61 protein-coding genes and 2 pseudogenes (1 of these 63 running past the window's edge) are annotated in these 55478 nt (G+C 49.6%); 30 read left to right on the top strand and 33 right to left on the bottom strand.

All coding sequences use genetic code 11. The features are described from left to right. Positions 1-34 carry the end of a LysR family transcriptional regulator gene (locus BTJ39_RS18575; RefSeq protein ID WP_078004179.1) on the top strand. Its footprint begins 869 nt before the window's first position, so 34 of the gene's 903 nt are visible here — the last part of the coding sequence; its start codon lies off the left edge, out of view; its stop codon occupies positions 32-34. 46 nt (positions 35-80) lie between these two features. Continuing rightward, the gene (gene yhjD, locus BTJ39_RS18570) at positions 81-1097 is read left to right on the top strand and encodes an inner membrane protein YhjD (protein WP_078004178.1); all 1017 of its coding nucleotides are present in this window, start codon (positions 81-83) and stop codon (positions 1095-1097) included. Position 1098: 1 nt separating this feature from the next. Here yhjD and BTJ39_RS18565 read toward each other — a convergent pair whose 3' ends face one another. The 4 genes from BTJ39_RS18565 to fieF form a co-directional block, all read right to left on the bottom strand. Then, complete coding sequence (locus BTJ39_RS18565; RefSeq protein ID WP_078004255.1) at positions 1099-1884, bottom strand: CDP-diacylglycerol diphosphatase; 786 nt, start codon at positions 1882-1884, stop codon at positions 1099-1101. 89 nt (positions 1885-1973) lie between these two features. Next, positions 1974-2972 carry a sulfate ABC transporter substrate-binding protein gene (locus BTJ39_RS18560; RefSeq protein WP_078004177.1) on the bottom strand — a complete coding sequence of 333 codons (999 nt, stop codon included), beginning with the start codon at positions 2970-2972 and terminating at the stop codon, positions 1974-1976. Positions 2973-3111: 139 nt separating this feature from the next. Continuing rightward, positions 3112-4074 (bottom strand): 6-phosphofructokinase, encoded by a 963-nt coding sequence (pfkA, locus tag BTJ39_RS18555; protein ID WP_078004176.1) that lies wholly within the window; start codon positions 4072-4074, stop codon positions 3112-3114. A 214-nt stretch (positions 4075-4288) separates the two neighbouring features. After that, the gene (gene fieF / locus BTJ39_RS18550) at positions 4289-5191 is read right to left on the bottom strand and encodes a CDF family cation-efflux transporter FieF (protein WP_078004175.1); all 903 of its coding nucleotides are present in this window, start codon (positions 5189-5191) and stop codon (positions 4289-4291) included. Positions 5192-5550: 359 nt separating this feature from the next. Between fieF and BTJ39_RS25300 the strand changes: the two genes are divergently transcribed. Next, positions 5551-5685 (top strand): hypothetical protein, encoded by a 135-nt coding sequence (locus BTJ39_RS25300; protein WP_277869782.1) that lies wholly within the window; start codon positions 5551-5553, stop codon positions 5683-5685. 144 nt (positions 5686-5829) lie between these two features. On the opposite strand, the gene BTJ39_RS18545 is transcribed toward BTJ39_RS25300, so the two are convergent. From BTJ39_RS18545 to cpxP, 6 genes and pseudogenes are all read right to left on the bottom strand, one after another. After that, positions 5830-6126: a TM2 domain-containing protein gene (locus BTJ39_RS18545; protein ID WP_078004174.1), complete on the bottom strand. Its 297-nt coding sequence runs from the start codon at positions 6124-6126 to the stop codon at positions 5830-5832. A 175-nt stretch (positions 6127-6301) separates the two neighbouring features. Next, positions 6302-6934, bottom strand: coding sequence for a type VI secretion system-associated protein TagO (locus tag BTJ39_RS18540; protein ID WP_078004173.1), 633 nt, complete (start codon positions 6932-6934; stop codon positions 6302-6304). 11 nt (positions 6935-6945) lie between these two features. Continuing rightward, a pseudogene (locus BTJ39_RS25185) lies at positions 6946-7278 on the bottom strand (TFIIB-type zinc ribbon-containing protein). A gap of 163 nt (positions 7279-7441) precedes the next feature. Next, a complete protein-coding gene (locus BTJ39_RS18530; protein ID WP_078004172.1) occupies positions 7442-7825 on the bottom strand; it encodes a type II toxin-antitoxin system death-on-curing family toxin in 384 nt (127 codons plus the stop codon). Beyond that, positions 7822-8043, bottom strand: a complete 222-nt coding sequence (locus tag BTJ39_RS18525) for a type II toxin-antitoxin system Phd/YefM family antitoxin (protein WP_078004171.1) — start codon at positions 8041-8043, stop codon at positions 7822-7824. Before BTJ39_RS18525 ends, BTJ39_RS18530 begins: the two co-directional genes overlap by 4 nt. A gap of 350 nt (positions 8044-8393) precedes the next feature. After that, entirely contained in the window at positions 8394-8900 is a 507-nt protein-coding gene (gene cpxP / locus BTJ39_RS18520; RefSeq protein ID WP_078004170.1) for a cell-envelope stress modulator CpxP, read from the bottom strand. A gap of 151 nt (positions 8901-9051) precedes the next feature. On the opposite strand from cpxP, the gene cpxR reads away from it, so the two are divergent. From cpxR to trmL, 3 genes are read left to right on the top strand one after another with little or no spacing between them, the layout of a single operon-like run. Then, a complete protein-coding gene (gene cpxR, locus BTJ39_RS18515) occupies positions 9052-9750 on the top strand; it encodes an envelope stress response regulator transcription factor CpxR (protein ID WP_078004169.1) in 699 nt (232 codons plus the stop codon). Next, positions 9747-11123, top strand: coding sequence for an envelope stress sensor histidine kinase CpxA (cpxA, locus tag BTJ39_RS18510; protein WP_078004168.1), 1377 nt, complete (start codon positions 9747-9749; stop codon positions 11121-11123). Before cpxR ends, cpxA begins: the two co-directional genes overlap by 4 nt. 40 nt (positions 11124-11163) lie before the next feature. Then, positions 11164-11637, top strand: a complete 474-nt coding sequence (gene trmL, locus BTJ39_RS18505) for a tRNA (uridine(34)/cytosine(34)/5-carboxymethylaminomethyluridine(34)-2'-O)-methyltransferase TrmL (RefSeq protein ID WP_078004167.1) — start codon at positions 11164-11166, stop codon at positions 11635-11637. 106 nt (positions 11638-11743) lie between these two features. Here the strand turns inward: trmL and cysE are convergent, their stop codons facing one another. The 5 genes from cysE to BTJ39_RS18480 all read right to left on the bottom strand — a co-directional run bounded on the left by cysE (position 11744) and on the right by BTJ39_RS18480 (position 14862). After that, positions 11744-12565: a serine O-acetyltransferase gene (gene cysE / locus BTJ39_RS18500; protein ID WP_078004166.1), complete on the bottom strand. Its 822-nt coding sequence runs from the start codon at positions 12563-12565 to the stop codon at positions 11744-11746. Positions 12566-12626: 61 nt separating this feature from the next. Next, positions 12627-13646, bottom strand: a complete 1020-nt coding sequence (gpsA, locus tag BTJ39_RS18495; RefSeq protein ID WP_078004165.1) for an NAD(P)H-dependent glycerol-3-phosphate dehydrogenase — start codon at positions 13644-13646, stop codon at positions 12627-12629. Then, on the bottom strand, positions 13646-14107 hold the full coding sequence (secB, locus tag BTJ39_RS18490; RefSeq protein ID WP_078004254.1) for a protein-export chaperone SecB: 462 nt from the start codon (positions 14105-14107) through the stop codon (positions 13646-13648). Before secB ends, gpsA begins: the two co-directional genes overlap by 1 nt. Before the next feature lie 57 nt (positions 14108-14164). Continuing rightward, complete coding sequence (grxC, locus tag BTJ39_RS18485; protein WP_078004164.1) at positions 14165-14416, bottom strand: glutaredoxin 3; 252 nt, start codon at positions 14414-14416, stop codon at positions 14165-14167. A gap of 14 nt (positions 14417-14430) precedes the next feature. After that, positions 14431-14862, bottom strand: coding sequence for a rhodanese-like domain-containing protein (locus tag BTJ39_RS18480; protein WP_078004163.1), 432 nt, complete (start codon positions 14860-14862; stop codon positions 14431-14433). Between the two features lie 303 nt (positions 14863-15165). Between BTJ39_RS18480 and envC the strand changes: the two genes are divergently transcribed. Then, on the top strand, positions 15166-16461 hold the full coding sequence (gene envC, locus BTJ39_RS18475) for a murein hydrolase activator EnvC (protein WP_078004162.1): 1296 nt from the start codon (positions 15166-15168) through the stop codon (positions 16459-16461). 3 nt (positions 16462-16464) lie between these two features. Beyond that, positions 16465-17406: a divergent polysaccharide deacetylase family protein gene (locus tag BTJ39_RS18470; protein ID WP_078004161.1), complete on the top strand. Its 942-nt coding sequence runs from the start codon at positions 16465-16467 to the stop codon at positions 17404-17406. 40 nt (positions 17407-17446) lie between these two features. On the opposite strand, the gene tdh is transcribed toward BTJ39_RS18470, so the two are convergent. Together tdh and BTJ39_RS18460 are read right to left on the bottom strand one after the other, a co-directional pair. Then, entirely contained in the window at positions 17447-18472 is a 1026-nt protein-coding gene (gene tdh / locus BTJ39_RS18465) for an L-threonine 3-dehydrogenase (protein ID WP_078004160.1), read from the bottom strand. 12 nt (positions 18473-18484) lie between these two features. Beyond that, complete coding sequence (locus tag BTJ39_RS18460) at positions 18485-19678, bottom strand: glycine C-acetyltransferase (RefSeq protein ID WP_078004159.1); 1194 nt, start codon at positions 19676-19678, stop codon at positions 18485-18487. Between the two features lie 231 nt (positions 19679-19909). Between BTJ39_RS18460 and rfaD the strand changes: the two genes are divergently transcribed. From rfaD to BTJ39_RS18430, 6 genes are read left to right on the top strand one after another with little or no spacing between them, the layout of a single operon-like run. Continuing rightward, entirely contained in the window at positions 19910-20842 is a 933-nt protein-coding gene (rfaD, locus tag BTJ39_RS18455; RefSeq protein WP_078004158.1) for an ADP-glyceromanno-heptose 6-epimerase, read from the top strand. Between the two features lie 12 nt (positions 20843-20854). After that, on the top strand, positions 20855-21904 hold the full coding sequence (rfaF, locus tag BTJ39_RS18450) for an ADP-heptose--LPS heptosyltransferase RfaF (RefSeq protein WP_078004157.1): 1050 nt from the start codon (positions 20855-20857) through the stop codon (positions 21902-21904). After that, entirely contained in the window at positions 21901-22869 is a 969-nt protein-coding gene (gene rfaC / locus BTJ39_RS18445) for a lipopolysaccharide heptosyltransferase RfaC (RefSeq protein WP_078004156.1), read from the top strand. Before rfaF ends, rfaC begins: the two co-directional genes overlap by 4 nt. After that, positions 22866-24032, top strand: coding sequence for a glycosyltransferase family 4 protein (locus BTJ39_RS18440; RefSeq protein WP_078004155.1), 1167 nt, complete (start codon positions 22866-22868; stop codon positions 24030-24032). The genes rfaC and BTJ39_RS18440 overlap by 4 nt, the downstream gene beginning before the upstream one ends. A gap of 1 nt (position 24033) precedes the next feature. Further along, positions 24034-25296, top strand: coding sequence for an O-antigen ligase family protein (locus BTJ39_RS18435; RefSeq protein WP_078004154.1), 1263 nt, complete (start codon positions 24034-24036; stop codon positions 25294-25296). Beyond that, positions 25293-26303 (top strand): glycosyltransferase family 2 protein, encoded by a 1011-nt coding sequence (locus BTJ39_RS18430; protein ID WP_078004153.1) that lies wholly within the window; start codon positions 25293-25295, stop codon positions 26301-26303. The genes BTJ39_RS18435 and BTJ39_RS18430 overlap by 4 nt, the downstream gene beginning before the upstream one ends. On the opposite strand, the gene BTJ39_RS18425 is transcribed toward BTJ39_RS18430, so the two are convergent. Beyond that, positions 26287-27258 carry a polysaccharide deacetylase family protein gene (locus BTJ39_RS18425; protein ID WP_078004152.1) on the bottom strand — a complete coding sequence of 324 codons (972 nt, stop codon included), beginning with the start codon at positions 27256-27258 and terminating at the stop codon, positions 26287-26289. The genes BTJ39_RS18430 and BTJ39_RS18425 overlap by 17 nt on opposite strands. A 265-nt stretch (positions 27259-27523) precedes the next feature. Between BTJ39_RS18425 and BTJ39_RS18420 the strand changes: the two genes are divergently transcribed. The 7 genes and pseudogenes from BTJ39_RS18420 (at position 27524) to coaD (ending at position 35111) form a co-directional block, all read left to right on the top strand. Then, entirely contained in the window at positions 27524-28648 is a 1125-nt protein-coding gene (locus BTJ39_RS18420) for a glycosyltransferase (protein WP_078004151.1), read from the top strand. Positions 28649-29245: 597 nt separating this feature from the next. Beyond that, positions 29246-30244: pseudogene (locus tag BTJ39_RS18415) on the top strand (glycosyltransferase). Between the two features lie 42 nt (positions 30245-30286). Continuing rightward, a complete protein-coding gene (gene rfaQ / locus BTJ39_RS18410; protein WP_078004150.1) occupies positions 30287-31357 on the top strand; it encodes a putative lipopolysaccharide heptosyltransferase III in 1071 nt (356 codons plus the stop codon). Next, entirely contained in the window at positions 31350-32483 is a 1134-nt protein-coding gene (locus BTJ39_RS18405; RefSeq protein WP_078004149.1) for a glycosyltransferase family 4 protein, read from the top strand. Before rfaQ ends, BTJ39_RS18405 begins: the two co-directional genes overlap by 8 nt. Positions 32484-32583: 100 nt before the next feature. After that, on the top strand, positions 32584-33858 hold the full coding sequence (gene waaA, locus BTJ39_RS18400) for a lipid IV(A) 3-deoxy-D-manno-octulosonic acid transferase (protein WP_078004148.1): 1275 nt from the start codon (positions 32584-32586) through the stop codon (positions 33856-33858). Continuing rightward, positions 33859-34638, top strand: coding sequence for a glycosyltransferase family 2 protein (locus BTJ39_RS18395; protein ID WP_078004147.1), 780 nt, complete (start codon positions 33859-33861; stop codon positions 34636-34638). It begins immediately after the preceding gene. Beyond that, positions 34635-35111 carry a pantetheine-phosphate adenylyltransferase gene (gene coaD, locus BTJ39_RS18390; protein ID WP_078004146.1) on the top strand — a complete coding sequence of 159 codons (477 nt, stop codon included), beginning with the start codon at positions 34635-34637 and terminating at the stop codon, positions 35109-35111. Before BTJ39_RS18395 ends, coaD begins: the two co-directional genes overlap by 4 nt. A 2-nt stretch (positions 35112-35113) precedes the next feature. Here coaD and mutM read toward each other — a convergent pair whose 3' ends face one another. From mutM to radC, 4 genes are all read right to left on the bottom strand, one after another. Continuing rightward, complete coding sequence (gene mutM, locus BTJ39_RS18385; RefSeq protein ID WP_078004145.1) at positions 35114-35923, bottom strand: bifunctional DNA-formamidopyrimidine glycosylase/DNA-(apurinic or apyrimidinic site) lyase; 810 nt, start codon at positions 35921-35923, stop codon at positions 35114-35116. An 88-nt stretch (positions 35924-36011) separates the two neighbouring features. Continuing rightward, entirely contained in the window at positions 36012-36179 is a 168-nt protein-coding gene (gene rpmG / locus BTJ39_RS18380) for a 50S ribosomal protein L33 (RefSeq protein WP_001051798.1), read from the bottom strand. A gap of 10 nt (positions 36180-36189) precedes the next feature. Then, a complete protein-coding gene (gene rpmB, locus BTJ39_RS18375; protein WP_078004144.1) occupies positions 36190-36426 on the bottom strand; it encodes a 50S ribosomal protein L28 in 237 nt (78 codons plus the stop codon). A 262-nt stretch (positions 36427-36688) separates the two neighbouring features. Then, entirely contained in the window at positions 36689-37357 is a 669-nt protein-coding gene (gene radC, locus BTJ39_RS18370; protein ID WP_241825942.1) for a RadC family protein, read from the bottom strand. 202 nt (positions 37358-37559) lie between these two features. Here radC and coaBC point away from each other — a divergent pair, with 202 nt between their 5' ends. From coaBC to slmA, 3 genes are all read left to right on the top strand, one after another. Next, entirely contained in the window at positions 37560-38774 is a 1215-nt protein-coding gene (coaBC, locus tag BTJ39_RS18365) for a bifunctional phosphopantothenoylcysteine decarboxylase/phosphopantothenate--cysteine ligase CoaBC (protein WP_078004143.1), read from the top strand. Continuing rightward, the gene (gene dut, locus BTJ39_RS18360; protein ID WP_078004142.1) at positions 38752-39210 is read left to right on the top strand and encodes a dUTP diphosphatase; all 459 of its coding nucleotides are present in this window, start codon (positions 38752-38754) and stop codon (positions 39208-39210) included. Before coaBC ends, dut begins: the two co-directional genes overlap by 23 nt. A 138-nt stretch (positions 39211-39348) precedes the next feature. Then, positions 39349-39945 (top strand): nucleoid occlusion factor SlmA, encoded by a 597-nt coding sequence (gene slmA, locus BTJ39_RS18355; RefSeq protein WP_078004141.1) that lies wholly within the window; start codon positions 39349-39351, stop codon positions 39943-39945. A gap of 169 nt (positions 39946-40114) precedes the next feature. On the opposite strand, the gene BTJ39_RS18350 is transcribed toward slmA, so the two are convergent. From BTJ39_RS18350 to rph, 3 genes are all read right to left on the bottom strand, one after another. Continuing rightward, positions 40115-42196, bottom strand: a complete 2082-nt coding sequence (locus BTJ39_RS18350; protein WP_176110373.1) for an autotransporter outer membrane beta-barrel domain-containing protein — start codon at positions 42194-42196, stop codon at positions 40115-40117. Positions 42197-43037: 841 nt separating this feature from the next. Continuing rightward, positions 43038-43679, bottom strand: a complete 642-nt coding sequence (gene pyrE, locus BTJ39_RS18345; RefSeq protein WP_078004139.1) for an orotate phosphoribosyltransferase — start codon at positions 43677-43679, stop codon at positions 43038-43040. Between the two features lie 50 nt (positions 43680-43729). After that, positions 43730-44446 carry a ribonuclease PH gene (gene rph, locus BTJ39_RS18340; RefSeq protein WP_078004138.1) on the bottom strand — a complete coding sequence of 239 codons (717 nt, stop codon included), beginning with the start codon at positions 44444-44446 and terminating at the stop codon, positions 43730-43732. Between the two features lie 188 nt (positions 44447-44634). Here rph and BTJ39_RS18335 point away from each other — a divergent pair, with 188 nt between their 5' ends. The 3 genes from BTJ39_RS18335 to BTJ39_RS18325 all read left to right on the top strand — a co-directional run bounded on the left by BTJ39_RS18335 (position 44635) and on the right by BTJ39_RS18325 (position 47454). Beyond that, positions 44635-45498, top strand: coding sequence for a YicC/YloC family endoribonuclease (locus tag BTJ39_RS18335; RefSeq protein ID WP_078004137.1), 864 nt, complete (start codon positions 44635-44637; stop codon positions 45496-45498). A 200-nt stretch (positions 45499-45698) separates the two neighbouring features. Beyond that, positions 45699-46913, top strand: a complete 1215-nt coding sequence (locus BTJ39_RS18330; RefSeq protein ID WP_078004136.1) for a tyrosine-type recombinase/integrase — start codon at positions 45699-45701, stop codon at positions 46911-46913. Positions 46914-47094: 181 nt separating this feature from the next. Further along, the gene (locus tag BTJ39_RS18325; protein ID WP_078004135.1) at positions 47095-47454 is read left to right on the top strand and encodes a hypothetical protein; all 360 of its coding nucleotides are present in this window, start codon (positions 47095-47097) and stop codon (positions 47452-47454) included. Positions 47455-47514: 60 nt separating this feature from the next. Here BTJ39_RS18325 and BTJ39_RS24645 read toward each other — a convergent pair whose 3' ends face one another. The 4 genes from BTJ39_RS24645 to BTJ39_RS18310 all read right to left on the bottom strand — a co-directional run bounded on the left by BTJ39_RS24645 (position 47515) and on the right by BTJ39_RS18310 (position 51044). Beyond that, the gene (locus BTJ39_RS24645) at positions 47515-47772 is read right to left on the bottom strand and encodes a hypothetical protein (protein ID WP_139356379.1); all 258 of its coding nucleotides are present in this window, start codon (positions 47770-47772) and stop codon (positions 47515-47517) included. 210 nt (positions 47773-47982) lie between these two features. After that, entirely contained in the window at positions 47983-48669 is a 687-nt protein-coding gene (locus BTJ39_RS18320; protein WP_176110371.1) for an MAE_28990/MAE_18760 family HEPN-like nuclease, read from the bottom strand. Continuing rightward, on the bottom strand, positions 48666-49781 hold the full coding sequence (locus BTJ39_RS18315; RefSeq protein ID WP_078004134.1) for a DUF262 domain-containing protein: 1116 nt from the start codon (positions 49779-49781) through the stop codon (positions 48666-48668). Before BTJ39_RS18315 ends, BTJ39_RS18320 begins: the two co-directional genes overlap by 4 nt. A 9-nt stretch (positions 49782-49790) precedes the next feature. Further along, positions 49791-51044, bottom strand: coding sequence for a hypothetical protein (locus tag BTJ39_RS18310; RefSeq protein ID WP_078004133.1), 1254 nt, complete (start codon positions 51042-51044; stop codon positions 49791-49793). Between the two features lie 254 nt (positions 51045-51298). On the opposite strand from BTJ39_RS18310, the gene BTJ39_RS18305 reads away from it, so the two are divergent. The 3 genes from BTJ39_RS18305 (at position 51299) to BTJ39_RS18295 (ending at position 53678) form a co-directional block, all read left to right on the top strand. After that, positions 51299-51691, top strand: coding sequence for a hypothetical protein (locus BTJ39_RS18305; protein WP_078004132.1), 393 nt, complete (start codon positions 51299-51301; stop codon positions 51689-51691). A 9-nt stretch (positions 51692-51700) separates the two neighbouring features. Continuing rightward, positions 51701-52798 (top strand): relaxase/mobilization nuclease domain-containing protein, encoded by a 1098-nt coding sequence (locus BTJ39_RS18300; RefSeq protein WP_078004131.1) that lies wholly within the window; start codon positions 51701-51703, stop codon positions 52796-52798. Positions 52799-53093: 295 nt separating this feature from the next. Beyond that, a complete protein-coding gene (locus tag BTJ39_RS18295) occupies positions 53094-53678 on the top strand; it encodes a DUF4755 domain-containing protein (RefSeq protein WP_078004130.1) in 585 nt (194 codons plus the stop codon). Positions 53679-53989: 311 nt separating this feature from the next. On the opposite strand, the gene BTJ39_RS18290 is transcribed toward BTJ39_RS18295, so the two are convergent. From BTJ39_RS18290 to BTJ39_RS18280, 4 genes are all read right to left on the bottom strand, one after another. Then, positions 53990-54397 (bottom strand): hypothetical protein, encoded by a 408-nt coding sequence (locus BTJ39_RS18290; protein ID WP_078004129.1) that lies wholly within the window; start codon positions 54395-54397, stop codon positions 53990-53992. Positions 54398-54472: 75 nt separating this feature from the next. Then, the gene (locus BTJ39_RS18285; protein ID WP_078004128.1) at positions 54473-54889 is read right to left on the bottom strand and encodes a hypothetical protein; all 417 of its coding nucleotides are present in this window, start codon (positions 54887-54889) and stop codon (positions 54473-54475) included. Further along, positions 54890-55282, bottom strand: a complete 393-nt coding sequence (locus BTJ39_RS24640; protein ID WP_139356378.1) for a hypothetical protein — start codon at positions 55280-55282, stop codon at positions 54890-54892. 98 nt (positions 55283-55380) lie between these two features. Beyond that, positions 55381-55478: IS3 family transposase (locus tag BTJ39_RS18280; RefSeq protein ID WP_139356339.1), on the bottom strand; the 98-nt coding region annotated here is incomplete at its 5' end.

Raw genomic sequence — 55478 nt, 5'->3', positions numbered from 1 at the left:
GAGTCAGTCATTAGAGAGGCACCTTGAGCGCTGAAGGCTATACTAGCTAAGAATATTACAGGCAAAGGAAAAAAGGTTTCATGACGGACAACCACAATCCTCCCCGTCCGCAGGAGAAAAACAGCGGCGACGCGCAGCCGCTGATCAATGTTAAGACCGGTAATAAAACCGTGGATAAATCCATTACCCGGTTTTCCTGCTTTGTCAGCTGGTTTCAGGCAATTCCAGCCGTGGCGCACTTTATACGCGCCGGTGAACGGTTTAACGATCGTCTGGGAAGCCAGTTCGGCGCCGCCATCACCTATTTTTCGTTTTTATCGCTGATTCCTATCCTGATGGTTTCATTCGCGGCGATCGGATTTGTTCTCGCCTCACATCCGGGCCTGCTGAACGAGCTGATTGATAAAATTGCTAACAACATCAGCGATCCGAATCTGGCCAATACCTTGAAAAACACGGTAAACACCGCGGTACAGCAGCGTACTACCGTCGGATTAACCGGACTGCTGGTCGCTCTCTACTCCGGCATTAGCTGGATGGGCAACCTGCGCGAAGCCATCCGCGCCCAGTCGCGCGATGTCTGGGAGCGCAAAGCGCAGGATCAGGAAAAATTCTGGCGTAAATATATCCGGGATTTCATCTCGCTAACCGGGCTGGTACTGGCGTTGATTATTACCTTGTCCCTCACCTCGGTGGCCGGTGCAGCGCAGAATGCTATCGTCACGGCGCTGGGGCTACAGTATATCGAATGGCTGAAACCGGCTATGACCCTGATTGCCACCAGCATCTCTATACTGGCCAACTACTTACTTTTCCTATGGATATTCTGGATATTACCCCGGCATAAACCGCGTAAAAAGGCGCTGTTTCGCGGCACGCTGCTGGCCGCGATTGGCTTTGAAGTGATTAAATTTGTTATGACGTTGACGCTGCCTAAACTGGCCACATCCCCTTCAGGCGCGGCGTTTGGTTCTGTCCTGGGGCTGATGGCCTTCTTTTACTTCTTTGCTCGCCTGACGCTGTTCTGCGCTGCCTGGATAGCCACCGCAGAGTACAAAGACGATAAGCCAGTCGAAGATCACCACCATCACCGTTAGTTTATTTTGCGGCGGCGGGCGCGCTGTTATGACCATATACCAGCGCGCAGCTATGGTCCTGAATCTCTTCAGCTGAAGCGCGATTGAGCGTCAACAGGTTGCGCTTAATGACCATAATTGCCCGGCGGCCATCATTCAGCGACGCAACGGCTATGCCATAGTGCCCCATCTCTTCCCAGGCGCCGGGAACGCCATTGGCCAGGTATATGAACGGGCTTTTACGGTTAAACTCATCGCGAGTTACGGTCCTTATCAGCCACTCATGCTGATCGAGCTTCTCTTTGCGCCAGCGGCTATCCAGCTGCGGCGCCAGGGCATCAAGCCGCTGGCGAATATCAGGTCGCAGGCAGGATATATGTATATGCAGCTGGTCTTGCGAACGCCCCCAGGGTGAATTCACGGCAAGGGAGAAAACAGCGCTGTTCAGCGGCTTGCCGTACAGCTCCTCGGCATAGTGGCGGGCATACCAGGCTTCAGCGAAAAAATTGGTTTTAGCAGGATGCAACAGCTGCGTACTTTCGATACCGCTGATGCGCTCGGTCGGCATCAGTAAAAACTGCAGGGGGCCATTGCGGTCCTTCATAACCACAAAGCCATTGCGTAAATCAACGTTCCGGCAGGGAGCAGGATTATGATGCTCCACCTGGTCTGGTATGCACTGTTGACTGATAATACGCCACAGCGCATCGGAGTTTTTATGAAACGTCAGTGCCTGAAAGCTGCCGGCGCCGATCGCTAACAGTATTACTATGCAAAATACAATGACTAAGGGCTTTCGTCCTTGCATCATAGTCACCTCTGGTAATCATTATCCACAATGTAATGGAACCAGAGGTGAAGATCATGCAAATCTTGTATCACGACTGAGATATTCTCTCACTCAGGCTTCATCACCTGATCATAGCTGCCGCCATCAGCGAAATGTGCTTTCTGCGCCTTTTCCCAGCCGCCGAACTTCTCCTCAATGGTAAACAGCTTCACCGGCGCAAACACATCAGCATATTTTTTGGCGATGGCCGGATCGCGAGGGCGGTAAAAGTTTTCCGCCGCAATGGCCTGACCTTCGGGCGAATAGAGGTATTTAAGGTAATCTTCCGCCACCTTACGCGTATCGCGCTGATCCACCACCTTATCCACTACGGAAACGGTAGGCTCAGCCAGAATAGATTCGCTTGGTGTCACAATTTCAAACTTGTCTTTACCGCCCGGCAGCTTATTTACCGCCATATAGGCTTCGTTTTCCCAGGCGATCAACACATCGCCCAGCCCGCGTTCCACAAAGGTATTGGTTGCGCCGCGGGCGCCGGAATCCTGCACGGTGACATTTTTAAACAGCGCGCGCACAAACTGCAGGGCCTTCTGCTGATCGCCGTGACTTTGGTCCAGAGCGTAACCCCAGGCAGCCAGATAATTCCAGCGGGCGCCGCCGGAAGTTTTCGGGTTTGGCGTAATGATTGATATGCCGGACCGGGTCAGATCGTTCCAGTCGTGGATCTGTTTTGGATTGCCCTTGCGTACCAGAAATACAATGGTGGAAGTGTATGGCGCGGAGTTTTCAGGCAGGCGCTTAATCCAGTTCTTATCAATGCGACCGCGTTCGGCAATCGCGTCGATGTCCGATTGTAATGCCAGGGTCACCACATCGGCGCGAATCCCGTTGATAACCGAGGTGGCCTGCTTACCTGAACCGCCGTGGGACTGGCGAATAGTGACATTATCACCGGTCTCTTTTTTATAGTGCGCGGAGAACGCCTTATTGTATTGATCGTACAATTCGCGCGTCGGGTCATATGAAACGTTCAGCAACTCAATATCTTTCGCCAGCACGCTGCCAGAGGCCAGCAGCAGGATGGCACCTACACTCCACTTTTTCATTCTAACGCTCTCCAGGGTAATGACTCAGGAGAGCGTGACATAGGCCTATCCAAATTTTAAAGAATTAAAAATAAAAGGTAATAACTTTATGGAATATATGAAGCGATAAAAAAGGCGCTGAAAGCAGCGCCTGAACAAATCAGTAAAGCCTTTTTGCCATTTCCAACCAGTCGCTTTTGAACGGACGCTTCATATTTTCAATTGCGTCGATGATGTCGTGATGCACCATCTTCTCATTCTGAATACCGACGCAGCGGCCGCCGTAGCCTTGCAGCAGCAGCTCGATGGAATAGGTTCCCATCCGCGAGGCCAGAATGCGGTCATAGGCCACCGGCGCGCCGCCGCGCTGAATATGCCCGAGGACCGTTGAGCGAGTCTCGCGCTTGGTTTCAGTTTCAATATAGTGGGCCAGTTCGTCGATATCGCAGATATGCTCGGTAATCGCGACGATCGCATGCTTTTTGCCTTTAGCAATGCCGGCTTTGATCTCCGCCAGCAGCTCTTCACGGGTATAAGGCGTTTCCGGCAGCACAATAAACTCACAGCCGCCGGCAATCGCTGCCGCGAGGGTCAGATCGCCGCAGTAGCGTCCCATGACTTCGACAATGGAAATACGCTGGTGAGAAGACGACGTGTCACGCAGGCGGTCGATCGCCTCGACCACGGTTTCCAGCGCGGTGAAATAACCAATGGTGTAATCGGTACCGGCGACGTCATTATCAATGGTGCCTGGCAGGCCAATGCAGGGGAAACCCATTTCAGTCAGGCGCTTTGCTCCCATATAAGAGCCATCGCCACCGATAACGACCAGCGCATCAATGCCACGCTTTTTCATGTTATCAATGGCTACCGCGCGCACTTCTTCATTACGGAATTCAGGAAAACGCGCAGACCCCAGAAAGGTGCCGCCGCGGTTGATCATGTCAGAAACGCTGTAGCGGTCCAGATTGATCATCCGATCTTCGTATAAGCCAAGATAGCCATCATAAATGCCAAAAACTTCCAGTCCTTCACCCAGCGCCGCTCGCACCACGCCACGAATAGCGGCATTCATCCCGGGAGCGTCGCCGCCGCTTGTCAGTACACCGATTTTTTTGATCATGACAACCTCTGAACTATTAAAGCTAATTGAATTCCTGGCCGGCAAAACCGCTGGAGACAATCGTAACGTTACAACCGGCATAAGACTATTGATGGCTATAGTATATCAAAGACCTTGTGCTGAATTGATTCAGGTCAGACAACATCAGGCTATTATTTTTTACATATTAACATGAGCGCCCGCGAATTCCCGCTTCGATTGTCTCTTCAGTACGTTATAACTCATATTGCCCCTGGCGATCGAGCGGCACCACCGAGCAGGGATCGATATGGATAATGATATCCGAACCGGGAAACTTCCTTAACAACGCCTGCTCCATCTGATCGGCAACCAGGTGCGCATCAACCAACGCCAGACTATCGTTCATTTCCAAATGCAGCTGAATAAAACGCGTCGGTCCTGACATTCTGGTGCGTAACTCGTGCGCGCCATCAATACCGGGCCAGGCCGACACAATGGCGATAATCTCCTGGCGCTCTTCGTCGGGCAGGGCGCGATCGAGTAACGCCTGCACGGCCTCATGCCCCATACGCAAAGCGCAGTAGAGAATATAGACGCCAATTCCTAACGCGAACAGCGCATCGGCTCGCAGGAAACCATACCAGCTCAGCACTAATGCTATCAGAATCGCACCGTTCATCATCACATCTGCCTGATAATGCAACATATCAGCACGTACCACCTGACTGCGCGTTTTTCGGACCACCCAACGCTGGAAAGTAACCAATATCACCGTACTAAACAGTGCAACCAGCGTTACGATAACGCCAAAACCAGCGCCTTGCATTGGTTGAGGTTCAACCAGGTGCTTAAAGCCGGTCAGAAATAAGAAAAGCGCAGAGCCGGAAATAAACATGCTTTGCGCCAGCGCGGCCAGCGATTCGGCTTTACCGTGACCGAAGCTATGCTCCTCATCGGCCGGCTGAAGGGAATAACGCACCACCAGCAGATTAGTCAGCGACGCTGCAATATCCACTAACGAATCGACCAGAGACGCCAGCAGGCTGACCGACCCGGTATACCACCAAGCGAAAATTTTTATCAGTAGTAACGCCAGCGCCATCACCGTGGCCGCTAAAGCTGCGCGGCTGACCAGACGTCCGTATTGTTGATCCATGGATAACATCTCTGATTTATAAGATCTCTTAAACTACAATTCTAACAGGAAAACCGGTGGCTACTCTTTGTCAGATATAACGCCGATTGCAACGCGGCGGCGCGAATCTGCCCCGGTTTCTGTCCCGTTAAGCCGTGAGCTGCCCCGCTAATCTATTAAGCGGCTGGAGGAACCCGGTCCGCGTCACCCAACGCAGTAAAAACCAGGAGCAAGCCGCCTTTTCATCGCCCTGTTGATACGAAACAGGCTTTCTATCACGCAGCGCTCAAACTGCTGGCAAACAAAACCAGACTGATACGCATAAGGCTGCGACACAGATTGTTCAACACGCCAGATCAATGACATGCGTTATCTACCTGATGGGCGGGTTTACCTGCGCTGAGGCTGAGGCTGAGGCTGAGGCTGAGGCTGAGGCTGAGGCTGAGGCTGAGGCTGAGGCTGAGGCTGAGGCTGAGGCTGAGGCTGAGGCTGAGGCTGAGGCTGAGGCTGAGTAGGGCAGGTCATACATGATGCTTAAAATGACCGCCAGCATTATTTATCGTCATTTATCGCCGTCAGGCTTTACATGACAAATTAATCATACTGGCGGTAACTGTTTCATCGCTGCAGACGTAGAGCCGCGAGCGACATCGTTTTTATTAACCGTATTTACGGGCAAACTTTTCGTCGGACATGCACAGATAAATGATGAATTCGATAAAGGCAATGATTGCCGGGATAGCCGTCCAGAAAAAGAGCAGATACAAAATACCCAGCCCCACCTGCCCCAGATAAAACTTATGAACGCCAAATCCACCGAGGAAGAATGCCAGTAACGCAGCGGCTATTTTGCTTTTACGGCCTTCAGGATACTGCACTGCGCCGCAGTTCGGGCAGGTTCTGGCCGTGCTATGGAGCGTTTTTCCGCATCCCCGACAAAAAACCATTTCAGACATACTTATCCCACCAATCTGTACCCATATTCGAGGTCATTATAATATCGCTAAACTATCACTATTGGGAAGGTGCCAGGAAAACGATATTCCCCCTTCAACGCTGATGATTTGATGAGGCAGTACGGTAATTCTTTGATAAAAAAAACCCGCCATCAAGGCGGGGCTGCACACTGCATTACTTCCATCCGCAGGCTTTTTGCAGTGGTTTCAATGCCTCTGACAGACCAGCCAGATCAAACGTCGCATTTACAGGGCTTTCGTTGTATGGCGTGATCTGAGTGAACATTACGTTAGCTTGGCTTAGAGACTTAACAAACTCGATCACATTCCCACGATAAAAGATCGCTTTAGTATCGCTGGAGATATCCCAGCGCTTTGTTTTTGCTTTCTGTTTATCTAAACGAAATAGCATTTGCGTTTCGTTCAGCCCCAGATAGGTATCCCAGTTGATAAATAACTCCGTTTTCTTCTCCCGGCATGTAATGTAGAGATCTGGGGTAATCGACTCGCCAAAGTTAGAGCGGAAAGAATCATTAGCAGAAAGGCTAACAAAAACATTTTCTGAATCATCTATCGGTGAAGTTTTCGTCAATACTTGCCATTTTCCGACACCAACTACGGGTTTCGCCTCTTCGGCGGCTTTCGGTGGGAAAATATTATCGTAACAAGCTAAACGCGCATCATTCTTTGCTTCGAATTTGCATTTCATTAATGCGTCATTGTTAATATCGACTTTAACTGATTCCGCCGCATACGCTGTTGATACAGCAGAAGAGCACAGCGCCAGAGCAATGGTTATCTTTTTCATGCCATTACCTTTTATGATTTCGGGCGAGTTAAGAAAACAAACATTCCAATAATGATATCGCCAATAACCCAGATGGTTCCAAGCATCATCATCCCCAGCCCGGTACCAATTGCGGCCCCAATCCGTTCTGCATCTGAGGCTGCGTCATTGATAACGTCACTACTGTCACCAATTCCGGTAAAAAGGCAATAGATCATAAAGATGTTAAACAGGATAAATACCTATTTAACGATTCGGCCAAAAAATGAGCGCTTCAGCTTTCTGACCTGATGGCCGCAAGACGGACATTTAAACGCTGAATCACTAATTTCTTTACTGCATTCCGGGCAGTTTACTAATGCCATTTTCCTAAACTCCATTTACAGGATTACATAACTGCCATAAAGCCTATCAGTTGATTTTGTTTGGATAAATAAAAATTAACCCGCCATACAAACGGGCCAGAGCGTTAACAAATTCCATGTTTTTGCACAGGGTTCTCAGACTGCTTACATAGGCGGCTTTAAGTTACAGCAGATCGCAAGAAAGTTGGCGAAGAACAGCGGCGATTTGTGCCGTAGTAACAGCACCCGTAGCGGCTGAAACGGTCAATTCTTCCAGCTCATTGCCTTCATCACGAATCCGAATCCCGTTACGGTTTAAAAATGCCACCGCGACAAAAAAAGCAGTACGTTTATTGCCATCATTGAAAATATGCCCACGAGCAATTGCAATAAGATACATAGCTGCAAGCTCATGAATATCCTCAACACCTTCATAATAAAGCTGATTCTGAACCCGATAAATAATCGCCTCTGCTCTTCCCGGTTCTGGCATTCCCTGAACGCCCGTCAAAACTGTAAGCAGGCGCTCATGGAATGCTATCACCTCCTGAGCGCTAATCCATTTCATCTGTCGGCCAGCGCCTTAATGGTACGATCGTGTCGTCCCATAATTTCGGCAAACTCAGCATCCAGCTTAGCTTCCTGCCACGCGTTGAAATCATCGCGGCTGATAAGCACAGCGGCAGAGCCATCGCGGCGGGTTATTTCTACAGGCTCACCAGCCGTAGCCGCCTCCATTACCTCAGCAATATTTTGACGGGCCTGAGATGTGGTATAGGTTCGCATATAGCCTCCTTTAATGTACATTTAAAATGTACAACACAGACGTACAATAGACAATAATAAACCTATAACCTCGCATCAACTACACTAAGCGCCACCATGATGCCAGCCTGTCAGCAGATGGGCGCGCTGCATATTTTGCGCTTAATACGGCGCCGATCGTTGTAATCTTTTCCAGTACACATGCAGCGTTAGATCCATTTTGCAGCAGCTTAAGGCGGATGAAGGGAGGATTGATTTGATGAGGCAGTACGGTAATTCTTTGATAAAAAAAACCCCGCCATCAAGGCGGGGGAAGACAGGGATGTGTCTATGGCAAGGAAAACAGGGATACTATGTTACTGGTTACTACTTTACTGATTACTACTTACTGCATGCAGCGAAGTAACCTGCTGCCTCTCGCTCAGCTCGCGCAGTTCGTTCATGCGCTGCTGATGATTCCGTTCTAAAATCGCTCGTTGCGTCGGCGTCAATTGCCGATACATCTGATGCCGTACCCGGGCAAATTCAAGCTGTCTTTCAACTTCGGCTTGGGCTATTTTCTCTAACTCCGCACGGTAGGCCGCTTCATTAAACGGGTCTGCCGTGATTAATTCATGCAGTGTTTCCAAATCATTAACGCTGACGGAAGCCTGCTCATGCCTGGTCTGCTGCATCAGGTCGCGCATCCTTTGACGCTGCGGCTCCGTCAGTTGAATGCCATCAAACATGTGATTTCGTGGAAATTGCGTCATACTGCCTGTCGTCATTCCACGATATTGTTGAAGCATCCCATCACTCGTCGTAACGTTTGCAGCCAGAGTGACAGAGCAACCAACCATCAGCGGTAAAACCGTAACGACGGCGGTAACTGTGCGCATCGTTTACTCCTGGTTAGTCGCTGTATTTCGTTAGTACGAGATTCAGTCTACGAGGCCAGCTGCAAACATGCGTCAGGGGGTGTAAAACTAAGTAAAGTGATAGGATGACCGCATTTGTTCAAGGTATTTTGCCTGCGGAGGGCAAGAAAAGATGAATAAAATCCTGTTGGTTGACGATGACCGCGAACTGACTTCGCTTTTGAAAGAACTGCTGGAAATGGAAGGCTTTAACGTCGTGGTTGCCGGTGACGGTGAACAGGCGCTGAGTCTGCTGGACAGCTCAATTGATTTATTATTACTCGACGTCATGATGCCGAAAAAGAACGGTATTGATACGTTAAAAGAACTACGCCAGCAGCATCAAACCCCGGTGATTATGCTGACAGCACGCGGTAGCGAACTGGATCGCGTTCTGGGGCTGGAATTGGGTGCCGATGATTATTTACCTAAACCCTTTAATGACCGCGAGCTGGTAGCCCGCATCCGCGCCATTTTACGGCGTTCACACTGGAGTGAGCAGCAACAGCAGCACGATGCCAGCTCTCCAACGCTCGAAGTGGATTTACTGCGCCTTAATCCCGGCCGCCAGGAGGCTAGCTTCGACGATCAAACGCTTGAGCTGACCGGAACCGAATTTACCCTGCTCTATCTGCTGGCTCAGCACCTTGGGCAGGTGGTTTCACGCGAGCATTTGAGCCAGGAAGTATTGGGTAAACGTCTGACGCCTTTCGATCGTGCTATCGATATGCACATATCCAATTTGCGCCGCAAATTGCCCGATCGTAGAGACGGCCATCCCTGGTTTAAAACCCTACGTGGACGTGGATATCTGATGGTTTCAGTCGCATGATTTCAAGTCTCACCACGCGTATCTTCGCCATTTTCTGGCTAACGCTGGCACTGGTGCTGATGCTGGTATTGATGCTGCCCAAGCTTGACTCTCGCCAGATGACACCGCTGCTCGATAGCGAGCAGCGGCAGGGTTTGATGATTGAACAGCACGTTGAAACTGAGCTGCGGCAGGACCCGCCGAATGACCTGATGTGGTGGAAACGCCTGTTCCGGGCCATCGATAAATGGGCACCGCCCGGCCAGCGCTTGCTTCTGGTCACCAGCGAAGGCCGGGTTCTTGGCGCTCAACACAGCGAAATGCAGGTTATCCGTAACTTTATCGGCCAGTCCGACAATGCCGATCACCCGCAAAAGAAAAAATACGGCCGCGTCGAAATGCTGGGACCGTTTTCGGTGCGCGATGGCGAAGACAATTACCAACTCTACCTGATTCGTCCGGCCAGCAGTTCACAGCTCGACTTTATTAACCTGCTGTTCGACCGCCCGCTGTTGCTACTGATGGTTACCATGTTAATCAGCGCGCCGCTGCTACTGTGGCTCGCCTGGAGCCTGGCAAAGCCAGCACGCAAGCTAAAATTTGCCGCCGATGAAGTCGCCAGCGGTAACCTGCGCCAGCACCCTGAGCTGGAATCAGGCCCGCAGGAGTTTCTCGCAGCAGGTTCCAGCTTCAACCAAATGATCAGCGCGCTGGAACGCATGATGTCCGCTCAGCAGCGCCTGCTTTCTGATATATCTCATGAGCTGCGCACGCCTCTGACCCGACTGCAGCTGGCAACCGCATTGATGCGTCGCCGCTTTGGCGAGGGAAAAGAGCTGGAGCGTATTGAAACCGAAGCGCAGCGTCTGGATGGCATGATCAACGATCTGCTGGTGCTATCCCGCACCCAACATAAAAATGCGCTGATCAGCGAAGCGATCAAGGCTAATCATCTCTGGGAAGACGTACTGGATAATGCCAGTTTTGAAGCTGAACAAATGGGTAAGAAGCTGGACGTCCCTTATCCGCCTGGCCCCTGGCCGCTATACGGTAATCCCAATGCGCTGGAAAGTGCGCTGGAAAACATCGTACGTAATGCGCTGCGTTATTCTCATAGCCACATATCGGTAAGCTTCTCGGTAGACAATCAGGGGATCACCATTCATGTTGATGATGATGGCCCTGGCGTCAGCGAAGAAGATCGCGAGCAGATTTTCCGCCCCTTTTACCGTACTGACGAAGCGCGCGATCGCGCATCCGGCGGCACGGGCCTGGGGCTGGCAATTGTAGAGACCGCCATTCAGCAGCATAACGGCTGGGTCAGAGCAGACGACAGCCCGCTTGGCGGCCTGCGCCTGACCCTCTGGCTGCCGTTGTACAACAAGCGCGTTTAATTTGCTATTCTGCGGCCTTCGTTACTGAAGGCCGCTTCTGATGCTGAATATCGTGCTGTTTGAACCCGAAATCCCACCTAATACCGGTAATATTATCCGTCTGTGCGCTAATACCGGCTTTCGTCTGCACCTGATTGAGCCAATGGGATTTGCCTGGGACGATAAGCGTCTGCGCCGTGCAGGTCTTGATTATCATGAGTTCACCAGCGTTCAGCGCCATGCCAGCTATCAAACATTTATTGACCAGGCGCAGCCCTCACGCCTGTTTGCACTGACCACGAAAGGCACGCCTGCGCACAGCGCGGTTAGCTATCAGCCGGGTGACTATTTGATGTTCGGCCCCGAGAGCCGCGGGCTGCCCGCCACGATCCTTGATGCGCTGCCAGCACAACAAAAAATTCGTATCCCAATGGTCGCCGGCAGCCGCAGCATGAACCTTTCAAATGCCGTATCGGTAGTGGTTTACGAAGCCTGGCGGCAGCTGGATTATGGCGGCGCGTTGCTGCGAGAATAAGCTGGCTTTAGCACGCGTCAGCTACGATCGACGGCGCGTTTTCTCGTTGAAGGAGCGCCAGCCGTCAGCCACACGGTGGCGATAAGAAAAAGCGGGCGGGTAGCGGTCAGATGCCGTCGCCAAACTCAAAACCCGCCACTGTGCCATTAAAATGTTGGTCCATATCCATGGCGGGCTTATCCGAAGCCGGCTTACCTACGACGCGCGCCGGGACGCCGGCCGCGGTGGTATGTGGCGGTACCGGGTGTAATACCACGGATCCAGCGCCAATTTTAGCCCCGCGCCCGACTTCAATATTGCCGAGAACTTTCGCGCCGGCACCAATCAGCACGCCTTCGCGAATTTTCGGATGACGGTCGCCGCTGGTTTTACCGGTTCCTCCGAGCGTAACCGATTGCAGAATGGAGACATCGTTCTCCACTACCGCGGTTTCTCCGATAACGATGCCGGTCGCGTGATCGAGCATAATACCGTGCCCTATCTTTGCCGCCGGATGAATATCAACGGCAAAAGAAACCGATATTTCGTTTTGCAAATAGAGCGCCAGCGCCCGGCGGCCTTCGTTCCATAACCAATGGCCGATACGGTAGGCCTGCAGCGCGTGAAATCCTTTCAGATAGAGCAGCGGAGTAGAGTATTTATCCACCGCCGGATCGCGCAGGCAAACGGCCTGGATGTCACAGGCGGCAGAGTCAATCATCGAAGCGTCTTCTTTGTATGCCTCTTCAATGATTTCGCGAAAAGTAATCGCGGGCATAATTGGATTAGCCAGCTTGTTTGCCAGCATATAGCTCAACGCGCTACCGAGATTTTCGTGCTTAAGCAGCGTCGCATGATAGAAGCTTGCCAGCATGGGTTCACCGTCGGCCAGCGCGCGCGCCTCAGCTTTAATATGACTCCAGACCAGATCCAGCTCAACACACGGCATGGCTTACACCCTCAAGAAAAAAATAGCGCCGGTTGGCGCTACCTGTGGTATTGAATCTTATTCAGCGTGGGCTATTTTCGTCTTTCCTTGTACGTCCCAGTAAGGACAATGCTGCCTCTTGCGCGCTTTTTTCGCAATACAATACCTGATAAATTTGCTCAGTTATTGGCATTTCCACGCCGACCCTGGCCGCCAGCGCCCTGACCTCTTTCGTATTTCGGAATCCTTCGACTACCTGACCGATGCTGCTTTGGGCCTCTTCCACATCACTCCCCTGACCGAGCATCATGCCAAAACGCCGGTTACGGGACTGATTATCGGTACAGGTAAGTACCAGATCGCCCAATCCCGCCATGCCCATAAAGGTTGTGGGATCTGCGCCCAGCGCGTTACCCAGCCGCGTCATTTCCGCCAGGCCTCGGGTAATAAGCGCGGTGCGCGCGTTGGCGCCAAAGCCGATGCCGTCGGACATGCCCGCGCCTATTGCGATAACGTTTTTTACCGCGCCACCCAGCTGAACGCCGATAAAATCAGGGTTACTGTAGACCCGAAAGCTTTTACCGCAGTGCATGCGCTGCTGCAGCTGTTCAGCAAACTGCGGATCGGTAGCCGCCAGCGCGATGGCGGTTGGCAGCCCGGCAGCCATTTCTTTGGCGAAGGTAGGCCCGGAAATTACCGCCAGCGGAATAGCGTCGCCAAGGATATCGCGCGCCACATCCTGCAGCAGACGCCCGGTCTCTCTTTCGAGTCCTTTGGTCGCCCAGACAATGCGTGAGTCAGCGTGCAGGTGGGGTTTAATTTGCGTTAATACCTCACCAAATACATGGCTGGGTACCACGACCAGCAGGTCGCGGCTGGCCGCAATGGTATTTGCCAGCGAGGCGTCGAGCTTTAACGTATCAGGGAACGGAACATCAGGTAAAAATGCCTGGTTGCTGCGGTCGGCCTCAAGCTGAGCCAGATGGGCCGGATTGTGCCCCCACAGCGTAACCGGCTGGCCATTACGCGCCAGCGTAATAGCCAAAGCGGTGCCGTACGAGCCGGCACCGATAACGCTAATAGAGTCCGTTACCCGCAGCATCATGCATCCTGCTGCGGCTCTTCGCCTGCTTGCTGCTGCAGATAGTTCATAAATAACGCGTCAAAGTTGACCGGCGCCAGATTCAGCTGCGGGAAGGTGCCGCGTGAAACCAGGCTGGTAATGCACTCGCGGGCATAGGGGAACAGAATGTTCGGGCAGTAGGCGCCAAGACAGTGGGCCATCTGATTGCCATCAATTCCGGAAATGCTGAATATACCCGCCTGCTGAACCTCACACAGGAAAGCGGTTTCTTCACCGACGCTTGCGGTGACCGTCACGCGTAACACAACCTCGTAGACTTCATCCGCCAGCTGGCTGGAAGCAGTATCCAGATCCAGCTTAACTTCCGGTTCCCACTCTTTCTGGAATACCTGCGGCGCGTTCGGGGCTTCAAAAGAGACATCTTTCGTGTAGATACGCTGGATCTGGAAAGTCATCTCGGTGTTATTTTGTTCTGACATAATCTTAATAGTCCTGTTAATGAAGTTATCCATCAGCGCGCTGAGGCGCGTCATATTTTATTTCAGCAGCGGGTCCAGACCTGCACGGCCATCCAGCGCATAAAGGTCGTCACAGCCGCCAATGTGCTGTGCGTCAATAAAAATCTGCGGAACGGTCGTTCGCCCGCTGCGCGTTATCATTTCATCGCGCTTATCAGCATCGCCATCAATAGGGATTTCCTGATAGGTTACGCCTTTCTGGCTGAGCAGCGCCTTGGCACGATGGCAGAAAGGGCAGGTTGCTTTGGTATAAATTTCAACGTTAGCCATGAAAATTTCCGAAGTTATTTACCACGAACCAGCGGCAGGTTTTCACCGCTCCAGCCTGAAACGCCGTCTTTCAACACGGAGACCTGAGCAAATCCCGCAGCATGAAGCTTCGCCGCAGCTTCCTGGGCGTTCTGACCGGTTGCGCAGACCACGATAATCGGCTGGGCTTTGTGTTTTTCCAGTTCACCGAAGCTGCCTTTTTTGATTTCGCTCGCCTGGACGTTCACGGCGCCTGAAATATGCCCCTGGCGAAACTCATCGCGACCGCGGGTATCGACCACGACGGCATCTTCTTTGTTAATCAGGCGTGTTGCTTCGCCGCGGCTGATAACTTTTACCTTGGAGAACATGCCCTTAACGGTGGTCACGATCACCAGAACCAGCAAAACAACCCATCCCAGACTAAGTATGGTGTGATTGCCTGCGAATTGCATAATTTCTTGCATGAGGGGTAACAACTCCCGAAAGGGTTAATAAGCTAAATCAAAGGCTCTGAGTATACATTCCGGACGCTGCATGTACAGCCATCCGGCAATCAGAGTTACATTTTCTGCGGCACAATTTCCAAAATTTAATCTGGTGTCAAAAACCCGCCCATAATATCAATATCGGCGAACAGATACTTCACCGGGAATGCAATATGGCTAAAAAGTTAGCGGTCAAACATTTTACCGGACTTAGCCACCGGAATGGAAATCAGCAGCAGGATCGCTGGTAAGAGTTTGTTCAACGTGAAATAATCAGTCGCCATGAGGAGTAAAGCGACATCACCGAAAACAAGGACGCCACGTCACGCACTATCGTCACGTGCTCTACTGTCCACCTTTTGCGCCAGTGCGATCTGTACTGGCGTTCTGCTTTGCTCTTTTTCCGCCAGCGCGGCTGATGACAGCAAAGCTCAGCTGAAATCCATACAGCAAAACATCGCAGATAAAGAAAAGCGCGTTCAGCAGCAAAAGCAGCAGCGCAGCAAGCTGATGGCGCAGCTTACAAGCCAGGAAAAAGTTATCGCCCAGGCCAGCCGCCAGCTGCGTGATTCGCAAAGTGCCCTTGACCACCTGAGCAAAGATATCACCGAGCTGACAGCCTCTATCGCCAGGCTGGAAAAGCAGCAAAAGCAACAGGAAGCGATTCTCGCTCAGCAGCTCGACGCTGCTTTTCGTCAGGGCCAGCACAGCGCGCTGCAGCTGGTACTGAGCGGTGAAGAGAGCCAGCGCAGCGAACGTATCCTCGCCTACTTCGGCTATCTGAATGAAGCCCGTGAGAAAATAATCACCGCGCTTCAGCAAACTCGCCGCCAGCTGGCGGAGCAAAAAGCAACGCTGACCGCGAAGCTGCAACAACAAAAAACCTTACTCGCCCAACGTCAGAGCCAGCAGAAAAAGCTGGAAGAGGCGCGTGCGGCACGCAAGCAAACGCTGACTAAACTGGAAGCGTCTCTGGAAAAAGATCAGGCCCAGCTGGTTGAAATGCGCGAGAACGAAAGCCGGCTGCGGGATAAAATCGCTAAAGCTGAGCGCGAAGCCCGTGCTCGCGCGCAGCGAGAGGCCCGTGAGGCCGAGCAGGTGCGTCAACGCCAGGAGCAGGCTCGCCGTAAAGGCTCGTCATACAAACCCACCGCCAGCGAACGCAACCTGATGTCCCGTACTGGCGGTCTGGGCCGTCCTGCGGGGCAGGCGGTGTGGCCGGTTCGCGGCACTATCGTCCATCGTTTCGGCGAACTTTTGCAAGGCGAGCTACGCTGGAAAGGGTTAGTTATTGACGCACCGGAAGGTAAGGACGTCCATGCTATCGCCGACGGACGCGTGTTGATGGCCGACTGGCTACAGGGCTACGGCCTGGTCATCGTTATCGATCACGGCAAAGGCGATATGAGCCTCTATGGCTATAACCAGAGCGCACTGGTGAAAGTCGGTGACGAAGTTAAAGCGGGTCAGCCGATCGCCCTGGTAGGCACCAGCGGCGGCCGCGGCACGCCTTCGCTCTATTTTGAAATTCGCCGCCAGGGGCAGGCGGTCAACCCACTACCGTGGTTAGGAAAATAAGGTTTGCTGCAACGACGTATCCTTCTTAGCGTTTTGAGCGCGCTGTTGATAAGCGGCAATGCATACGCCGGAAAACTGGCGCTGGTCATTGATGACTTTGGTTACCGACCAAAGGAAGAGAATCAGGTGCTTAAACTGCCCGTCGCCATTTCGGTTGCCGTATTACCCAATGCGCCGATGGCGCGCCAGATGGCAACGCGAGCTCACCAGCAGGGGCGGGAAGTTCTTATTCATCTGCCAATGGCGCCGCTCAGCAAGCAGCCGCTGGAAAAAGACACCCTGCGCCCGGACATGAGTCAGGATGAGATCGCCCGTATCATCCACGATGCTTCGCTGAAAGTTCCCTATGCCATTGGGCTGAATAACCATATGGGCAGCGCCATGACCTCTAACCTCGCCGGGATGCAAAAGGTGATGCGGGTTCTGGATCACTATAACTACTATTTTCTTGATAGCATGACGATAGGCAACAGTCAGGCAACCCGGGCGGCGGCCGGCACCAACGTTAAGGTCATTAAGCGCCGCGTTTTCCTCGATGACAGTCCGAACGAAGCGTCAATCCGACAGCAGTTCACGCGCGCGGTACGGCTGGCTGAGCGCGACGGCTGGGCGATCGCCATTGGCCACCCTCATCCGAATACCGTACGCGTGCTGCAGCAAATGCTACCCGAACTGCCCGCAGATGTTACTTTGGTGCGCCCGAGCCAGCTGCTTAACGAAGCGCAGCGTGTGGATAACACGCCGCCAGCCGGACGCCCTGGCAATAAGCCGCATAGTTCATTCCGTGGCGGTCAGACCTGCATGATTAAGCACCCGCTTCCCCCGGTACCGGCTACCCGGGCGCTGATGGTAGTGAGCGAAAGCGTAACCGCCAGCCCGCTGGTACAGAAGGTGACATCCGGCTTCTCTGGCCTGCACCTCAACTTCAGCAGCCTGAAGCAGTAACGTGACGGCCGGTGCAATCAACCGGCCGTACAAACCACCATTACCAGCTCAGTATTACCTTGCCTGATTTTCCGGAGCGCATGGCATCGAAGCCTTGCTGAAAATCATCGATAGCAAACCGATGAGTAATGATGGGGGTAAGATCCAGCCCGGACTGCACCAGCGCCGCCATTTTATACCAGGTTTCGAACATCTCACGCCCGTAAATCCCTTTGATAAATAAGCCCTTAAATATGACCTGATTCCAGTCAATCGCCATCTCACCCGGCGGGATACCCAGCAGCGCCACCCGGCCGCCGTGGTTCATCACGCTCAATAAGTCACGAAAGGCCGGCGGCGCACCGGACATCTCCAGACCGACATCAAATCCTTCGCTCATTCCTAGCTCGGCCATCACATCGCTCAGGCTTTCATTCGCAACGTTCACCGCGCGTGTCACGCCCATTTTGCGCGCCAGATCGAGCCGGTATTCATTGATATCGGTAATCACAACGTTGCGCGCGCCAACGTGCTTGCAGACTGCCGCAGCCATAATGCCAATCGGTCCGGCTCCGGAAACCAATACGTCCTCCCCCACTAAATCGAAGGATAACGCGGTATGCACTGCATTGCCGAAAGGATCGAAAATTGAGGCCAGCTCATCGGAAATATTGTCCGGAATTTTGAACGCATTAAAGGCAGGAATAACCAGATACTCGGCAAAGCACCCCTGGCGGTTGACCCCCACGCCCTGAGTATTGCGACAAAGGTGGGTACGCCCGGCCCGGCAGTTACGACAGTGCCCGCAGGTAATATGCCCCTCGCCGGAAACCCGATCGCCGATATTAAAACCTCTGACTTCCTGGCCAATACCGACCACTTCACCAACATACTCATGCCCGACGATCATCGGCACCGGGATGGTTTTACTCGACCAGTCATCCCAGTTGTAAATATGCACATCGGTGCCGCAAATAGCCGCTTTACGGATTTTGATTAACAGGTCGTTATGTCCTGGCTGCGGAACAGGGGCATCTTTAACCATCCAGATACCTTCTTCAGCCTTAAGCTTTGCCAAGCCTTTCATGCATGTACCTTTTTAAATAACGCCCAGCGATTTGCCGATGCGGGTAAAGGCATCCACCGCGCGCTCAAGCTGCTCTTGAGTATGCGCTGCGGATATCTGTGTACGAATACGCGCCTGTCCCTTTGGCACTACCGGATAGAAGAAGCCGGTAACATATATCCCTTCCTGCTGTAACTGTCGGGCAAACTCCTGCGCCACTTTGGCTTCACCCAGCATCACCGGAATGATCGCGTGATCGGCCCCCGCCAACGTGAAGCCTGCGGCCGTCATCGCTTCACGGAAGTAGCGCGCATTGTCCCACAGGCGCTGGCGCAGGCCATCGCCCTCACGCAGCATCTCAAGCACCTGTAAAGAAGCCGCCACGATGGCAGGCGCCAGCGAATTGGAAAACAGATAGGGGCGTGAGCGCTGACGTAACCATTCCACTACGTCTTTGCGCGCGGCGGTATAGCCACCAGATGCGCCGCCCAGCGCTTTCCCCAGCGTGCCGGTAATAATGTCAACGCGATCCATAACCTTACAATATTCATGGGTACCGCGCCCTGCGGCGCCAACAAAGCCCACGGCATGGGAATCATCTACCATGACCAGCGCGTCATAGCGGTCGGCCAGGTCGCAAATACCCGACAGATTGGCGATCACGCCATCCATTGAAAACACGCCGTCAGTGGCGATCAGAATATGACGCGCGCCCGCGGCTTTCGCTTCTTCCAGCCGCTCGGCAAGCTCGCTGAGATCGTTGTTGGCATAGCGATAGCGCTTCGCTTTACATAGCCGGACGCCGTCAATAATCGAAGCATGATTTAGCGCATCCGAAATAATGGCATCTTCCGCGCCCAGTAGCGTCTCGAACAGGCCGCCGTTGGCATCAAAGCAGGAAGAGTAAAGAATGGCATCTTCCATACCCAAAAAACGGGCAAGCTCATGCTCAAGTTTTTTATGCATGTCCTGCGTACCGCAAATAAAGCGCACCGAAGCCATGCCGAAACCATGGCTATCCAACCCTTGTTTAGCCGCCGCGATAAGTGCCGGATGGTTAGCCAGCCCCAGATAATTATTGGCGCAAAAATTGATGACATCTTCGCCAGTTTGCAAGGAGATCTCAGACTGCTGAGCCGAGGTAATGATGCGCTCGTCTTTAAACAATCCCTCTTCACGCGCAGTGTCCAGCTGTTGAGAAATCTGCTGGTAGAATTTTCCTGACATTTTTATCCTCCTTTATAGGGCAAGTCTTAGTACATATTACTGGAGATGCGGCAAATGAACGAGAAATCATCATAACAAATCGTATAATTTCAGCAGAGTTCACGCTTAATCTTAGCGAACTGCTTTCAGTTGCAGAGTCATCTGGCTGTGTGCAGAAAGATGAGGTGATATGATAGTTACCATTAGCGTGTGAAACCTTCCGTTTCACCCCCGTAATTTAAGGTAAAGCAGATGATTATAGTCACTGGCGGCGCTGGTTTTATCGGCAGCAATATTGTTAAAAAGCTGAACGATTCCGGACGCAACGATATTCTGGTGGTAGATAACCTGAAAGACGGCACTAAATTCATCAATCTGGCGGATCTGGATATAGCCGACTATCTGGACAAAGAAGACTTTATCGCCAGTATTGTGGCCGGTGACGATTTTGGTCATGTAGAGGCCGTTTTCCACGAAGGCGCCTGTTCCGCTACCACCGAGTGGGATGGTAAGTATATGATGGATAACAACTATCAGTACTCCAAAGAGTTACTTCATTACTGCCTTGATCGTCAGATCCCTTTTCTTTACGCCTCATCTGCCGCCACCTACGGCGGGCGCAATGACAACTTCATTGAAGAACGCCAGTACGAACAGCCGTTAAACGTTTACGGCTATTCCAAAATGCTATTTGACCATTACGTTCGCGATATACTGCCTGAGGCTCAATCGCCGGTATGCGGCTTCCGCTACTTCAACGTTTATGGACCGCGTGAAGGCCATAAAGGCAGCATGGCCAGCGTCGCTTTTCACCTCAACGAGCAGATTTTGAAAGGCGAAAATCCAAAGCTGTTCGAAGGTAGCGAAAACTTTAAGCGCGATTTTATCTACATTGATGACGTGGTTAGCGTCAACCTTTGGTGCTGGGAGCATGGCATCTCCGGCATATTCAACTGCGGAACCGGGCGCGCTGAATCTTTCCAGGCTGTCGCTGACGCCGCCCTGGGCTTCCATAAAAAAAGCGATATTGAATACATACCTTTTCCGGACAAACTGAAAGGCCGCTATCAGGCATATACCCTGGCTGACCTGACTAAGCTACGGGCGGCAGGCTACGACAAGCCGTTCAAAACCGTCGCCGAAGGGGTTGCTGCCTATATGGCGTGGCTGAACCGCAGCGCATAACGAGGTTCAGTAATGAAAGCTCTGGTCATCGGCCCCTCATGGGTAGGCGATATGATGATGTCGCAAACGCTCTATCGCATGCTTAAAGCGGAGCAGCCGGATAGGATAATTGACGTGATGGCGCCGGCATGGTGCCGGCCGTTACTTTCCCGTATGCCGGAGGTTAATCAGGCGCTGGCTATGCCGCTTGGCCACGGCGCGCTGGAGCTTGGCGAGCGTCGCCGAATCGGCAAGGCGCTACGCGACAGCCATTACGAACGAGCCTTCGTGCTGCCGAATTCATTTAAATCGGCGCTGGTGCCTTTTTTTGCCGCTATTCCGCAGCGTACCGGCTGGCGCGGTGAAATGCGCTACGGTTTGTTAAACGATATCCGCAAGCTGGATAAAGACGCGTTTCCTTTGATGGTGCAGCGCTATGCTGCATTAGCCTTTCCTGCGGATAAAATTCGTCAGGCCAGCGACCTCCCTGAGCTACTCTGGCCAAGGCTGGAGGTTGCCGAACAGGAAAAAATTGAAACTGCCGCGCAGTTCGGACTTCATGGCGAAAGGCCAATTATCGGCTTTTGCCCCGGCGCGGAGTTTGGTCCGGCTAAACGCTGGCCTCATTATCACTATGCCACCCTTGCCGCTGAGCTTATCCAGCGCGGCTGGCAGGTTGTGCTGTTCGGTTCAGCAAAAGATGAACCGGCCGGAGAGCAAATCCGTACTGCCCTGACCGACGAGCAGCGCGTCTGGTGCCATAATCTGGCGGGTAAAACGCAGCTGGAGCAGGCGGTAATACTGCTGGCCCATTGTGACGCGGTGGTCAGTAACGACTCAGGCCTGATGCATATTGCTGCGGCGCTGGATAAACCGCTGGTTGCGCTTTATGGCCCCAGCAGTCCTGACTTCACCCCGCCGCTTGCAGACAAGGCGCGGATAATCCGTTTAATTACCGGCTATCATAAAGTTCGTAAAGGCGATGCCGGAGAAGGCTATCATCAAAGTCTGATCGATATTCAGCCAGAACGGGTTATCGCCGAGCTGGACAGGTTACTGGCCCCCACTGCGGAGCGTGAATGAAGGTTCTGATCGTTAAAACCTCCTCAATGGGAGACGTGTTGCATACCCTGCCGGCACTGACGGATGCGATGCGTGCAATTGAAGGCATTCGCTTTGACTGGGCTGTAGAAGAAAATTTCAGCCAGATTCCCGGCTGGCATCCTGCCGTTGAGCGCGTGCTTCCGGTGGCTATCCGCCGCTGGCGCAAAAACTGGTTTGGTAGCCAGACGCGTGAAGAGCGGGTTAAGTTTAAACGCGAGTTGCAGTTACAGAATTACGATCGAATCATTGATGCCCAGGGGCTTATCAAAAGCGCCGCGCTGGTTACCCGCCTGGCGAAAGGTGAAAAGCATGGCCAGGATAGCCGCAGCGCGCGCGAATCATTTGCCAGCTGGTGGTATGACAAGCGCCACGAGATTGGTAAACAGCAGCATGCCGTCGAGCGCATGCGCGAACTGTTTGCTAAAAGCCTTGGCTATGACAAGCCTGAGACGACGGGTGATTATGCTATCGCCGGCCATTTCCTCAGCAACTTGCCGGCAGACGCGAACCGCTACCTGGTGTTCCTTCATGCCACCACCAGAGATAATAAGCACTGGCCGGAACCGCGCTGGCGTGAGCTTATCGCGCTGATGGCCGACAGCGGACTCACCATAAAGCTGCCCTGGGGCGCGCCTCATGAATACCAGCGCGCTCTGCGTCTGGCTGAAGGTTTTGATTACGTTGAAGTATTACCAAAGATGACCCTTGAGCAAATTGCGTTAAATCTCGCCGGCGCCAGAGCGGTTGTTGCGGTTGATACCGGGCTGAGCCATCTTACCGCCGCACTCGATCGCCCGAATATTACCCTGTATGGCCCAACCGATCCGGGGCTCATCGGCGGCTATGGTAAGAATCAATATGTCATCCGCGCACCGCAGGGAAACAGTATGAGCAGCATCACAGCGGAATCCGTCGCCGAACAATTAATGCAGGTGATGGGATGAAGAAGCTACATATTATCAATCTGGCGAAAATGGGCGGCGTTGAGCGCTTATTTATTCAATATATTAACGATTTTTCCGCCGGCCAGGACGAGGTTATCTGCATTAGCAATAAAATCGACCCGGCTATTCGCCAGCAGATCCCGCAGCAGAAGATCACCTTTGCCAACCGCCTGTTTAATCATATTGAATTAAAAGCGCCCCAGTTTTTACGTAAATATCTTCTTCAATATCGCATCAATCACAGCCAGGCTGAGGTCGCTATTGTTTGGGATTTAGTACCGGTACTGATCGGTAAACCAAAGCACATCAAAATGGTGTATTACGACCATGGCTGCTCCTGGCGCTATCCCAAAAATGAAAAGACACTGGCCTTTATGGCGATGCTGGACGGCGTAATTTCGGCATCTTACGCCTCTAATCGGGTCATGCAGCACCGGTTTAACTTACCCTGCCCTCACCACGTCGTGATTAATCGCATCATGACGCCAGAGGATATCGACAGTCATCCGCAGCGGCCGGGGCAGCCCCTCAGACTGGGAACGGCCTCAAGACAGGTCAGTCTGAAAGGTATTAGCGTCGCGCTGTTAATGATGAAGGCGTTGCTCGATTGCGGACGTGAAGTCACGCTGGAAGTTGCCGGCAAAGGGCCGGATCTTGATGCATTCATCGCGCTCGCCCGGCGATTGAAGATCGATAACTACGTTACCTTCAGCGGTTTTCAACAGGATATGTCCGTCTTTTTTAACCGGACGGATATATACATCAGTACCCCCGTTACCGAACCCTTTGGATTATCCTGCATGGAAGCACTTTACTATGGCATTCCGCTTATATTTCCGATGATTGATGGTCAGCCGGAGGTCATTAAACACAATGAATGCGGCATCGGCCTTATCCCGGACGTAACCATTGAGCAACATGAAAAACTCAGCGGGATACGCGTCGACTTCCCTTACGAGGTTTACGATCCGCTTAATGACGCGATGACGCAACCTAAATTGCTCTCTCACATGGCGTGCGCGGATGCCGTAGAACGCCTGTCTGACCCGGCGACCTATCAGAGCTTCAGCCAGAACGCCAAAAGCCGGGCGGTAACACATTTTAATTACATGCTTTTTAAAGCAGACTTTGATAACGCGTTGGTGAGTATTATTGGAAATTAATATGAATATTAGAAAAATTTTCATCATAAAGGATGAGGCCCCACATATTTTCTTTAGCGTTTTTATTTATCTTGGCTGCGCCATAGCCCTGCTTACGTTACCCTTAGGTTTTCAGGTCGGGGGTAACTGTTTCTATTTAGCCACCTACGCCTCGCTGCTGGCGTTTATTCTGCATTTCAAATATTACATAAAAGATAAAAAGAACTTACTGCTGCCGGCAGCAATGCTGCTAACAGGTCTGGTCTGCATTCTCTGGACTGTGATGTATAAGCAGCCTGACGGCTATGTGGTGTTATATCGGCAATATCAGTCTACCGGCAGGCTGCAAATTGCCACCGCTTTTTTACTGGCTTTCATCCTCAATGAGCCACGATCATGGCAAAAGCAGACCGCCGTGCTGGCGTTTGTGGCCGGCATTGCGGTCAACGCCTACGCCCTGTATCAGGGAATAGTTATGCATATCGCTCGCGTCGAGCTGAATTACGACCGGGCAACGGTTGCCGCCTACATTATCACCGTCATCAATTTACTATTTCTTAAAGCCGCATTGCTGTTAAAACGCCGGCATAAGGTGCCGCTTTTTTTAGCAATATTTATTATCACCTTTGCGACGCTGATTCTGACAGGCACTCGCGCGGCAATGCTCGCCTTCCCCGTACTGGCGCTCATTACCATTCTGGCAACAAAGCATACGCTATCGAATAAGCACAAGGTGATTATACTGGCACTCATTCCGCTGATGCTTGTTGCCTGCGGACTGATATTCAAGAATAAGATTGAAGATCGCCTGAAAGACTTTCAGGAAAATATTGCCATGCGGCACGAGCAAACCGGCGAAAATTCGATCATATCCCGCCTGAGTATGCAATCTGCTGCGCTGCATACGGGTTTACAAGCCTTGATGGGGCAGTCGGCAGAGCAGCGTGGTGAAAGCATCAAGCTACTGGTCAAAAAACACCCCGAACTGTATGGCGTCCTGCCCTATATTACGGTGCATATGCATAACGAAGTGATGGAAGCCTTTTCGATTAAGGGAATTCCGGGCGTCGTGGTGCTGCTTGCATTGTATTTAAGTTTAATTGCTCATAGCTTTCGACCACAGCGAAATCCCGTACTGCTTGCTATTACGCTGTCGCTGATTATTTACGGTCTGAGCGACGTTATTTTTTTCAGTACTGAAGGCACGATAATATACTGTCTGGGGATCGCGCTTAGCATTCTGCTGATGCAGGATCCGCGTGTTGACAGGCAAACCAGCCGATGAAAAATTACTCGCATCTACTCAGCGTCATCATTCCTTTTTACAATGATGAACGCTATATCATCGACTGCCTGAAGTCGCTCTTTTGTCAGATAGACCAGGACGTGCAGGTGGTATTGGTAGACGATGGCTCCGGCGATAACAGCAATCATCTGGTCGCCGGGTTTCTCAGCGCCAACCCTGACATTCAGGTTAAATTTACCCATCAGCACAATCAGGGTATCTCAATTGCGCGTAACGTCGGACTACAGCAGGCGACGGGGAAATTCATTGTTTTTCTGGACGCCGATGATCTCCTGAGCAAAAACTATTATGGCGTAATCAAACCCGTGCTCAATGCCGATGAAGATGATCTGATTGATTTCAACTATCAGCGCTTCACTGATACGCCCCCCGAAGCCGCGATTGATGAAATAGCTCACAGGGTGCCTTATGACTTTGCTTCTGGAGGTTTAGCCTGTCTCAGACCGCTGTTTAAGCGCTCCATGTGGCATCTCTGGAATCGCGTTTATCGCAGAACGCTGCTGGGCGAAGATAGTTTTGAGCCGGGCCGGCGCTATGAAGATGTCATTTTTGCGCCCTTCCAGTACCTGAAAACACAAAAAATCGCCCATCTGAATAACTCGCTTTATTACTACCGCGATAATGCGTTTGGCATAACCCGCAACATCAAAAAAAGCGACATCGATGATATGCATTTCGCGATGAATAAAATGATTGCCTACGTGCAGGCCCACAGCAACGATCCCCTGATACGTCAGCTGGCCGCTGGTATGCTGCTTAACTGCTTCAATGAAATAAAAAATATGACTAAGGCGGTTTACGGGTTTTACCGCTACGACTTAGCGATAAAGCGCGACCTTAAAATTGCAGCCAGAATTTGTCAGGGAAGCGGCATTCCGGCTAAAAAAGTGATGCAGATGCGCTTTCCCGAAGTGGACACCTGCCTGTCAGCGCTGCGTCTGGCGTTTAAAAAAACCAAACGCGCGCAGGCTACTTCATCTCGTTAAGACGCTTACGGGTGGCATATTCGCTGAGCGTCATTCCCTGAGTACGCGGTTGTAACCAGCTAAACAGCTGCTCTAAATCATCATAGAGCCGCTCAATATCAGCATCATTTTTAAACGTCGGACTGCCATCCGGCATAAACTCCGATGAATGAAGCATAAACTCCACGTAGTCATTGCCCTGCGCCAGCGTTTGCTCGACAACCCGTTTCATCTGCGCCAGATTACCGCCACTGGGCCGCAGCCAGTTGACTGACGGACCGCGCTTTTTTCCGCGAAGCTTATTCCAGGCCTGCTTAAGCTGAGTGGTCAGCGCTCCGTAGCGATACTGAACAGACATGGGCAGCTCAAGTAAGCCTGCCTGCGCCGGCCGGGCAATGTCATTGAGGTCAATATAATACGCCCGGTCGGGGAAATGGCGGTAATCCGTTCCGCCCTGCCCCTGCGGCGCCCCGGGGGAATTACGCCAGTCAACCCTTGGCGTTACCGAACAATCCACCCAGTAATTGTGTTCCAGCAGTGCCCGCGCATAAGCGGCATTAAACGCCCAACGGCCAGCACGATGGCTGCGCATTTTTACGCCAAAATTGTTTTCCAGCAGCTCGGTCATAAAGGCGACTTTTGCCCGCAATACCGGCTCAGGATACTCAATTAAATAGGGCTGATGGCGCCAGTCATTTTCGGTAAGCTGATGTTCCGGCGGACTGTGCCAGGCGTGAAGATGCATGCCGATCTCACCCTGCTGGCGCACCAGCAGATCGCGGCCGAACTCAACGTAAGCGGGATCGCTTGCCATCTCATAATTAGTCAGCCAGGTGGGTTTGAAATGATATTTTTCACACAAAGCCTGAAAACGCGGTAAAAAGCGTGTGTTGTGGGTCGTAACATTTCCGTGGCGATTACGCCAGAGATTATCCCCTTCAGTATCAAGCGTGATAAGAAACGCAGGTTTTTCCATTACGAACTCACACCAGCAAAAATATTTATTCCATGTTACGCACGCAGCCAGCGGGAGGCAAAAAGTTTGCGCCGTTATTTTAGCTAATGACGGATATCTCATTACAGCAGAATATTTTACACTAGCGCAAATGCATAACCCAACCCATGACGCTGCAATACGCTTGCCTGCTAAATAAAATTATCACCCTGTGCAAGCCAAAGCTTTAACCAGCGTTTTCAGTTAACGCCATGCCCGATACGGGCTGGCGATTTGAGGTGCTACATTGTCCAGAAGCGTGTTATTAATCATTGATGGTCTGCCTGGCGGCGGTGCGGAAAAAGTGGTGCTGACGCTGGCTGAAGGATTAGCTGACGCGGGGCATCAGGTGGCGATTTTTTCTTTGCGCAAGGTTTGCGAATACCCACTTCCCACCGGCGTCGAGTACCGGGTAATAGAGGATCGCTGTCGCCGACCCTGGCGTAAGCTTACTGAGCTACATCGCCGGGCAACCCAGCTGGAGCGGGCTATACGCCTGCATGAGTCACAGCATGGCGCATTTGATCTGATTATTTCCAACCTGCACAAAACCGATCGCATTGTAAGCCGCTGCCGGGCGGCGACTGTCGCTAAAACCTGGTATTGCCTGCATGGCGTATTTTCTGCTTCTTACCTGGCGGGCAAAACCGGCTTTTCACTGTGGTTGAAACGCTGGAAAATTCGTCGGGTTTATCAGGGACGCCAGCTGGTTGGCGTCTCGCAGTACGTCGTCGATGATCTGGTTAACCGCGTAGGCGTTACGCCGCGCCGTGCCCGCATCATTGCCAATCCGTTCGATTTCCAACAAATCCGGCAATTAGCCGCCGCGCCCTGTGAGCTGGCCGGCTCGGACTATCTGCTCCACGTCGGACGTTTCCACCAGGCGAAACGTCACGATCGCCTGCTGGAAGCTTATGCGCTCAGCGGCATTCAGGCGCCGCTGGTATTGCTGGGCCAGGGGCGCCCGGAGGTTGAAGCGCGCTTGCGCCAGCTTGCGAAAAAGCTGGGCATCAGCGAACGGGTTCGTTTCGAAGGGTTTCAGAGCAATCCCTATCCCTGGATTAAGCACGCACGCCTGCTGGTCGTCAGTTCTGATAGCGAAGGATTCGGAAACGTATTAATTGAGGCGCTCTGCTGCAACACGCCGGTCGTCAGCACGCGCTGCCCCGGCGGTCCGGCGAGTATCCTGACCGGCGAACTGGCACGCGGTCTTGCCGACCTTAATGCAACATCGCTGGCAGAGAAAATGCAGGAAATTTACCTTAATCCTCCCGATCTTCAGGCGACTAATCTGGAAATCTACAGCTTGCCGGTTATCTGCCAGCAATATTTGCAGCTTGCAGAGTCTGTCAGCACGCCGGCGGACGCCTGAAACGGGTGCCCATATTGCCCGGCAGGTGGTGTTAACTGAGACCTGTTTGCATATCGTGCCTTAGTCAGAGCATCGGCCTCCAGACATGCTAAACTGCCATGTTCTGGATTTAAAGCTGGCACAGCAACGCCGGGTGAAGACGTTAACATGTCTGATTGCTAGCGGGTAAACCACGTATTACGCTACCTTTCTGGCGAGTAATTCAGGCGCCTGATAAAGGCAACGCCCCTGTTCGGTTAAACAGAACTTGTTGGCTGTTAATCAGGTCGGTAAATCCTCCTGCGGGCCAAATCCGCGAAGATTAATGAAATGGATTCCCTATCGCCCTTATCGCAGGGAAGGTAAGTATCGCCGCCGCTCGCAAGTTCATCTGCCGGATACTGCAGAAGCTTGCTGCGTTGAAGGATGAAAATTGCCGGGTAACATTTTATTGATTACCTGCGCAACCTCATCCCTTTGTTCATTTACCCGACACCTGTTACCGGTAGGGTGATTCAATCGTATTAGTTTTTCCGCTGACTGATACATGCCCGAGCGCATTGAATACCCACTAGCGGTGAAATTGCAATGTATTGATATATAAGAAAAACACTGAAAATGGCACAGCAGTTTTATTGTTCACCACAACTAAGCGTTATTATTCCTATGTACAATGCGGGCCGCAGCTTTGATGCCTGCATGCAGGCATTGCTGGCCCAGACGCTGACTTCGCTGGAAATCATCATTGTGAACGACGGTTCGACGGACGGTTCGGGCCAGAAAGCGCACGCCTATGCAGCGCAGTATCCTCACGTCAGCGTCATCGACCAGGAAAATGGCGGCGTTTCCCGGGCGCGTAACGCCGGGCTGGCCGTGGCGCGCGGTCAGTATGTAACCTTTCCTGACGCTGACGATACCATGCAGCCGCACATGTATCAGACGCTGATTGACATGGCGCTGACAGACGAACTTGACGTCGCCCAGTGTAACGCTGAACGCTGGTTCCCTGTGAACAGCATTAGTAAGCCCTTAATTCCAAAAGAAAGATTAAGCTCCACCCCGGTACTCAGCGGCCCTGAATGGCTGAATAAAGCGCTATTAACCAACCGCTATCTGCACGTCGTCTGGGCGGGTATTTACCGGCTGTCGCTCATCCGCGAGCTTAAGCTCGATTTCGACCCCGGACTTCATCATCAGGATATTCCCTAGACCACCGAATTAATGCTTAACGTACAACGGGTTCGTTATACCGATGAAATTCTCTACCGTTACGTTATGCATGACCAATCTATCAGCAATCAAAAGCGTACTGGCCAACGTAACGTTGAATATCAGCGCCACTATCTTAAAATTGTACGTATGCTGGATGGGATTAACCAACGCTACCGTAAACGCGTTAAGCTTTATCCTTCTTTTTATCGTCAGGTTACACGCGAAGCGCTGGCCGTATGCCATGCCATCCGCCGGGAACCTGAATCTGATGCACAGCAGACGATGATTTCGGACCTGTGTACCGGCGGCATGCGTATGATAATGTTGCGTAATGCCCGCGGTCTGAAACAGTGGTATCAGCTATTACTTTGGTTAAGTCGTCTACAGCACTGGCGGCAAAGCTGATTTATTTTTATAAGTTTTACTTTGCCCCGAGAGCGACCATTGATGAGCGTACCCGCCCACTTCACCCCGCAACGGATACTGGTTATAAAACTGCGTCACCATGGTGATATGCTGCTGACCACGCCGGCAATCAATGCGCTGCATCAGCGCTATCCGCAGGCGAAAATCGACGTTCTTCTCTATAAAGAAACGCGCCCGATGCTGGAGGCGCACCCGGCAATCAATCGACTTTTCATTATCGACCGCCAGTGGAAGAAAGAGGGTGCGTGGCAGCACATCAGGCACGAGTGGCATTTGCTCAAACAAATCCGTCGTCAAAAATACGACCTGGTAATCAATCTTGCCGATCAGTGGCGTAGTGCTTTATTAACGCTATTTAGCGCTGCGAACGTGCGTATCGGCTTTGATTACGACAAGCGGCAAAGCTTTTTCTGGCGCATGGCGCATCCAACGCGAGTCGCCACCACCCATTTCGACAGGCTTCATACCGCCGAGCAAAATTTACTGGCGCTCTCCCCGCTGGGCATGGCGACCACTGGCGCTCAGGCTTCGATGCATTACCATGATGAAGACTGGCAGCATGTTCAAAGCGCGCTGCAATCAAAAGGCGTCAGTAAACCCTGGGTGGTGATTCAGCCGACTTCACGCTGGGTCTTTAAATGCTGGACAGATGAAAAATTCGCCGCGTTGCTGGAAGCGTTAGCTAGCCCAAATTATCAGCTGGTGCTAACCAGCGCGCCAGACAAATACGAGCTGCAGATGATAGCGAATATTATGGCGCTCAGTAAAAATAAGCAGGCCATTTCTCTCGCCGGAGAGCTTTCGCTTCCGCAGCTGGCGGCGCTCATCGATCATTCCCGCCTGTTTATCGGCGTTGACTCCGCGCCCATGCATATGGCTGCCGCGCTCGATACGCCATGCATTGCGCTGTTTGGCCCTACCAAGCTGACACAGTGGCGTCCATGGGGTAAAAATAACCGGGTGATCTGGGCCGGTGACTTTGGCGAGTTGCCGGACCCCGATAGCATTAATACCCATACTGAGACACGCTATCTTTCCTCGATTCCACTGGAAGAAGTCGCTAACGCTGCAAGGAGTTATCTGAATGACTAAAACCCGCCTGGCAATCGTTCGACAAAAATACCGCCCGGATGGCGGTGCGGAACGTTTTATTGCCCGCGCGCTGGAGGCATTAGATGACGATACGCTGGAATTAAATATTATTACCCGCAGCTGGCAAGGCGATCCAAACCCAGACTGGCATCTGCACATTTGCAACCCGCAAAAGTGGGGGCGGATCTCGCGCGAGCGTGGATTTGCCGAGGCGGCCCGCGCCTGCTGGCAACGAGAGAAGTTTGACATTGTTCAGAGCCATGAACGCATCGCCGGCTGCGATATCTTTCGCGCCGGCGACGGCGTCCACCGCGTATGGCTTGAGCAGCGAGCCAGAATCCTGTCGCCCTTACAGCGATTTCTTAGCGCTTTTAGCCGCTATCACCGCTATGTGATGCAGGCTGAAGAGACAATGTTTCGTTCCCCGGCGCTGAAAAAAATCATCTGTAATTCCAGCATGATAAAGCAGGACATCATGCGCTGCTTCCAGGTTCCGGAAGAGAAGTTCGCCATTATTTATAATGCTATCGATCATAATAAATTTATTCCGGCGACTTCACAGCAGCGCCAGGCTGCGCGTCATGCGCTGACGATTGCTGATGACGCCAAAGTTTTCATTTATGTTGGTTCCGGTTTTGAACGTAAAGGATTGCGCGCAGCAATCAGCGCCCTGGCCCAGAGTTCGGCGCATTTAATCGTTGTCGGCCAGGATAAGCAACAGCCACATTATCAGGCACTTGCCCGCCGGTTGGGCTGTAATGCACGCATACACTTCGTCGGCGTGCAGCAGCAAGTAATGCCGTTTTACTATGCTGCTGATGCGCTGGTGCTGCCGACGCTTTACGATCCCTTCCCGAATGTCATACTGGAAGCCATGGCCTGCGGCTTGCCGGTTATTACCAGTACCACCTGCGGCGGCGCTGAGTTTATCCAGCAGGGCGTTGAAGGCTACGTTACTGATGCACTGGATGTGACGGCGATTGCTCGCGCCATGGAAAATATCCCCTGCCTGAATGAAGACAGTGTCATGTCTGAGGCTGCGCGGCAGCGCATTCTGCCCTATACGCCGCAGGCGCTGGCCCGGCAATTGAACGAACTATATCGGCAGGTACTACAGCCGTCCTGATGAAGTAGTATGGGACTGGCGTATTAATCTGCTAACATACCGTATTATTTCGTTTTTCGGCACCCTTTGGCGCTTTGTAACGCGTACTCGTTTATATTGCATGAGAACATTTTATACTGTCCTGCTGTATCTGATTCAGCCCCTGATCTGGCTTCGTCTTTGGTTACGAGGCCGCAGAGCGCCTGCTTATCGTAAACGCTGGGCAGAACGCTATGGCTACTGCGCTGGAAAAGTGCTGCCTCATGGCATTGTGCTACATTCAGTTTCGGTCGGAGAAACGCTGGCTGCGATACCGCTGGTTCGCGCACTGCGCCACCGTTATCCAATGCTGCCGATTACCGTAACGACGATGACGCCAACCGGTTCAGAACGGGCGCAATCGGCATTTGGTAAAGACGTTCAGCACGTCTATTTACCTTACGATCTACCCGGCTCGATTAACCGTTTCCTTGATAATGCCCAGCCCAGGCTGATGATCATTATGGAAACGGAGCTGTGGCCAAACCTGATTACGTTGTTGCACCAGCGAAATATCCCACTGGTTATCGCTAACGCACGCTTGTCGGAGCGCTCTGCCCGCGGCTATCAGAAAATCGGGAAGTTCATGCGCCGGCTGCTGCCGCGTATTACCCTGATTGCCGCTCAGAATGAAGAGGACGGCAATCGCTTTATCGCCCTCGGCCTGAAACGCTCACAGCTGGCGGTGACCGGCAGTCTCAAGTTTGATATTTCCGTCACGCCTGAACTGGCGGCGCGAGCCGTTACGCTGCGACGCCAGTGGGCGCCGCGCCGCCAGGTATGGATTGCCACCAGCACCCACGAGGGCGAAGAGCGCATCGTTCTTGAAGCACATCGCAAGCTGCTCGAACGCTTCCCACAGCTGTTATTAATTCTGGTGCCGCGTCATCCGGAGCGTTTTTCAGATGCCAGTGAAATGGCGCTGAAAGGGGGCTTTAGCTATATCACTCGCAGCAGCGGCGAAATCCCTTCCGGCAGCACCCAGGTCGTTATCGGCGATACCATGGGCGAACTGATGCTATTGTACGGCATCGCCGATCTGGCTTTCGTCGGCGGAAGCCTGGTTGAACGAGGGGGCCACAATCCACTGGAGCCAGCCGCACACGCCATCCCGGTGCTGATGGGGCCTCATACCTTTAACTTTAAAGATATTTGCGCCCGCCTGCAGGCTGCTGACGGGCTGATAACCGTAACCGACGCCAATAGCCTGGCACACGAAATCGCTAATCTGCTCAACGATGAGGATTATCGTCTCTACTATGGCCGCCACGCCGTGGAAGTGCTGCATCAGAACCAGGGCGCACTGCAACGTCTGCTACAGTTACTGGAACCTAACCTGCCACAGCGGAACCATTAAATGACAGAGCCCCTGCGTCTTTCAGTGGTAATGATCGCGAAAGATGAAGCCGAATTATTGCCGGAATGCCTTGAGTCGGTCAGCTGGGCAGATGAAATAATCCTGTTGGATTCAGGCAGTCGGGATACCACAAAGGAAATTGCCACTCGTCACGGCGCGCTGGTGTTCAGCACCGATGGCTGGTCGGGCTACGGTAAACAACGCCAGCTGGCCCAGCAGCGCGCCTCCGGCGAAATGATTTTAATGATCGATGCCGATGAACGGGTTACTCCTGAGCTGCGCCTTGCCATTGAACAGGTGCTAAATGCGCCGCTGCAGCAAGATGTCGTCTGGAGCATTGCCCGCCGGAATCTGTTTCTCGGACGCTTTATGCGGCACAGCGGCTGGTATCCCGATCGCGTAACCCGCCTTTATCCTCAGCATTATCAGTACAATGACAGCCAGGTTCATGAATCACTGGAAAGCGGTAACGCCCGTATTCAGCCATTGCAGGGCGATTTGCTTCATCTGACCTGTCGCGATTTCGCCAGCTTTCAGTGGAAACAGTTTGCCTATGCGGAAGCCTGGGCAAAGCAGCGTTTTCATCAGGGCAAGCGCTGTGGTTTCTTCTCTATCTTCAGCCATACGCTCGGCGCTTTCGTTAAAACGCTGGTAATACGCGCCGGTTTTCTGGACGGCAAGCAGGGATGGTTGCTGGCGATGGTGAACGCACAATATACTTTCAATAAATACACCACGCTCTGGGCGCTAAATCACGCCGCCAAAAAAGGTCCTTTATGAGCACCAAAGCAATTTATCCCGGCACCTTTGATCCGCTGACTAACGGGCATCTGGATATCCTGACGCGCGCAGCGCGCATGTTTGATCGCATCGTCCTCGCTATTGCCGCCAGCCCCAGTAAGAAGCCGATGTTCAGCCTGGACGAGCGCGTCGATCTGGCACGTCAGGCCGTGCAGCACCTGCCGGGCGTTGAAGTGGTGGGTTTTAGCGATTTAATGGCTAACTTTGCGCAGCAGCAGCAGGCAAACGTATTGATTCGCGGCTTGCGTGCGGTATCAGACTTTGAGTATGAGCAACAATTAGCGCGGATGAACCATCATCTTCTGCCCGGCCTGGAGAGCATTTTCATGATGCCATCCGCAGAGTTTTCCTTTATTTCATCATCGCTGGTTAAAGAAGTGGCTCGCCACGGCGGCGATGTGCAAGCCTTCCTGCCGGATGTCATCTGGCAGGCGCTGATGGCTAAGCTGTAAGCTCACTTCTGGCAATGTGGGCACCAGTAAGTACTGCGCTGCCCGTGCTTACCGCTTAGCAACGGCGTAGCGCACACCCGACACGGCTCGCCTGCGCGACCATAAACCTGCAGTTCCTGGGCAAAATAACCCGGCTTGCCGTCACTTTGTAAAAAGTCACGCAGGGTAGTGCCGCCCTGTTCGATCGAGCGCAGCAATACCGCTTTAATCGAGCGTACCAGTATCCCGACCTCATCTGCCCTTAGCGACATGGCAGGACGATCGGGTAAAATACCGGCGGCGAAGAGTGATTCGCTGGCGTAGATATTCCCGACGCCAACCACCAGTTTATTATCCATCAGCCAGGGTTTTATCGCCGTGCGCTTCGCGCGTGATTTCATAAACAGGTATTCGTCATTGAACGCATCGCTGAGCGGCTCCGGTCCAAGATGCGCCAGCACGCTGCTGGCCTGCGGATCGATGCTCCACAGCCAGGCGCCAAAGCGGCGCGGGTCGGTATAGCGCAGCACCTTGCCATTACTCAGCACCAGGTCAACGTGGTCATGCTTTGCCGCCGGCTGTTCTTCCGGCAAGACCCGCAGGCTGCCGGACATGCCGAGATGAATGATAATCCAGCCCGTTGGTAGCTCAAGGAGCAAATATTTCGCCCGCCGCTGCAGGCTCAGCACCGGCTGGTCACTCAGCGCGTGAATTTCCTGCGCTACCGGCCAGCGCAACCGCGGATTGCGAACTATGGCATGCAATATCGTTGCACCAACCAGGTGAGGCTCAATTCCCCGACGACTGGTTTCAACCTCTGGTAATTCAGGCATCGCCCCTCTCCATTAAACGCTGACCGGCAGGCAAAACAAAAAACCCCGCCGGAGCGAGGTTTTTTATTCTACTTCATCACTAAATCAATTACTTGATTTTAGCTTCTTTGTAGATCACGTGCTGGCGCACAACCGGATCGAACTTTTTCAGCTCAAGTTTTTCCGGCTTAGTACGCTTGTTTTTCGTGGTGGTATAGAAGTGACCTGTACCAGCAGAGGAAACCAGCTTGATCTTCTCACGAATACCTTTAGCCATGATTTATTCCTTAGTACTTCTCACCACGGGCACGCAGTTCAGACAGAACGGTGTCGATGCCCTTTTTATCAATAACACGCATACCTTTAGCAGATACGCGCAGAGTAACAAAACGCTTCTCGCTTTCAACCCAGAAACGGTGTGAATGCAGGTTAGGCAGGAAACGGCGCTTCGTCGCGTTCATCGCGTGTGAACGGTTGTTACCGGTCACCGGACGCTTGCCAGTTACTTGGCAGACTCGTGACATGTCAATTCTCCAAAAATCAAATCAGCTCGAGCTTTAAAAATAGGGTTTCTGGCCGCCTCGTCAGGCTCTTAGCCTGTCCAGACTGGTTCAATGCGAACCCGCTGAGCAGGCCCAAACGCCAAACCCGAGATTCTCAAAGGTGGCGTAGTATACGCCCTGTCGCGCGGTCGCTCAAGTCCCGGATAAATAAAGATCCCGCCGGATCGCCTGAAAATCGCTTTTCAGCGGTTAAAAATAGCGCTATTCCCCCTGACGATCGGGGTTATAACCAACCTCTTTCAGCAAAAGAAACGCTGCAACCGTGCCCAATCACCAGATGGTCCAGCAGTTGGATCGAAAAAAAAGTGCAAGACTGTCTGAGCTGTTCGGTAAGCTGGCGGTCAGCACGGCTGGGCTCCGGTACACCGGAGGGATGGTTGTGGGCAACGATCAGCGCCGCCGCATTCAGCTTCAGAGCCCGGCGAATAATTTCCCGTGGATGAACCTCGACCGAATTGAACGTTCCGGCAAACATCTCCTCTGCGGTGAGAACCTGATGCTGATTATCCAGAAAGATGACCATAAATATTTCCCGCTGCTGGCGCATCAGGCGACGCTGTAAAAAACGCCGCGTTGAATGGGGGCTATTCAGGCTGCCATCACGCAGGCTCTGGCTGTCATAAAAGCGGTCCGCCAGCTCTGCAATGGCATGTAACTGGGTAAATTTAGCGACGCCAATCCCGCCAACCTGATTAAGCTCGCTGCTATCTGCCAGCAAAATGCGCCGCAGCGAACCAAAGGTCGACAGCAAACGCTCCGCGACCTCAATAACGTGCTGAGTCCGGGTGCCGGTTCGTAAAAATAGTGCCAGCAACTCGGCATCACTGAGCATTTCGGCGCCGTACTTGATCATTTTTTCCCGCGGGGGAAGAGTCATCCACGCTTTAGCCATCATCTTTTCCCGGAATATAATCTTAGCCTGATCATGCAACCAGTAGTCGCGCGCCACTACTCCCCTGACTCGATTTTTCGGCGATGCTCGCAAAATTAGCAAGGCGATCGGCAGTGCTAATCGCGGTTTATCTTAGTGTGATAAGATGAAGGGATAATGCGGCGCGCAGCGCCTGCTACCAGCTTCGGTGGGGCAAAACATCATGATGGAATTACACGGTAAAAAAATCGTGCTGGGCGTCAGTGGAGGCATTGCCGCCTATAAAGCACCTGAGCTGGTGCGCCGCCTGCGCGACAGGGGCGCTGAAGTCAGAGTCGCAATGACCGAGGCCGCTAAGGCCTTTATTACGCCGCTAAGCCTGCAGGCGGTTTCAGGTTTTCCCGTCTCTGACAGCCTGCTTGATCCCGCCGCTGAAGCGGCGATGGGCCACATTGAACTGGGTAAATGGGCCGATCTGGTCATCCTTGCCCCGGCGACCGCCGATCTCATCGCCCGCCTGGCCTGCGGTATGGCAAATGATTTAGTCACCACTATCTGCCTGGCGACTGCCGCGCCTGTCGCCGTTGCCCCGGCGATGAATCAGCAGATGTTCCGGGCGGCGGTAACGCAGGAGAACCTGGCGCGACTGGCAAACAGAGGAATGATGATTTGGGGACCGGACAGCGGCAGTCAGGCCTGCGGAGACGTTGGCCCAGGACGAATGATTGACCCATTAGCGCTTGTCGCCGAAGCCGCGGCATGGGCGGTTCCCGTCAACGATCTGCAACACCTGAACATTATGATAACCGCAGGCCCAACGCGTGAGGCGGTTGATCCGGTGAGATTCATTTCTAACCATAGCTCAGGAAAAATGGGCTTCGCCATTGCCGCAGCCGCCGCGCGTCGTGGCGCGCGGGTCACGCTGGTTGCCGGCCCGGTAGCCCTGCCGACCCCTGCCGGCGTTCAGCGTATCGACGTTATCAGCGCGCTGGAAATGCAGGACGCAGTAATGCGCCACGCCGAACGGCAGCAGATTTTTATCGGCTGTGCCGCAGTAGCGGATTACCGCGCCAGCGAAATCGCGGTGGAAAAAATTAAAAAGCAGGGCGACGAAATCACGCTGCGAATGGTAAAAAACCCTGATATCGTGGCAGGGGTCGCTGCAATGACCAGTGATCGCCCTTATGTTGTCGGATTTGCCGCAGAAACCCAGAATGTGGAAGAATACGCCCGGCAAAAGCGACTGCAGAAAAACCTCGATTTAATCTGCGCCAATGATGTGTCCCAGACGGGACAAGGCTTTAACAGCGATAATAATGCGCTGCATCTTTTTTGGCAGAAGGGAGAGAAAGTCCTGCCGCTCAGTGATAAAACTCTCCTTGGCCAACAATTATTAGACGAGATTATTCTTCGTTATGATGAAAAAAATAGATATTAAAATCCTCGATCCCCGCGTCGGAAGCGCCTTTCCCCTGCCGGCCTATGCAACTTCGGGTTCTGCCGGGCTCGATCTGCGCGCCTGTCTGGATACCCCGGTTGAACTGGCGCCCGGCCAGACAACCTTAGTCCCGACCGGCCTGGCGATACATATCGGCGATCCGCAGCTGGCGGCGGTGATTCTTCCCCGCTCAGGTCTGGGTCATAAACACGGTATCGTGCTGGGAAATTTGGTCGGCCTGATCGACTCCGATTATCAGGGCCAGCTGATGGTTTCCGTCTGGAATCGTGGCCAGGATACTTTTACCATTGAACCCGGCGAGCGTATCGCTCAGTTGGTGTTCGTACCGGTAGTGCAGGCAGAATTTAATATCGTTGAATCTTTCGACGCCAGTTTGCGCGGTGAAGGAGGATTCGGCCATTCAGGCCGACAATAACCGCCTCATCGTCAGTATCTCAGGCGCTCAGCGCCTGATAATACGTTTCACGTATCCTGTTTCCTGATGGGTAATTTGTCCGTCAGGGGAACGTGAGCTTATGTCCATTGAAGGTGTTTTTCAGGGGTCTTTGCAGAGATGGCAGAACAAAAGCGCGCCAAAAAAAACCGTCGCGATGAAATATTGCAGGCGTTGGCACAGATGCTGGAGTCCAGTGATGGAAGCCAGCGTATAACCACCGCCAAGCTGGCGGCAACCGTTGGGGTTTCAGAGGCGGCGCTCTACCGTCACTTCCCCAGCAAAACCAAAATGTTCGACAGCCTGATTGAGTTTATTGAAGACAGCCTGATTACGCGCATCAATCTGATTTTACAAGATGAAAAAGAGACGCTGCCCCGTTTGCGCCTGATTACGCAATTAATACTGGGCTTCGGCGAGCGTAATCCCGGCCTGACGCGCATTCTGACCGGCCATGCGCTGATGTTTGAGCAGGACCGTCTGCAAGGGCGAATTAACCAGCTGTTTGAGCGTATTGAAGTACAGCTGCGTCAGGTGCTGCGCGAGCGTAAATTACGCGAGGGTGAAGGTTTCAGTAGCGATGAAACGCTACTTGCCAGCCTGCTGCTGGCCAGCTGTGAAGGCCTGCTGTCACGCTATGTGCGCTCAGAGTTCCGCTATCGTCCCACTCAGGATTTTGATACGCGCTGGCCACTCATCGCCGCCCAGCTAGTGTAAACCACAGGGTAGCAAACTGGCTATCCACGGCCGGGGAGCGCAGAAAAAAGCGCCCCCTTGCTACGTCAACTGATGCTGAGCGGCGATAGCCCGTGATAACGCCGCGTCTCTTTACGCTGTTTCAGGGACTGCGCCAACCCGCTTTTACGCGGTGCGCTCCCGGTAATTATCAGAACTGATAGCGCACGCCCAAGGTCCCCTGAGTGTCACTGTAACCCTCGCCACCTATCTGATGCGCCAGGTCCAGCCACATGCTCAGACGACTGCTCAGCTTGCCCTCCACCCCGCCTTTCAGCTCGCCGATATTACGAGCCCCCTGCATATGATCTTTATCGCCATTCATACTGGCACCATACTGTTTACTGTTATAAATCCAGTTAGCCTCAACAAACGGCTGGAATTCACGCACGCTATTTTTGTCCAGCGCGCTCTTACCGTTAAGGAAGGCACGCATGCCCAGTCGGGTCTGAACGTTATTGTCACCCTCACTTTCAATCCGGGCGCCATTGCTTTCAGTGTAATCGTCCGCTTTCACACCCATCCAGATAACCTGGGCATGGGGTTGCAGCCAGATGCTATTTTCCATGCCCTTACTGCTCATCCAACTGCTGGCGCGGTAGTTATAGCCGCTTTCCAGAGACGCCGTTAAACCATGGCTTTTGTATGTCTCCGGCGCCAATCCCTGCCCTTTGACCTCATTATCAAACCAGCTGTAAAGCAGCCAGCTGTCGATATAAAGACCTGACTTATCATCAGCATTCTGCAACCAGGTACCGTACAGACCGGTACTATAGCCATCAACGGCGCCTCTGGAGTCATTGCCGCTCAGGTGGTTACGGGAGCGGCTTCTCTGATTAGCGTAGCCGCCCATAATACCGAGGCTGAACTTACCCGCCTTTGCATCTCGCCACTGGATGATATCGCCGCCGATCTGCAGCACGTAGCGGTTAGAGGTGGTTTTGTTCTGTCCGTCCGACATGGACGCCTGGTTATGACCACCGACGTTGCGCATCCACATTGAGGTGGTACGCATTGCACCGGTAAGCGGGTCAACATACTGCGTTTCACCGACGCGATCGTACAGGCTGGTGTTGAACAGAGTACTTGCCGCGCGCAGGTTATCGGCATAGCTGGCTGCTTCCGGACGAACTCTGCGCTGCGGGTTAACCTGCGCGCCGGGAAACGTTGATGAGCCAGGGGAGGTGGATTGCGTATAACTGCTCAGGTACCAACCGTTAGCCTCAGAGCCAGAAGCATCGCCTTTTTCCAGTGTGTAATCATAAGCCCCCGCCACCACGCGCCCGTCCAGAGTAAAATTAGCATCGGAGATACCGTTTACCTGTACCAGTTGTATACCTTCCAGCGTAGAGGAGCCAGATCCACCCTCATTAGCAACTGACAAGGCACTGCTGCCAGTGGTATTGCCATTTATGATCAGCTTATCTGTCAATGAGGCATCGCCACCCAGTACGCTGCCAAGCGAAATTTTACTGCCTGGCGCGCCGGTATAGTTGCCGTTAATTGTCAGCGTATTTCCGGCGCTTTGCGGCGTCGGATTGAGCACCAGGCTGCCGCTGTTATTCACGTCGCCCGCAATGCTGGCATTTACGTTCTGCGCATCACTGAGCGTGAGAGTGCCAGCGTTGCTAGTGGACCCCGTCAGAGTGCTGCCGCTTCCCAGTACAATTGTTCCGTTATTGGAGATCGCGTCTGCCTGCCAGTTCAGGTTCTCAGCCAGCAGTAACCGACTATCATTTAGTACACTGATTGAACCAACGTCGACAGCATTTATCGCCCGGAAGCTCGCCGCTTCATCGCTGCGCCCTATCGTCACAGCAGAGTTATTACTGCCGCTGACAGCGCCGACAGAAGCATTGTTACCGGCCAGAATGAGCGTGGCATTACCCAGCGTAACGCCGCCATCAATGGCGCCATAGTTGAGGATACCGCCATTGATTACCCCGGTATTAATTATGTCGCCGGTAATATGACCTGCATTCATTATTCCGGCGTTACCGGTAAGATCACCATTATTAGTGACTGAGCCAATAGTTGCACCGGGCGTTATTTCAATAGCGTAATCAGAGGCCCGTATCTCACCATTATTGGTTACGCTTGTCACATCGCCACCCAATGTCAGAGCAGATGCATTATCAGAGATAATCAAACTATTGTTATCGTTTACTACCGCACCCATATTACTACCCAAGCCAGTCCATAGCGCTCTTCCCTGCCCGTGTAATGCACGCACAGTGTTTATCCAGCCATCACCGGAGCTACCCGCGGCGTAGTAATAAAGGTATTCACCATAATTCTCAACTACGCTAACTGGATCTGATATGCTATTAATAGCGGTAGCATTTGTCTGCGTTTTTCCCTGGATGTAAAAAAGGTTTCTCCCACCCAGATTAATCGTATCAGTGCCAATTGCCGCTGAATTACGTACAAAGCCAGGTACGCCATCAGTTATCACGGCGCCCGGACCTAACCAGACGAACGTATCAAGTATTTCAGCACCGGGGGATGATAGTGTTTCCTCGACGCCCTGTTGATCTACTGCATAGAGGCTTTTACTGAACGTCCCATTTATCGCACCGCCTGAATATGGATGAAGCGGAGGTTCAGGTTCGGCATAAGCCGTTGATATACCAGCAGCTAAAAGAGTTGCAGTGACTAATTTCCCCATGATCTTTCCTCTGATATTTTATAGCGCCGGACAAACCAGATTAAAGCTATTTAGCAATAAAATTGTTTGATAAAGACGGGGTCCTGACGCTTTATGTCCTTAAAATTTTTTTCTTTGCAACTTAAATATCATTTCAGCCAAAAGCACAGCCGCATAACAAGGTCAGCAGTCGGTATGAATATAGATAAGATTGGAGGACACCGCTCGTATGGCATTTTTATTATTCGGTCTGCTTCACATTTTTACCTTTTACGCCAAAAACGACCGCTAAGATGATGCCTATCCATGAGCAAGAGGGAATATAGCCCGGAGAAATAACCACAGCCAGATTGATACTATTAACAACTTAACATTATAAAAATCACAGGAGCATCACACATATGCTCCTTATTTATTTAGCGGTTTCTTAAATACCGTAGGCTTTCTGATAAGCCCTGACTTTCGCCAGGTGATCGGCCAGTTCGGCTTTCTCTTCCAGGTAATTGATCAGATCATTTAGCGTGATGATAGCAATCACTTTGCATTTATAATCACGTTCAACTTCCTGAATCGCGGATATATCCGCCCGTCCACGTTCCTGGCGATCCAAAGAAATCAGCACGCCTGACAAATGCGCCTTGTTTTCCTGAATAATCGCCATTGACTCCCTGATCGCGGTTCCGGCGGTAATCACATCGTCCACCAGCATCACTTTCCCCTGCAGTGGACTGCCGACCAGCAGGCCACCTTCGCCGTGATCTTTTGCCTCCTTGCGGTTAAAACACCAGGGGACATCACGGTCATGATGATCGGCTAACGCCACGGCAGTGGTGGTTGCAATCGGAATGCCTTTGTATGCCGGGCCAAACAGCAAATCGAAATCGATACCCGAATCAATCAATGCCTGGGCATAAAAACGGCCCAATAGCGCGATGTCACGGCCGGTATTGAAAAGACCCGCATTAAAAAAATAGGGGCTGATGCGCCCGGATTTTAGCGTGAACTCACCAAACTTCAGCACCTGTTTGTTCAGGGCAAACTCAATAAACTGTCGCTGCCAGGCCTTCATATTCACTTCCTCATCGCATAAAAAAGGCGACTCTGCGGTCGCCTGTGTTATCAGTCGGTCAGTGCAGCCTTCTGCGCTGCTACCAGGGTCGTTATACCGCCGCGCGCCAGATCGAGCAGGGTCAACAGTTCCTCATGGCTGAAAGGCTCGCCCTCTGCCGTTCCCTGCACTTCTATCATCCGGCCGTCTTCCATCATTACCACGTTCATGTCGGTTTCGGCTGCCGAGTCCTCGACGTACTCAAGATCGCACACCGCGCTGCCGTTAACGATGCCAACCGAAATCGCCGCGACCATGCCTTTCATGGGATTTTCCGCCAGCTGCTTTTTAGCTACCATCGCGTTCAAAGCATCGGCCAGCGCAACGCAAGCGCCGGTAATAGACGCCGTGCGCGTGCCGCCATCCGCCTGAATAACGTCGCAGTCAAGGGTAATGGTGTATTCACCCAGCTTGTGCAAATCCACCGCCGCGCGCAGTGAACGGGCGATAAGACGTTGAATTTCTAACGTACGGCCTCCCTGCTTTCCTTTTGCCGCTTCACGTGCGTTTCGGCTGTGGGTCGCCCGCGGCAACATGCCGTACTCTGCTGTGATCCAGCCCTGCCCCTGACCTTTAAGAAAGCGCGGCACGCCTTCTTCAACGGTGGCATTACAGAGCACTTTCGTTTCACCGAACTCGACCAGTACGGAGCCTTCTGCGTGTTTAGTGTAATGACGGGTAAGGGTAACGGGACGCACCTGCTGTGCATTACGGCCTGCTGGACGCATAAATTCTCTCCGGCGGTATTGGGATTTGGCTGCGCATTATACGGAATTCACCGCCGGATGCCTATCCCGCTAAAGCCGGCTTAACGTCAATTGTGGCAAGGGATTTGCCAGTTATTGCGCCTGCGCCTGTTAACCCCAGCCGCACGTCGCTATAATCAGCGAACATTCATTATTTACGGGTAAGCCACATGATTCGCAGCATGACCGCCTACGCCCGGCGTGAAATTAAAGGCGACTGGGGCAGCGCCGCCTGGGAACTACGTTCAGTTAACCAACGTTATCTGGAAACCTACATCCGTCTTCCCGAGCAGTTCCGCAGTCTTGAACCGGTGATTCGCGAAAGGCTCCGCAGTCGGCTAACGCGCGGCAAGGTCGAATGCGGGCTGCGTTTCGATGCCAATTTGCAGTCTCAGGGGGATCTGATTCTCAATGAGCCACTGGCGATCCAGCTGGTAAAAGCGGCCAACTGGGTAAAAATGCAAAGCGATGAAGGTGAAATCAATCCGCTGGATATATTGCGCTGGCCGGGCGTCATGTCTGCGGGCGAGCAGGATCTGGATGCTATCGCAGCAGCGCTGCTGGGGGCGCTCGACGGCGCGATTGATGATTTCATTACCGCCCGCGAAAGCGAAGGCGCCGCGCTTAAAAGTCTGATTGAGCAGCGGCTGGCCGGCGTCAGCGCTGAAGTCAGCAAAGTGCGGTCGCACATGCCGGACGTATTAAAGTGGCAGCGCGAAAGGCTGGTAAGCAAGCTGGAGGATGCCGAAGTGCAGACTGACAGCAACCGTCTTGAGCAAGAGCTGGTGATGATGGCGCAGCGCATAGACGTTGCCGAAGAGCTGGACCGCCTTGATGCTCACGTTAAAGAAACCTATAACATCCTGAAGAAAAAAGAGGCCGTTGGACGCCGCCTTGATTTTATGATGCAGGAATTTAACCGCGAGTCTAATACCCTGGCATCGAAATCGATTAACGCCGAGATCACCACCTCCGCCATCGAGCTTAAAGTACTGATTGAGCAGATGCGCGAGCAGATCCAGAATATCGAATAATTTCCACTCCCATCCATGAATATCCGTAAGCCCATGTTAAATGGGCTTTTTTATTGCCGTTAAATTCCACCAATAAACATACATCTCCATCAATATCCACCATTTATCGGGGGGTAGAGTGGGGAGTGTTTTTGCTTTACTAGCCAAAAATAACAGTTTATAACCAAATACCCCCCACTTAGGATTAGCAGGTCAGGTATATGGGTTCACTAACAGCAAAAGCCGTTCAATCTCTGATAAAAGCAGGCGGAGTTGGTAAGTTTGGAGATGAGCGAGGCTTATACCTGAAGATCCCATCCAAAGGTGAACCTTACTGGATGCTGAGATACACAGCACACACAAAGAGACGAGAAATCACTTTAGGCAAAGTTTCTATAGTGTCACTCGCAGAAGCCCGTAGCCTTGCAGAAGATGTTCGCAAAAAGGTTCTGGCTGGAGATGATCCTATCGCAGAAAGGAAGCTAAACAGACCTGTAGAACTGACTACAGTGAATGAGCTGTTTGAAGACTGGCATAAAGATCTTGTTAAAAGATTAAAATATCCGGGCATACCTGAAAGGGTTTACCGTAAAGACATTGCTCCTTCAATTGGTAGCCTTGCCTTAAGCAAAGTCACACCCTTAGATGTTCGTTCCATCATTCAAAAAATCACCGCCAATGACAGACCTACTATCGCAAATGATGCCCTTCTCTACATGAAACAGCTCTTCAATCATGGTATCAAACTTGGTCTTGTTCAGAGCAACCCAGCTACTGCTTTCAAAGTGAATGATGCTGGAGGAGTTGAAAAGAGCAGAGAAAGAGCATTGAGCTTAGAAGAGATTGCTCATGTTTTTAAAGTGTTCAGAGAACACTCTGACAGCTTCTCTCGTGATAATTATCTGGCATGTGCCCTACTATTGCTTCTTGCTGTTCGAAAGAGTGAGCTGACAGAAGCTCCGTGGTCGGAATTCAATTTAGAAGATAAAAAATGGTTTTTACCCAAGGAAAGGAGCAAGTCTGGTGTTGCAATCGTCATTCCGCTTCCCCAGCTCGCTATTGAGATTTTAGAAGAGTTAAGGGTAAGAGCATGGGATTCGCTTTATGTCTTCCCTAATCGCCGGACAAGTAAAAATCAGCATATGGGAAAAGACACTCTCAACAGGGCCATAGCGAAGCTTTTCGGTATCGAGCCAGGCAAGAAGAAGCAACCGCCAAACGTTATGGGTGATATGGAATATTTTACCGTTCATGATCTGAGAAGAACGAGCCGGAGCTTACTCGCTTCTCTGTCCGTTCCTCCTCATGTAGCAGAGAGATGCTTGAACCATAAACTCAAAGGTGTTGAGGGGATTTATGACAGGTATGATTATTTTGAAGAAAGAAGCCATGCATTAGAAGGCTTATCAATAGTTCTATCAGCCATACTTAAATAAAAGACCTTAAAATACATAAACTTAAATTAAAACAACCCATGTAATTGGTAAAATTTTCTTTACTAAATTGAAAATATTTATAAAATTAACAAGACATTTATCGCCTGACCAATTCACAAATAATAGTTAATAATCTATAAATTACTAACTTAGTTGTTTAACAAACTTGAAAGGAAAAATAATGGCGACTGACTTAAGATTTACTGTCATTAAAGTTAATCAATATCAAAGTGAGAGCGATGCAAATATTCTATATTTGGTTATCGACACTATCTCTGGTTCTGTGCGCTCCTATTTTGCCGAACAAAACCTTGCCTACGAAAATTGCTATGAATTAAACTTCCCTCAAATTATTGAATATAATGCATCGCCAAAAGAAAATGATGATGGTGCATACTTTGAATTAGAAGAAGTCACACAAGAAAAAAATGATTTAGATGAAAATATTGACCTACCCGCTCAAGCTAATAAAGAAAAAATTTGTGAATCTATATCTGATTTTCTCAAAAACTATAGACCCGGTAGAAAACTCAGTATGTGAATAAAAGCACTCTTATTTAACGATAGGAGTGCTAAAAACTTTGATTGTAAAATTAATTATTTAACATGCCTGATAAAAATTTTCGATTTGAAGTTCTGGTCTTTCCCCATCGAACATAGGCTTCTTCCTGTATTGAGAATCTATATTTGTTGAACCTATACAATTAAGCTCTCCATTGTTGCCTATATAACCAAAACTCACTGGAATATTTTTAGAGGTTGAAGAAATAAATCTGTATAATGCTCTGCAATTCTCTTCAGGAAGTTCTATATAAATAGCTTTTCTATTTTTTGTATCTGAAATCTCTATCCACCACATATTAACCCCTCACAATTTTAAATAATAAAATAGAGGGAACCAATGCTTATGGAAGTAAAAAAACACTTATCCAATAATATTAAGAAGCCCCTCTAAATATTCCAACCAAATATTAGCTGTTAATAAAATCTAAAAGATTGATAGAATAAGTCAAGCATAATGAGAATAAAAAAATTAAAAGCGCTTCAAATAGATTTATTATATATAAGATCAATTACTATTAATTAGAAAATCTTTTCTTTGATATGCTGAAAATAAGACCTTGATTAATTCCGACATGATATTTATTGAGCAATCATAGTAAGCTTTGTATTCTTCATATTCTACTTTTGCTTTATCAACACCGTGTGAAATATCATTTCTTTTATTCTTTAATCTTGTTAAAGGTCCAATTACTTGATCTAAAGAAGTGTGAGATAATCCAACTTGATACAATAACTTCTGAAGTATTTCTTTACCAACATTGCTTTCAGTATTTACGTATCCATCCGCGATGAAAATCTTACCATCCATAACACCAGACAATCGCTCAAAAAATTCTTCATAACGGAAAATACGGTGTAAGTGTGAGTCATCAGGTAATGTCTTCTTGAATAATCTATTCTTAATATCAGGATTATTCATTTTTAAAAAATCCTTATAATAGACAGCCGCTGCTAAAACAGGTTTTACCTCATTACACTTAAGCTCCATCTTGTTAATTCCATCAATATAAAGATTGAAAGAAAATTTAACAAACCCTTCGATATGAGCATAAAGCAAACAAATAACTGCCCTTCGCATCATATAAATACTGACATCATCTGACTTCTCGATGATATTGTTTAGCGATCTTATTTCCTCTTCTCTCCAAGTTCGCTCCAACTCAACTTGAGTTAAAAATTCTTCTGGGGTCATTTGAGAGCGCCCTCAAGATATTTAATGGCAATTTCGATTCTACTTTTCAACGGACCAGGAGAGTTTTTTCCACCGCCCGTTGTTTGGGTCTTGAATGTGCCATCCTTTTTTAACTGAATAATTCCACTTCTGATTTTATCGATAATTGCATCATCATTTTCATCAATTTGGTTGATAACAGATTGAATACCAATAGTTATCGATTCAAAATGATAAATATTGAAGTTTGACTGTAATCCATCATCTGAATTAATTCGACCAAACACTTTTTCGCCATGTGCTTTAGAAAGAACTTCAAATACTTTTTTAAAATTACTCTCATTATCTGCATAATCAAAATCAGTGGTTCCAGATGAAACACCCTCCATATATTCAGTTAGAAAATCCGCTATGTCATGTTTGAAAGCTGCTCTATTATTTTTGAAAGTGAAATATCGCAATACTAATTCTTGATCAAATGCACCAAACTTTTGGGATTCAGACAAAAGGGAAGTGCATATTTTATAATGATGATCTTGTGATAACCGTATAATAAAATCATTAAATTTCGGGTCCAACATTCTAATGGTGCAATTTCTTACTTGTTGTTGAGTTAATGCTTCACCGCCAGTGTTTAGCCGTTTAAACATATGATATTTAAACTTATTATCACTTCCCTTTCTAACAACTTCAACTCGAACAAAAGATCTCTTTAATTTAATTTTCAAAGATAAAGGTAATTCATCGTATGTTAAATCATTAAGGCTTTTTACTATATCGCAATCAGAGAGAACGAGTTTATTACCTTCCGCTATTTCCATATGCTCAGCCGTAAGTTTTCCCCTTAAATGCAAATAAGAGGAAAATCGCTGAAGTCCATCTATTAGTTGATAAACACCATTTTCAGTTTCAACTACATATATAGGCGGAACTGGCATTTCGAGTAATAAGGATTCTATGAATCTTGATCTTGCTCCTTCAGTCCATCTGAAAAGCCTTTGATAATCTGGGCTTATATCAAGTTCTTTGTTTTCATACATATCCATTAATTCATTGAAAGATAAATCAAGGCTTTGTGTATGGACTTTAGCCATCTCGGATTCAATTTCGGAAAGAATATCTTCAGTGCTCATTCAATGCTCCTAATTTGCTTGAAAAATCAGAACTGTTTCATTAGCAGTAATTTTATCTCGGTATTTTTTTACTTTACTGTTTATGTTAGCCATTACGAATTTAGACATAAAATCTTGGCGGTGAATGAGGCTCAAACCGTTTTCTTCAGCCATTTCTGTAAAGATCAAGGCAAGATCGCAATAAATTTCTTTGTAATGAGAATCCTGCACAACACAAGCAAAATACCCATTTCTTTTAAGAACTTTTTTTATTTGCTTAAGAGACTCATTTATGTCTATAAAATACTGAGCGAAATTCTTATAATAATAAGAAACCGAAGCATGGGATTGATGGTTAAAAATTTCAAGTAGCATTTTTTTTGCAGTCAAGCCTAATGATTCTATTTCAAGAAAGCTTTTATCGATTGTGGTTCTACCGGTCAGAGTTCGTCTAATATTATCAATTTCTGCTGGATGATTACCAAGCAAAACAGCTAACTCTGGTGATGTAGCAATACCATAATCAATACGGGTGCAATACGGCGGTGAAGTAATAACAGCATCAACACTATGCTCTTTCAACGGCAACTTAGTTGAAGATGCACAATAAAATCTTTCCTTACCAATACTACTTACATTGTCAACAAATGTTGCACTCAGTTTTTCACGGAGAATATTTTTTAAATCTATTTTAATTTTTGTGGATTCAATGGATATCTTATCATTACTATTCTTAGCTTTTTTAACCCATGTTGGGTTTGAAGGGATAAACTTTCCAATATACTTCCTAACCAATTTAAACAGAGCTAAGAATATTAAAGAAAAAACTTTTGAATTTAAAATAGTATTGCATTTATTTTGTAGGGAAAAAGAAATATAACGAATGTATGATGCAGTGTTATAATCGAACCAATTTAAAAGGAAATCAGACTCATCATTAAGCTTGTTAGGGTAGTTATTTACTCTTAAATATTTGACTATATCTAAAGCCATGAGGACATCATCGGTATTACAAAATTTCGATTTTGCGACTATGTTCATAACTGGATTTAAATCTATGCCTATAACATTATATCCAGCGAGCGCACAATTTAAAGTAGTCGTTCCTCCACCGTTCCAAGGGTCAAGAATGACGGAATCTTTTGGCAGTTCGAAAGAATTTAAAATTTCAGAAACAAAATCATCAGAAAAACCTGCATAATAGTTATACCATTCTTCACCTGTAGTTTTTTTAAAAACCCGCTTAGGGTTAATTATTGTTGGTGTGATTGATATACTTTCCATACCATACCTAAACAAGTATTATTTTTGATTATTTTAGCATAGCTACAATAAAATATCATCTGTATTCAATTAGATAAGAAGCAAGGGCTAACTCAGCGAAGCTGAGTTCCCCTTGTTTTTCTTCCTTGTAGTCAGAAAAAGAAAAACGAAAATCTAAATCAACACCTAAGGCATTGACACAATTGCTTATTATGATATTCGTTTATACATAGCATACGGACTTGCTATAAACCACATGATCAAAAGGAGTTGATATGGAAAAATTTAATAATATATTTGATGACGAGTTTCCTTCGTCGTTCAGTGATGATCCGAAAGCAAAGAAACTACCACCTAACCGCATCCGCAAGCACACAGTAACGGTTCGTCTTAACGATTTTGAACTCAAGCAAGTGAATGACTCTCGGAACCAGCTCAGCAAAAGCTGTTGGCTGAGATCTTCAGCTCTTCAGCAACTCCCCCCAACAGTTCCAGAACCCAACAAAGTAGCCTGGCAGGAGCTTACTGCTTCCCTACAGAAGCTGAATGATCTTACTTCGTTCCTGCTTCGCAGAGGTGAAGATGCTCAGCCTCTCTCACAAGAGTTAACTGCTTTGAAAGTGAAGCTGTCGCATGTAAGAGATGCTCTGCTGAAATTAAATGAGTAAACATCCTGTATGAAGGGAATGAACAGGATTCGCCGGGGTAAGAACTTTCGTGGTGTCGTCTCATATGCTCTTGCCCCTGCTCCTCATCACTCAACCGCTCCCCTTGTGATAGGAGGAAACCTGGTAGGCTTTTCAGTGGAGGAGTTGACAGCAGAGTTCACCAGAACTCATCAACTGAGAGAAGATGTTAAGAAACCTGTATGGCATAACTCACTACGATTACCAAAGGGCGATTCATTAACCAATGAGCACTGGAGGCTCTTAGCCGACGATTACATGAAGCGAATGGGTTTCTCAGACACTCATCTTCGTTGTTATGTCCTACATGACGACGAAGAAGGTCAACACATACATATCATTGCTTCCCGTATAAACATTTTAAACGGCCAGCTTTACTTGGGCAGGAACGAGAACTTTAAGAGCACTCGTATCATCCAGGAGCTTGAAAAAGATCATCAGCTCACTCGAACCAAAGGCCCTTCTCCTTCTAAACCGTCCCAGAAGCATAAGAAGCTCACTCGTAACGAAGAAATGATGGAAGTAAGGACCGGAGAGAAAGCTTCTAAGAGAGTGATTCAGGAAGCTATAGATGCGATTTTGGTCTTCTTTAACGAAATCAATATGGAAGACTTCACCGATGAACTGCAAAAGCAAAATATAACTGCGATAGCCAATGTTGCTTCGACTGGCAAGATGAACGGTTTCTCATATGAATACGGAGGGATAGCTTTTAAAGGCTCTCAGATCGGCAAAGCTTATGCATGGTCAAATCTGAGTAAGCGGATCATCGTGACTCAACCAATAGATACTAATGCTCCTGTATCGATTGCCATCACTGAAAATTTTTCGACTCCCATTGAAGTTTATCCCACAGCTACACCTTGCCCAGCAAATTTCAGTGAATATATCCGGTCTCGCTGGTTGCAGTGGATACCTTACCTCAGCGAGTTCTTTTGCAGTATGAAAGCTATAGGTTCAACCATTCTCAAGCCAGTTAATAAAACAGCCCTCATCAGGAAAATCGTGGATGACAATCCAAAACCTCTAAAAATTACAGAAGCCAATTCTCAAGATTCGGTTAAAAAAAAGCACTTCAAGCCTGTCTAATGGACCAGTTTTCAGTGAGTTAAAACCACTCACTAAATCAAGTTACATGAATATTTTCATTCCCTTTCAAATCGATAGACAAAATCGATCGATCGTTATCACTGATCAATTTCAAATTAGTGATAGTTAATGACTATCAAAATAAAGTGATCGATCGGTATAAATGATTTGCTAGTAACTAATTCTGAGTCGTAAAGTGACTTCAAACCAAGCGATGTAGCTTACTGAATTATCAGCGAAAAAGCTGAAGAATAAGTGCGCCTCTAATCCAGCAAACCTCATGAAGGACATTTGAATGACAGCAATGACTGAAGTAAAACAACCGAACTTTCTTCTAATGAAAAGGGTATGGATTGCTATTGCCTTACCTATTGTCATCTTCTACTTCTTAGGTATGAAAGGATTAGTGCAACTTGCTCTAATTTGGATTTTCGTAAGCATCATGCTTTTGATGTTTGCCTATAAAAAGTTTCGAATTAAGAAATGGAATGCGAGCACGAAAGATCATTTCGGCGAAACAGATGGTATCTGGAGTCACGAGTTCGGTCCTACTGCTATGAAGCTCGATGAAAAACGAGGACTAATTCATCTCAAGGAAGAGAATAAACAGAAAACATACCCCTTCTCAGCTATCAAAGAATGGCGATACAACTTGTCTACTACCAGGGAACGAGCTGGTATCGATAAAGAACTGGACCGCACACATGATTTCCGGGAGTCAGGATTCTATATCGCAGTAGATGATATCCAGTATCCTGAATGGAGAGTGATGTTTTTTCCAAAACAAGGTGACTTTAACTCTCAAGAAGGCATCAGGGACACAGAACTACAGTTAAAACGGTGGATGCATATTTTCGAGAAGGTAATTAATAAAGGTTAATTTTTAGGGAAAAAATCTCATTGATGAATTACTACAGCCTTTATTGACATTAAATAATTTACGCATTATAAAAAACAGTAAGGGTAAAACATCTACTCTTACTGTATGACAAATATTACTCAATTACATTGCTGATGGGGAAATTAGCATGAGAGTAATAAAAATTAGAACCAAAACAATAATCTTCATAGAGACCACCTTGTCTTTTTTATAATTATTTTGAGCCTAAGCTCAGGCATCCGCCCGGGTGGAATTATAAAGCAGCCTTAACAATAAAGCACCTGTCAGGTGCTTTTTATACATTGTATTGTTCAAATTTTCTTTTTTATCAATTGGTTGTATTTAGATGACATCGCCGTCCTTTCATAATTTAGCTTATGTTCCCTAAAGCTTTTCTCTACTTCATACTCATTCCATACCACATACTCCACAATGAATTTATAGAAATATAGAATCCTTTCAAGGCTTATAGTGCTGGGTATGGTATGAAAGTTAGGGCTGAGTAAGGCAGAGGTGAGAACGGCGATAATGTTTGATGAACCCTTAAGACCTGGGTTTTCATAATCCTGTTGATACTTGAGAAAATAACCTATGCAAAAAAGATATGCATCTTTTATGATTTTCTCTTTACTACACTCAGATTCATCGTATTTTAAAATAAAGCGATTAAGAAGTATTAAGAACCGCTGGTCTGGTAAAAATCGTTGTAATTTATTCATAATAAGCATCCTTGCTATTTGTAAATGTCATCCTGACTCTAAAAGAAATATCATAAAATTTAATCATGTCAATAGTTAAAACCTATCAAATTTATCATCGTATTTTTTAGGTAATGGACTGTTCAAATCTTCAAGAGTTATTTGCCGTATGTGAGCATTATACTGCCACCTATGAAACTGCTCATGATATCGGGTATTTTCCTTTAATAATGCTTTATTTTCAGCTTCAAGCCTTTTTATCCTTTTAATAGCGGCATTTATGTTTGCAGGTCTGATAGTCTTATCTTCACCATGTTTTAGCTGTTCTTTCTTTAGCTTAAATGATTCTTCTATAAATTTATGACTACATAAAGACTGACGAGATGGTCTTTTACCAATATCTGATGAAACCTTGTCACACAAAGCATCCCAAGTCAGCTTTTCATTCTGAGACCATCTATTTATTACTTCTACAATATATCTAATTTGAATAATACTAATATGTTTTGCCATTTATAACTCCTTAATTTTTATTCTTTCATGGAATTCACACCACTTACGAGCACTTTCATGCCCTTCCTCTCTATCAGAAATTGCTTTTTCTCGTATTCTTAGATGTATGCTTGAAAATCTTTCCCCATTAATCCCTGACTCGTTTTCAGGGTAAAATGCACATGGTTCTGAAGCATAGGCATGTCTGCAATATCCGTGCTTACTGACCATCACGGCACCATTTTTCAGGATATTCAAATCATCAATTCGAGCTTCAGGAAGCTTTTCATTTTCAACTTTAATCTCTCTGCCCCTCATTAAACTAAGCATATGAGCATGGTTACGGTGATCATAATATCTGTTCTGAGCAATACATTGTCGTCCTGACCAGCGAGCAAGATCGAAACCATCCATGCCTGAAATAAGAGCTAATGTATTAAGAAGATGTCTTGGCTGATGCGAATTAATTTTATAGCCCTTAACTGATCCTACCCACGTAATGTGGACACGCCCTAAGCGAGGATTTGGTTTTCGAACTGTTCCGGGCTGATACCACCGCAGGCACTGTGGCGACGCCAGCGATTGTAATCACACTCGATATAATTGAACA

The organism is Izhakiella australiensis (assembly GCF_002006995.1).
GTDB classification, from domain to species: Bacteria; Pseudomonadota; Gammaproteobacteria; order Enterobacterales; family Enterobacteriaceae; genus Izhakiella; species Izhakiella australiensis.
Note: the sequence above shows the minus strand (reverse complement) of the source record. Positions and strands in the feature narration are given on the sequence as shown.

Coding starts and splice junctions, on each gene's coding strand:
- BTJ39_RS18330 (WP_078004136.1), top strand. CDS start 45,699: ATGGGTTCACTAACAGCAAAAGCCGTTCAATCTCTGATAAAAGCAGGC.
- BTJ39_RS18320 (WP_176110371.1), bottom strand. CDS start 48,669: ATGACCCCAGAAGAATTTTTAACTCAAGTTGAGTTGGAGCGAACTTGG.
- BTJ39_RS18315 (WP_078004134.1), bottom strand. CDS start 49,781: ATGAGCACTGAAGATATTCTTTCCGAAATTGAATCCGAGATGGCTAAA.
- trmL (WP_078004167.1), top strand. CDS start 11,164: ATGCTGAATATCGTGCTGTTTGAACCCGAAATCCCACCTAATACCGGT.
- mutM (WP_078004145.1), bottom strand. CDS start 35,923: ATGCCTGAATTACCAGAGGTTGAAACCAGTCGTCGGGGAATTGAGCCT.
- tdh (WP_078004160.1), bottom strand. CDS start 18,472: ATGAAAGGCTTGGCAAAGCTTAAGGCTGAAGAAGGTATCTGGATGGTT.
- waaA (WP_078004148.1), top strand. CDS start 32,584: ATGAGAACATTTTATACTGTCCTGCTGTATCTGATTCAGCCCCTGATC.
- BTJ39_RS18430 (WP_078004153.1), top strand. CDS start 25,293: ATGAAAAATTACTCGCATCTACTCAGCGTCATCATTCCTTTTTACAAT.
- BTJ39_RS25300 (WP_277869782.1), top strand. CDS start 5,551: ATGGGCGGGTTTACCTGCGCTGAGGCTGAGGCTGAGGCTGAGGCTGAG.
- rph (WP_078004138.1), bottom strand. CDS start 44,446: ATGCGTCCAGCAGGCCGTAATGCACAGCAGGTGCGTCCCGTTACCCTT.
- BTJ39_RS18440 (WP_078004155.1), top strand. CDS start 22,866: ATGAAGAAGCTACATATTATCAATCTGGCGAAAATGGGCGGCGTTGAG.
- grxC (WP_078004164.1), bottom strand. CDS start 14,416: ATGGCTAACGTTGAAATTTATACCAAAGCAACCTGCCCTTTCTGCCAT.
- BTJ39_RS18305 (WP_078004132.1), top strand. CDS start 51,299: ATGGAAAAATTTAATAATATATTTGATGACGAGTTTCCTTCGTCGTTC.
- BTJ39_RS18560 (WP_078004177.1), bottom strand. CDS start 2,972: ATGAAAAAGTGGAGTGTAGGTGCCATCCTGCTGCTGGCCTCTGGCAGC.
- coaD (WP_078004146.1), top strand. CDS start 34,635: ATGAGCACCAAAGCAATTTATCCCGGCACCTTTGATCCGCTGACTAAC.
- pyrE (WP_078004139.1), bottom strand. CDS start 43,679: ATGAAGGCCTGGCAGCGACAGTTTATTGAGTTTGCCCTGAACAAACAG.
- BTJ39_RS18295 (WP_078004130.1), top strand. CDS start 53,094: ATGACAGCAATGACTGAAGTAAAACAACCGAACTTTCTTCTAATGAAA.
- rfaF (WP_078004157.1), top strand. CDS start 20,855: ATGAAAGCTCTGGTCATCGGCCCCTCATGGGTAGGCGATATGATGATG.
- BTJ39_RS18405 (WP_078004149.1), top strand. CDS start 31,350: ATGACTAAAACCCGCCTGGCAATCGTTCGACAAAAATACCGCCCGGAT.
- BTJ39_RS18540 (WP_078004173.1), bottom strand. CDS start 6,934: ATGAAAAAGATAACCATTGCTCTGGCGCTGTGCTCTTCTGCTGTATCA.
- BTJ39_RS18285 (WP_078004128.1), bottom strand. CDS start 54,889: ATGGCAAAACATATTAGTATTATTCAAATTAGATATATTGTAGAAGTA.
- pfkA (WP_078004176.1), bottom strand. CDS start 4,074: ATGATCAAAAAAATCGGTGTACTGACAAGCGGCGGCGACGCTCCCGGG.
- rpmB (WP_078004144.1), bottom strand. CDS start 36,426: ATGTCACGAGTCTGCCAAGTAACTGGCAAGCGTCCGGTGACCGGTAAC.
- rfaQ (WP_078004150.1), top strand. CDS start 30,287: ATGAGCGTACCCGCCCACTTCACCCCGCAACGGATACTGGTTATAAAA.
- envC (WP_078004162.1), top strand. CDS start 15,166: ATGAGGAGTAAAGCGACATCACCGAAAACAAGGACGCCACGTCACGCA.
- BTJ39_RS18310 (WP_078004133.1), bottom strand. CDS start 51,044: ATGGAAAGTATATCAATCACACCAACAATAATTAACCCTAAGCGGGTT.
- BTJ39_RS24645 (WP_139356379.1), bottom strand. CDS start 47,772: ATGTGGTGGATAGAGATTTCAGATACAAAAAATAGAAAAGCTATTTAT.
- BTJ39_RS18425 (WP_078004152.1), bottom strand. CDS start 27,258: ATGGAAAAACCTGCGTTTCTTATCACGCTTGATACTGAAGGGGATAAT.
- cpxP (WP_078004170.1), bottom strand. CDS start 8,900: ATGCGCACAGTTACCGCCGTCGTTACGGTTTTACCGCTGATGGTTGGT.
- BTJ39_RS18525 (WP_078004171.1), bottom strand. CDS start 8,043: ATGCGAACCTATACCACATCTCAGGCCCGTCAAAATATTGCTGAGGTA.
- rfaC (WP_078004156.1), top strand. CDS start 21,901: ATGAAGGTTCTGATCGTTAAAACCTCCTCAATGGGAGACGTGTTGCAT.
- BTJ39_RS18300 (WP_078004131.1), top strand. CDS start 51,701: ATGAAGGGAATGAACAGGATTCGCCGGGGTAAGAACTTTCGTGGTGTC.
- cysE (WP_078004166.1), bottom strand. CDS start 12,565: ATGCCGTGTGTTGAGCTGGATCTGGTCTGGAGTCATATTAAAGCTGAG.
- coaBC (WP_078004143.1), top strand. CDS start 37,560: ATGATGGAATTACACGGTAAAAAAATCGTGCTGGGCGTCAGTGGAGGC.
- BTJ39_RS18545 (WP_078004174.1), bottom strand. CDS start 6,126: ATGTCTGAAATGGTTTTTTGTCGGGGATGCGGAAAAACGCTCCATAGC.
- BTJ39_RS18460 (WP_078004159.1), bottom strand. CDS start 19,678: ATGTCAGGAAAATTCTACCAGCAGATTTCTCAACAGCTGGACACTGCG.
- cpxA (WP_078004168.1), top strand. CDS start 9,747: ATGATTTCAAGTCTCACCACGCGTATCTTCGCCATTTTCTGGCTAACG.
- BTJ39_RS24640 (WP_139356378.1), bottom strand. CDS start 55,282: ATGGATGGTTTCGATCTTGCTCGCTGGTCAGGACGACAATGTATTGCT.
- BTJ39_RS18480 (WP_078004163.1), bottom strand. CDS start 14,862: ATGCAAGAAATTATGCAATTCGCAGGCAATCACACCATACTTAGTCTG.
- cpxR (WP_078004169.1), top strand. CDS start 9,052: ATGAATAAAATCCTGTTGGTTGACGATGACCGCGAACTGACTTCGCTT.
- radC (WP_241825942.1), bottom strand. CDS start 37,357: ATGGCTAAAGCGTGGATGACTCTTCCCCCGCGGGAAAAAATGATCAAG.
- dut (WP_078004142.1), top strand. CDS start 38,752: ATGATGAAAAAAATAGATATTAAAATCCTCGATCCCCGCGTCGGAAGC.
- yhjD (WP_078004178.1), top strand. CDS start 81: ATGACGGACAACCACAATCCTCCCCGTCCGCAGGAGAAAAACAGCGGC.
- BTJ39_RS18565 (WP_078004255.1), bottom strand. CDS start 1,884: ATGCAAGGACGAAAGCCCTTAGTCATTGTATTTTGCATAGTAATACTG.
- BTJ39_RS18435 (WP_078004154.1), top strand. CDS start 24,034: ATGAATATTAGAAAAATTTTCATCATAAAGGATGAGGCCCCACATATT.
- BTJ39_RS18290 (WP_078004129.1), bottom strand. CDS start 54,397: ATGAATAAATTACAACGATTTTTACCAGACCAGCGGTTCTTAATACTT.
- BTJ39_RS18395 (WP_078004147.1), top strand. CDS start 33,859: ATGACAGAGCCCCTGCGTCTTTCAGTGGTAATGATCGCGAAAGATGAA.
- secB (WP_078004254.1), bottom strand. CDS start 14,107: ATGTCAGAACAAAATAACACCGAGATGACTTTCCAGATCCAGCGTATC.
- fieF (WP_078004175.1), bottom strand. CDS start 5,191: ATGGATCAACAATACGGACGTCTGGTCAGCCGCGCAGCTTTAGCGGCC.
- BTJ39_RS18335 (WP_078004137.1), top strand. CDS start 44,635: ATGATTCGCAGCATGACCGCCTACGCCCGGCGTGAAATTAAAGGCGAC.
- rpmG (WP_001051798.1), bottom strand. CDS start 36,179: ATGGCTAAAGGTATTCGTGAGAAGATCAAGCTGGTTTCCTCTGCTGGT.
- slmA (WP_078004141.1), top strand. CDS start 39,349: ATGGCAGAACAAAAGCGCGCCAAAAAAAACCGTCGCGATGAAATATTG.
- BTJ39_RS18530 (WP_078004172.1), bottom strand. CDS start 7,825: ATGAAATGGATTAGCGCTCAGGAGGTGATAGCATTCCATGAGCGCCTG.
- gpsA (WP_078004165.1), bottom strand. CDS start 13,646: ATGCTGCGGGTAACGGACTCTATTAGCGTTATCGGTGCCGGCTCGTAC.
- BTJ39_RS18325 (WP_078004135.1), top strand. CDS start 47,095: ATGGCGACTGACTTAAGATTTACTGTCATTAAAGTTAATCAATATCAA.
- rfaD (WP_078004158.1), top strand. CDS start 19,910: ATGATTATAGTCACTGGCGGCGCTGGTTTTATCGGCAGCAATATTGTT.